Source organism: Pseudomonas sp. GL-R-26 (genome assembly GCF_019947365.1).
Classification (GTDB): domain Bacteria; phylum Pseudomonadota; class Gammaproteobacteria; order Pseudomonadales; family Pseudomonadaceae; genus Aquipseudomonas.
Window position 1 is genome coordinate 169,879 of the sequence record NZ_JAGYGI010000005.1, and the last position, 56,742, is coordinate 226,620.

A 56,742-nucleotide genomic window follows, 5' to 3' on the forward strand; every position below is an offset into this window, starting at 1 on the left:
TACGCAGGCCGCTGAAGAGATGGGGGCGAAAATCGGTACCAAGCTGATATTTCCTTTGATTTTCTGTCTATGGCCTAGCTTCTTTCTGGTCGCAATTGGCCCCGCCATGATCGGGGTACTCAGAGCATTCGGGTGATGAAAACGGGCGGGAGGCTGCCGAGTGCGACAGCCTTGCCACCGGAGCCTGATCTGCACTTTCCTGCACACGACATCAAGCCCGGCTTTGCAGCCAGACCACTCTGGACTACGCCAGAGACTGATCACCCATCGATATGCCTCAGTTGCCGATGGTCATTTGTCCCGCTGTATCCTGGTCATAAAACTGCGGAATCGGGTAATTGAAGCTATTCAGCCAGCGCTGCATGGCCAAGTCACGTTCGGTGGCCGAAGCGGTTTGCAGGTGAGGGGAGGCAACTACACCGCGAATCTGTAGCTGCAACCACTGCTCGGTACCTTGTTGATACGGCGAGGAGGGCCCCGGCTCAATGGCCCAGGCACTGGTGGACAGGCAAGCCATGCACACGATCAACAGCCTTTTGGTATTCATCTCGACTCCTCGTACGTTCTACTTGTTCGCACTGGAAGAGGCATCGGCTACCTCAGTCTTGCGATTCCCATCGATAGCCACCACTTTTTTGGCAGAGGCCTTGAGTTTTTCCGCGCGGGTTTGAGCCTCTGCGAATTGCTTGGGGCTCAAGTCGGCGCGGGTCACGAGGTCGGCAGCCGCCTTCCAGTTATCCTGGTAGATCAGCAGCGTCACCATATTGAGTGCCGCCAGTGTGTTTGCCTGCTTGAGCTCCATGGCGGTCATGAACTCAATGCGTGCTTCGGGGATACGTCGCTGATTGAGGTAGACGACCCCAAGGTCATTACGCATCCTGTCGTCGGTGGGGGCCATCCACACCGCACGCTCAAGGTGAGTGATAGCGGTGGCGTTATCATTTCTGGCGGCGGCCAATTGGCCCAGACCATGTTCCCCTTCAGCCGCCAGACAGGTGCCGAGCAAGCTTTGATACAACGGCTCCGCCTCCGAGTTACGCCCCATCAAGCGCAGCACCCGAGCCTTGCGCAGGCGAACCTGGACCAGGCTATCGGGCAACCCTTCCAGATTCGCCAGGCTGGCATACAAACGGCCTTCGCTGGCCATGTTGTCGGCCAGGTTCAGGGACAGTTCCTGGTCCGAACCGGGCTTGGCACAGCTACCCGGTCGCGAAGGCATGCCATTGCTGGCACAACCTGCGAGCATTAATGTCGCCGCTATTGCAATGACTGCTTTCATTGAGTGTCCTCTGGCTACAACACGTTGAACGCCTGGCCAATGGCAGTACAGCTGGCCCGGCAAGCGTTCAAAGTCACCGTTACGAGTGAGGGCGAGGTCTGTGCGGTTCAGGCTTCGGTTCATTGCGAGAGCCCGCTGAGACTGTCGAAGTCGCCATTTTCCAGGAAGAACATGCGGTAGAAGTTCGGGTCGTAATTGCGCAGCTGTTCGCCAGGCAGTGTCGGTAGTTGTGCATTGGCAGCCAGTGGCTGGACCAGATGGGGGGTGACGATCATCAGCAGTTCGCGCTCTTCACGATTGATGGTGTTGTCGCGGAAAAACGCGCCCAGAATCGGGATATCGCCCAACCCCGGAAACTTGTTCACCTGGGAGTCGTTGTGGGTGCTGATCAGGCCGCTGATGACGAAGCTTTCGCCGTCGGCCAGGGAGATGCTGGTATCGGTGCGGCGTACGGTCAGGGCCGGGACTATCGTGCCGGCGATGCTTACGGCGTTGGTGAAATCCAGTTCACTGACTTCCGGCGCCACCTTCAGTGCGATTCGGTTTTTCCCGACGATGGTTGGCGTCAGGGTCAGACGTATACCGAATTCCTTGTACTCGATGGACACGTTATCGCTGCCTGAACTTGGCACTGGAATCGGTACTTCACCGCCGGCCAGAAAGCTCGCACTTTGCCCGCTGAGCGCAACCAGGCTTGGTCGCGCCAGGGTGTAGGCGAAACCGCTGCCTTCCAGCGCGTTGATCGCCACCAGGGTATTGCCGGTAGCAAACGTGAGGTTGAACTGGTCGTTTCTCACCGGTATCGACGGCGTGACTATGCCGCCGATGGTGGGCAAGGTTCTCGGCGAGCCGAACAGCCAGTTGCCCCGGACGCCGAAAATCGAGGCGGAGGCCTCCTTGAGCTTGGTCCGGCTGACTTCAACGAAGCGGACATCGGTCTGCACCTGGCTAGGCAGCAGCGGGTCGTCGGAAGGCACCGTCGGCGCGCTGGTCAGCGCTGACGTGGCCTTGCCCTTGACGAATACCATGCTTTGGCGCGGCGTTTTCGAACAGGCGGTCCAGACCATCAGGCTGGTGGTCCCCGGCGCAATGCCCGTGAGTATGAAGGCGTTGCTGCCGCTGGGTTGCACGTCGGCAATTTTCGGGTCACCCACCGCCAGTTGCGTGACCGGAACGGGGCTGCGCAGTTCATTCTGCAGTCCCTGACCGACCTCGTACGTTGTCGGCCAATTGTCCAGTTGCGGGCAATTGGCCGGCGCGGCCTGAGCCGCTTCCACGCTGAGGCCCATCCAGAACAGGCCATGGATAATTCGCTTGAAAGCGGGCTCGGTACGAAAGCTCATTGAGTACATCCTCGCTGGATAGGCCATCTTTAGTCAGGCCGAGTTGTCTCGGATCACTTCATGGGGATCGGACTATCCCCCCCAATGCGCCAGACCACTCATCCATGGCCCAGGCGTTATTCCTTGCGTGCTACACACGAGCGGGTGCAATTCGCTGATCCGGCTGGATAGCGAGCGACCTTTGCTGAAACGGTTTTCAGTGATCCGGTGACCTGGACTGCCGGCAAGAGCGATACTCGCGGCTATGGACGGCGCTGTCCGCTGTCCTGGTTCCCCCTGAAAGTAATCGGCAATGCAGGTACAGAGCCGGAAAACGCCTGTCAGGATCATGGTGAGGTAACTCCTTTTGCCAATCCGCTATCTGATCACTGAAGCTAACGTGGAAACTCGAGCCGTTATGACTTCTTGTAGTTTGAAGGTAGTTCAATCAAACCAAAGTGCCATGAGTTAGAGAGAAAACTATTGGTGCAAAGGCTCGAATCAGGCGGGCGGGCGGAGGGGGCGGGCAAGGTCGCAGCACAGTGCGGTTGCCTGAAACTGGCGGGTTGCGTTGAAGGCAATAAACAAAAAAAGGCCCGCATGCTCAAGCATGCGGGCCTTTGGCATCACTGATTGAAGATCAGTGCTTGCTGTCCTGGTTCGACAGCGCCAGCAGCTGCTTTTCCTGGTTCCAGTCGAAAGGTTCGTCGTTCTGTTCGGCTTCGAAGCGGCGCTCTTCCAGTGCCTGATACAGGTCGATTTCTTCATCGGACAAGTAGTGCAGGCAGTCACCGGCGAAATACCACAGCAGATCCCGTGGAATCAGGTGGGCGATTTGCGGATAACGGGAAATGACTTGAGTCAGGATGTCCTGGCCCAGGTATTGGCTTTCGATCGGATCGATCGGCAGTGACGCCAGCAGCTCGTCGAAGCGCTCAAGGAACAAGGCATGGCTTTCTTCGGGAACCTGCTCGGCCTCACCTACGGCGACCAGGATGCTGCGCAGGTGGTCGAGTAAAACGAGATGATCGGCAACGATGTTGGACACGAGATAAGTCCTCAAGAGCAAAACGGGCGCGGGAGTATAAAGCGCCCGCGCCCGTTTTTACATGTTTGAAGGGATCAGCGGACTTTTCCCTCGGCCAGTACCAAGGCCTCCTGGTCAAAGTCATCGACATCGATCACCTTGCGCCGGGCCGCCTCGGCTTCACGCAGGGTTTGGGCTTCCACCGGTTGCAACACGCCAGCTTCGAGGGCAGCATCGATCACCGACTCGCCGGCCACCGGTTTGACCTGGCCACTCTTGAGTGCCACATGCAACTTCTTCTGCAACGGCTGTGCGGCGCTCAACAGATTGCAGGCGTGTTGCAATGCGCCGACCGGATCGTCGCTCCCTTGCGGGCGGTAGCAACCCAGGAGCACTTCCTCCAGTGCCGGGTCGCCCTTGGCGCGGCCAATCACCCCAGCGACTTCGGCACCGAGTTTGTCCGATGGCCCTTTGTGTCGGCGACCGAACGGGAACACGATCACTCGCAACAGGCAGCCGACGACTTTGTTCGGGAAGTTGCTCAGCAGTTCATCCATGGCCCGTTCCGCCTGGCCGAGGCTTTCTTCCATGGCCCAGGCCACCAGTGGTGTCATGTACTGCGGTGAGTCGAGGTCGTTGTAGCGCTTGAGTGCGGCGGACGCCAGGTAAAGGTTGCTCAGTACGTCGCCCAGTCGTGCGGACAGGCGTTCGCGGCGTTTCAGTGCGCCGCCCAGCAACATCATGCTGAGGTCGGCGAGCAGGGCGAATGCAGCGGCCTGACGGTTGAGGGCGCGGAAATAACCCTGGCTGAGTTTGTCGCCCGGGGTGTGTTCCAGGTGCCCGAAACCGAGATTGAGCACCAGCGTACTGGCGGCGTTGCCCACGGCGAAACCGATGTGCTTGAGCAGCAGCTCATCGAACTCTCTGAGCGCCTGATCCTTGTCTTCACGGCCGGCGAGGGCCATTTCCTTGAGCACGAAGGGATGGCAGCGAATCGCGCCCTGGCCGAAGATCATCAGGTTGCGTGAAAGAATGTTCGCGCCTTCGACGGTGATGAAAATCGGCGCGCCGTTCCATTTGCGACCAAGGTAGTTGTTCGGCCCCATGATGATCGCCTTGCCGCCGTGCACATCCATGGCATCGCTGATGCAGTCGCGGCCGCGTTCGGTCAGGTGGTACTTGAGAATCGCCGACAGCACCGACGGTTTCTCGCCCAGATCGACCGCATTGGCGGTCAGCATGCGGGCGGCGTCCATCATCCAGGCGTTGCCGCCAATGCGTGCCATGGCTTCCTGGATGCCTTCGAACGAAGCAATTGGCACATTGAACTGCTCGCGAACCTGAGCGTATTGGCCCGTGACCAGGCTGGTGAACTTGGCCATGCCGGTGCCCACCGCCGGCAGGGAAATCGAACGCCCGACCGACAGGCAATTCATCAGCATCATCCAGCCTTTGCCGAGCATTTCCTGGCCGCCGATGAGGAACTCCAGCGGGACGAACACGTCCTTGCCGGAGTTCGGGCCATTCATGAATGCGGCGCCCAACGGCAGATGCCGGCGGCCGATCTCGACACCGGCGATGTCAGTTGGAATCAGCGCCAGGCTGATGCCCAGGTCTTCCTTGTCGCCCAGCAGGTGATCCGGATCGTAGGCCTTGAAAGCCAGGCCGAGGAGGGTGGCCACCGGGCCGAGGGTGATGTAGCGCTTTTCCCAGTTCAGTCGCAGGCCGAGGACTTCCTGGCCCTCCCATTCTCCTTTGCAGATCACCCCGGAGTCCGGCATGCCGCCGGCGTCGGAGCCGGCCAGCGGACCGGTCAGTGCAAAGCACGGGATGTCGTCGCCGCGCGCCAGGCGAGGCAGGTAATGATTGCGTTGTTCGTCGGTGCCGTAATGCAGCAACAGTTCGGCCGGGCCGAGGGAGTTGGGGACCATCACGGTGGAGGCGAGGTCGCCGCTGTGGCTCGCCAGTTTCATCGCCACTTGCGAGTGGGCGTAGGCGGAGAAGCCCTTGCCACCAAACTCCTTGGGGATGATCAGGGCGAAAAAGCCGTTGTCCTTGATGAAGGTCCAGGCTTGCGGCGGCAGGTCCATGGTTTGACCGAGCTGCCATTCACTGACCATGGCGCAGAGTGTTTCGGTCGGCCCATCGATGAAAGCCTGTTCCTCTTCATTCAATTGCGCCTTGGGATAGGACAGCAGTTTGCTCCAGTCCGGACGGCCGCTGAACAGTTCGCCGTCCCACCAGACCGTGCCGGCGTCGATGGCATCGCGTTCGGTTTGCGACATGGGCGGCAGGGTTTTCTGGAACCAGTTGAACATCGGCGCGCTGAACAGTTTGCGGCGCAGGTCGGGCAGCAGCAGGGGGGCTGCGACGGCGGCGATCAGTACCCAGTAAACCAGCAGCAACCAGCCCGGCGCGCGGCTGAAAGCGCCCATGGCCACGACATAGATGGCCACGATGACCAAGGCGGGCAGCGGGGCGATGCGGCGGTGGGCCAAATAGGCAATCCCGACCAGCAGAACCAGTATCCACAACAACAGCATATTCATTCCTCCGTGAAACCAGGGCGAACCAGCCCACAGAGCTTAGACGGCATCCGCGAAACAGGCTGGTTGGAACGATGTGATTGGAATCGTGGGAAACCCCGGATGATTTTCGTGCGACAAATGGGCCGCACACGTGGGAAAAGCGTTCATCGAGCGAGCGGCAAAGCGCCCAAGTTTGGCCGAAACGTCGTTATCTCTGTGCTGAAGCTCTCGCTAGACTCGGGGCTTCCCCAGGAGATTATTCTCATGCACGAGTATCTGAGTCCCGGCCGCTTCATCGATAGTGACCATCCGTCCGTGGTGGAGTTCGCCGAAAAGCACCGTGGCGCCAGTCGCGATCCGCTGGAGCAGGCGATCAGTCTTTATTACGCCGTGCGCGAAGCGGTGCGCTACAACCCGTACACCTTCAGTCGCGATCCGCAGACCCTGCGCGGCAGTTATGCGCTGGCGGCCGGGGAGAGTTACTGCGTGCCCAAGGCCACGTTGCTGGCAGGTGCAGCACGGCATTGCGGGATTCCCGCGCGGATCGGCCTGGCGGATGTGCGCAATCATCTGTCGACGCCACGGCTGCTTGAGTTGCTCAAGAGCGACATGTTCGCCATGCACGGCTACACCGAGTTTTATCTGCGGGATCGTTGGGTCAAGGCGACGCCAGCGTTCAACCGCAAACTCTGCGACCTGTTCAATGTGGCGCCGCTGGAATTCGACGGGGTCAACGACAGCGTTTTTCATCCGTTCAACCGCGATGGCGCGAAGCTGATGGAGTACCTCGTCGATCACGGCCAGTTCGCCGACGTACCTGAAGTGTTCTTTTTCGAACACCTGGAAAAATGCTATCCGCACCTGTTCGGTGAGCAGCAGCAACCGTTGCTGGGCGACATGCAGAGCGATTTGAGTCGCGCCTGATCCGGCGTATGCTGCCTGCCCACTTACCGAAAAAGAGGCGGTCATGCTGAAGATCTGGGGTCGGAAAAACTCATCGAATGTCAGAAAACCATTGTGGGCCGCCGAAGAACTGGGACTGGCCTATGAGGCGATTGATGCCGGTGGCGCCTTTGGTGTCGTCGATACGCCCGAATACCGCGCCATGAATCCCAATGGCCGCGTGCCTGTCATTGAAGACGACGGTTTTGTGTTGTGGGAATCCAACGCCATCGTGCGTTACCTGATGGCCTTGCATGCCGACGGCACGGCCTGGTACCCGAACAATCTCAAGGCCCGCGCCACTGCCGACAAGTGGATGGACTGGACCACCTCAAGCTTTGCCGGCCCGTTCCGTACTGTGTTCTGGGGTGTGCTGCGTACCCCGGCAGACCAGCAGGACTGGACCGCCATCAAGGCGGCGATCAAGGAATGCGACACGCTGCTGGCGATGGCCGATCAGGCGTTGGCGAACAAGCCCTACCTGTCCGGAAACGAGATCGGCATGGGTGATATTCCCCTGGGCAGTTTCATTTATGCCTGGTTCGAGATGCCGATCGAACGTGCGCCGCAACCTCATCTGCAAGCCTGGTATGCCCGGTTGAAACAGCGTCCGGCGTATCAAAAGGCGGTCATGACCGCGTTGACTTAATACTCACTATCGACACGCTTGACTGTACTTGTGTGGCGGCGACAAGCACCATTGTGCCAGGTCGCTGCGGTTGTATTGTTCGCCGCCGCCCATACTTACCCCTTTCTTCCCTTCTTGGTGCGTAAATCAGATATGAGTTCCGCTCTGTCCATCCGGCAGCTAACCAAAACCTACGGCAACGGTTTCCAGGCCTTGAGTGGTATCGATCTGGATGTCGCCGAAGGTGACTTTTTCGCTTTGCTCGGCCCCAACGGCGCCGGCAAATCCACGACCATCGGCATTCTCTCGACCCTGGTGAACAAGACCAGCGGCACAGTGAATATCTTCGGTCACGACCTGGACAGGAATCCTGCGCAGCTCAAGCGCTCCATCGGCGTGGTGCCTCAGGAATTCAACTTCAACCAGTTCGAAAAGACCTTCGACATCGTCGTGACCCAGGCCGGCTACTACGGCATCCCGGCGAAAATTGCCAAGGAACGCGCCGAACAGTACCTGACCCAGCTCGGCCTGTGGGACAAGAAGGACGTGCCGTCGCGCTCGCTGTCCGGCGGCATGAAGCGTCGCCTGATGATCGCCCGCGCGCTGGTACATGAACCGCGCCTGCTGATCCTCGACGAACCGACTGCCGGGGTGGACATCGAACTGCGTCGCTCGATGTGGAGCTTCCTCACCGAGCTGAACCAGAAAGGCATCACCATCATCCTCACCACCCACTACCTGGAGGAGGCTGAGCAGTTGTGCCGCAACATCGGCATCATCGATCACGGCACCATTGTCGAGAACACCAGCATGAAGCAGTTGCTCGGCCAATTGCATGTGGAAACGTTCCTGCTGGATATGAAGAACACGTTGCAAGTGGCGCCACAGTTGCTCGGCTACCCGTCCCGGCTGATCGACAGCCACACCCTGGAAGTCCAGGTGGAGAAGTCCATGGGCATCACCGCGCTGTTCACCCAGTTGGCGCAGCAGAACATCGAAGTGCTGAGCCTGCGCAACAAAACCAATCGCCTCGAGGAGTTGTTCGTGTCCCTGGTGGAGAAAAATCTGTCGAAGGTGGCGGTATGAGTTCCGAGCTGCGCCCCAACCTCGTTGCCCTCAACACCATCGTTTACCGTGAAGTCCGGCGCTTCACCCGGATCTGGCCGCAGACCTTGCTGCCGCCGGCCATCACCATGGTCCTGTACTTCGTGATCTTCGGTAATCTGATCGGTCGGCAGATCGGCGACATGGGTGGCTTCACTTATATGGAGTACATCGTGCCGGGGCTGATCATGATGTCGGTGATCACCAACTCCTACGGCAACGTGGTGTCGAGCTTCTTCGGCAGCAAGTTCCAGCGTTCCATCGAAGAACTGATGGTCTCGCCGCTGTCGCCGCACACCATTCTGATCGGCTACACCCTGGGCGGTGTGCTGCGCGGGTTGATGGTGGGGATCATCGTGACCCTGCTGTCGCTGTTCTTCACTCACTTGCAGGTGCATCACCTGGGCGTGACCATTCTGGTGGTGGTGCTGACCGCAACGATCTTCTCGCTGCTGGGCTTCATCAACGCCGTGTTTGCGCGCAACTTCGATGACATTTCGATTATTCCGACTTTCGTGCTGACGCCACTGACCTACCTGGGCGGGGTCTTCTACTCGATCACCTTGCTGCCGCCGTTCTGGCAGACCGTGTCCCTGGCCAACCCGGTGCTGCACATGGTCAACGCGTTCCGTTACGGCATCCTCGGGGTATCGGATATCCGCATCAGCGTGGCCATCACCTTCATGCTGGTCGCGACCGCAGTGCTGTATCTCGGTAGTGCGCGGTTGCTGGTCAGCGGGCGTGGGATGCGTACCTGACCCGCAGCAAACCTTTGTAGGAGCTGGCTTGCCAGCGATGGCGTCAGCCCAGACACCGAAAAAAACGGCCTCCCAAGTGGAGGCCGTTTTGCATTCTCACATCCGGCTCTTCTTGCGCCGCTTCCATTGCCTGGCCACCCACCAGCGCCAATACATCATCACCAGGAAGTAGGCCAGCGCACCGAGTGCCAGCCCCGTTACCACCGAGCCCAGCAGAAACGGTTGCCACAAGGTCGAGATCTCACCCCTGATCCATTCCCAGGTCAGTGAGTCCGGCAACTGCCGGGCGGGAACGTCCATCAGCCAGGCTCCGGCCTGATAGGTGCAGAAGAACACGGCGGGCATGGTGATCGGGTTGGTCAGCCAGACCAGGCTCACGGCAATCGGCATGTTGCCGCGCACGATGATGGCGAGGATTGCCGCCAGCAGCATCTGCAGCGGGATCGGCAGGAACGCGGCGAACAAGCCCACCGCCATGGCGCGGGCAACGGAGTGGCGGTTGAGGTGCCACAGGTTCGGGTCATGCAACAGCGTGCCGAGAAAGCGTAAGGATTTGTGATCCCTGATGCTCATCGGATCTGGCATGTAACGTTTGAATAAGCGCCGGGGCATAAGGCTTCTCGGTCGGTCAAGGCGGCAAGTATGTCTGGATTCTATGAACTGCCCATTCAGACTTTGTGACAATTATTGACGACGCCCAGGCGAAGGGCGGGCTAAGCCTTGAGGGTACTCTCAAGGACGGGCTTATGCGCACAGGGATGATGGCGCTGGCGTTGGGTCTGTTGACCTTGCGTTTTTTACCGGCATTACCGCCGGTCTGGTTGTGGCTGGCGATGCCGGTGGCGGGTTTGATGTTGCTGCCGTTCAGGACCTATCCGGTGGCGTTTTACCTGTTCGGCTTGAGTTGGGCCTGCGTGAATGCGCAGTGGGCGCTGGATGACCGGTTACCGCCGGCGCTGGACGGAGAAACCCGCTGGGTCGAAGGGCGGGTCACAGGCTTGCCCCGGCATGATGACGGTGTCGTGCGATTCGAATTGACCGACATCCAGTCCCGACGTACCCGGCTGCCGCGGCAAATGCGTCTGGCCTGGTATGGCGGGCCACCGGTGAACAGTGGAGAGCGCTGGCGTCTGGCAGTCAAGTTGAAGCGCCCGGTCGGGCTCCTCAATCCTCAGGCCTTCGATTACCAGGCCTGGTTGCTGGCACAACGCATTGGCGCGACCGGGACGGTCAAGCAGGGCGAGCGCCTTGCGCCAGCCCGATGGGCTTGGCGCGATGTAATCCGTCAGCGTTTGCTGGCGGTGGATGCCCAAGGGCGAAGCGGCGCGTTGACGGCGTTGGTACTCGGGGACGGCGCCGGGCTGAGTCGCGAAGACTGGCAGGTATTGCAGGACACCGGCACGGTGCATCTGTTGGTGATTTCCGGGCAGCACATCGGGTTGCTGGCGGGCGTCGTGTATCTGCTGATCGCCGGCCTGGCCCGCTTTGGGTTATGGCCGAGCCGTCTACCATGGTTGCCCTGGGCGTGTGGCCTGGCATTCGCCGCTGCACTCGGTTACGGGATGCTGGCCGGTTTCGAGGTGCCGGTGCGGCGGGCCTGCCTGATGATTGCAATGGTGTTGTTGTGGCGTCTGCGGTTCCGTCATCTTGGTGCATGGTGGCCACTGTTGTTGGCACTCGACGGCATTTTGCTGCTGGAGCCGTTGGCGAGTCTTCAGCCTGGATTCTGGCTGTCTTTCGCGGCCGTGGCAGTCTTGATATTGACCTTCGGCGGACGATTGGGGCCTTGGCGTTGGTGGCAGACCTGGACCCGTGCCCAGTGGCTGATTGCAATCGGACTGTGCCCATTGTTACTGGCACTGGGGTTACCAATCAGTCTCAGCGGGCCACTGGCCAATTTGTTCGCGGTGCCCTGGATCAGTCTGGTGGTCCTGCCACCGGCGTTGCTCGGGACACTGTTGCTGCCGGTGCCTTACCTGGGTGAAAAACTGCTGTGGCTGGCGGGCGGCCTGATCGAATGGTGGTTCAGGGGACTGGGGGTCGTCTCCGGCCAGATTCCCGCGTGGGTGCCCGCGGCAGTCCCGCTATGGGCCTGGGTAATCGGTGCCATGGGTGCTTTTTTGCTATTACTGCCGCGAGGCTTGCCGATGCGCCCGTTGGGGTGGCCCATGCTGTTGATGTTGGTTTTTTCGCCCAGGCCGACTTTGCAGGAAGGTATGGCCGAAGTCTGGCAATTTGATGTGGGGCAGGGCTTGGCGATCCTGGTGCGCACTCGGCATCACACGTTGCTGTATGACGCCGGACCGCGTTTCGGTGAGCTCGACCAAGGGGAGCGGGTGGTGCTGCCGGCATTGCGCAAACTGGGGGTGAAGGGGCTCGACCTGATGCTGATCAGCCACGCCCACGCCGATCATGCCGGCGGTGCCCGGGCGATTGCCAAGGGCTTGCCGGTGGAACAGGTGGTCAGTGGTGAGCCGTCAGACTTGCCTATGGGGTTGCAGGCCGAGAAGTGTGAGAGCGGTCGGCAATGGACCTGGGATGAAGTCGATTTCCAGCTTTGGCACTGGCCATTGGCCGGCGACAGTAACCAGAACTCCTGTGTCCTGCTGATCGAGGCCAATGGTGAGCGGTTGCTGTTGAGTGGCGACATTGATGTCGCCGCCGAGAGGGCCTTGCTGGACAGTCCGCTGGCCGTGCCCACCGATTGGCTGCAGGCGCCACACCACGGCAGTCGCAGTTCGTCGTCCATGGCCCTGCTGGATGTCCTGCAACCTAAAGGGGCGCTGATCTCCCGCGGGCAGGGCAATTCGTTTGGCCATCCGCATGCGACGGTCATCGCGCGTTATCAAAAACGTGGAATGGCGATCTACGACAGCGTCGAACACGGAGCCATTCGTCTGCAACTGGGACGCTTCGAGCCACCGTGGTCAATGCGCCAGGAGCGGCGTTTCTGGCGCGATCCGCCGCCCTTGAACCCATAACCGAGCATTATCAAAGCCCGACCGGATGCGACATCACGGTCTTCGGTGCTTGCACCCCCTATGTTAGAGTGGCGCACTTTTTCGAGGGGGCTGTCACTGTGTGGGAATTGGTCAAATCCGGCGGCTGGATGATGCTGCCGATCATTTTGAGTTCCATCGCGGCCATGGCGATCGTTGCCGAGCGTCTGTGGACCCTGCGGGCCAGCCGCGTGACCCCGGAGCACTTGCTCGGGCAGGTCTGGGTCTGGATCAAGGACAAACAGCTCAATAAGGAAAAACTCAAGGAACTGCGCGCCAACTCCCCGTTGGGCGAGATCCTGGCGGCCGGCCTGGCCAACTCCAAGCATGGTCGCGAGATCATGAAGGAGTGCATCGAAGAGGCCGCACAGCGGGTTATCCATGAGCTCGAACGCTACGTCGCCGCCCTAGGCACCATCGCCGCCATGGCGCCGTTGCTGGGCCTGCTGGGTACGGTGCTGGGCATGATCGATATTTTCAGTGCGTTCACAGGCAATGGCATGACCACCAACGCCTCGGTACTGGCCGGTGGTATTTCCAAGGCCCTGATCACCACGGCTGCGGGCCTGATGGTGGGTATCCCTTCGGTGTTCTTCCACCGTTTCCTGCAACGCCGGATCGATGAGCTGGTGGTGGGCATGGAGCAGGAAGCGATCAAGCTGGTCGAAGTGGTGCAGGGCGATCGCGATGTGGACCTGACCGGGAGCAAAGCGTGAAATTCCGCCGCAAACCACGGGAAACGGTGGACATCAACCTCGCGTCGTTGATCGACGTGGTGTTCATCCTGCTGCTGTTTTTTGTCGTGACCACCACCTTCACCCGTGAAACCCAGTTGCGAGTCGATCTGCCGGAAGCCGTCAGCGGCACGCCGGCCGACGATCAGAGCAAACCTTTGGACATCGCCATCAGTGCCGACGGCGTGTTTTCGGTGAACAACCAGATTTTGCCGAAAAGCGACCTGGCTTCGCTGATGGACGCGCTGCAAAAAGAAGCCAACGGCGACACCAACCGACCGCTGTCCATCAGCGCTGATGGCAAGACTCAGCATCAGTCCGTGGTGACTGCCATGGATGCGGCCGGCAAACTCGGCTTCAGTCATTTGCGCATGACCACCATCGAGGCGGCGCCCCCGGCGCCCTGATGGCCATGTCCGATCGATTGCTCGCCGCGTGGTACGCAGGTCATCCGGCCCTGAAGCTGTTGCGGCCATTGGAATGGCTGTACCGGCGCGTGGTCATGAACAAGCGCAAGCGCTTTCTGGCGGGTGAGGGCGAGATCTATCAACCACCGGTGCCGCTGATCGTGGTCGGCAACATCACCGTGGGTGGCACTGGCAAGACGCCGCTGATTCTATGGATGATCGAACACTGCCAGCGCAGCGGCCTGCGCGTCGGCGTGGTCAGTCGTGGCTACGGCGCCAAACCGCCGCAGTTGCCGTGGCGGGTCGAGGCCGAGCAGGGTGCCGACGTCGCCGGTGACGAGCCGTTGCTGATCGTCCAGCGTACGGGCGTGCCGCTGATGATCGACCCCAATCGCAGCAATGCCGTCAAAGCCTTGCTGGCCAGTGAGCCGCTGGACCTGATCCTGTCCGACGACGGCATGCAGCACTACCGCCTGGCCCGTGACCTGGAACTGGTGCTGATCGACGCCGCCCGCGGCCTGGGAAACCGTCGATGCCTGCCCGCCGGGCCATTGCGTGAGCCGGCCGAGCGCCTGCAAAGCGTCGACGCGGTGCTCTACAACGGTGCCGTGGCTGACCGCGATGATGGATTTGCCTTTCAATTGCGCCCCACCGCGCTGGTCAACCTGCGCAGCGGCGAACGACGTCCCCTTGACCACTTCGGCGCAGGCCAGGCTGTGCACGCGGTGGCCGGCATCGGCAATCCGCAACGTTTCTTCAAGACCCTCGAAACGCTACACTGGCAGCCGGTTCCACATGCGTTTGCCGACCACGCCGAATACAGCGTGGAGGTGTTGAATTTCACGCCGTCATTGCCGTTGGTGATGACGGAAAAGGACGCGGTGAAATGCCGTGCCTTTGCCGCCGCCGACTGGTGGTACCTGGCGGTCGATGCCGTGCCGTCGCCGGCCTTCGTGGCCTGGTTCGACACACAGCTGATGCGCCTGCTGCCGGCTCGTTTGTTGCCTTAACTCCGTTTTTTCCAGGGAATGCTCATGGACACCAAATTGCTCGATATCCTCGCTTGCCCGGTCTGCAAAGGCCCGCTCAAGCTCAGCGCCGACAAGACCGAGCTGATCAGTAAGGGTGCAGGCCTGGCCTACCCGATTCGCGATGGCATCCCGGTGATGCTCGAATCCGAAGCGCGCACCCTGACTACCGACGAGCGCCTGGATAAATGACCACAGCCTTTACCGTCGTCATTCCATCGCGTTACGCCTCCACCCGCCTGCCGGGCAAGCCGATGCTGCTGATCGCCGGCAAACCGATGATCCAGCACGTCTGGGAACAGGCGAGCAAAAGCAGCGCCGAGCGGGTGGTGGTGGCCACCGACGACGCGCGCATCGTCGAGGCCTGCAAAGGCTTTGGTGCCGAAGTGGTGTTGACCCGTGAAGATCACAACTCCGGCACCGATCGCTTGGCCGAAGTCGCGATGAAGCTGGGCCTGGCGCCCGACGCCATCGTGGTCAACGTCCAGGGCGACGAACCGCTGATCCCGCCGAGCGTGATCGATCAGGTCGCCGCCAACCTGGCGGCCCACGCCGAAGCGCGCATGGCCACCCTGGCCGAGCCGATCGAAGACGCGGGCACCCTGTTCAATCCCAACGTGGTCAAGGTCGTCAGCGACCTCAATGGCCTGGCGCTGACGTTCAGCCGTTCCACCTTGCCTTGGGCGCGGGATGCATTTGCCGTGAACCCTGAGCAGTTACCGGAAGGTGTGCCGTATCGCCGCCATATCGGCATCTATGCCTACCGCGCCGGTTTCCTGCAGGATTTCGTCAGCTGGGGCCCATGCTGGCTGGAAAACACCGAGTGCCTGGAGCAGCTGCGTGCCCTGTGGCACGGCGTGCGAATCCACGTCGCCGACGCTCTGATCGCGCCGCCAGCCGGTGTCGATACCGTTGAAGACCTTGAGCGCGTTCGTCGCCTGCTGGAGGCGTGATGCGGGTTCTGTTTGTCTGCCTGGGCAACATCTGCCGGTCACCCACGGCCGAAGGCGTGCTGCGGCATAAGCTGCGCGAGGCCGGCTTGGCCGATCAGGTTGAAGTGGCCTCCGCCGGCACCGGCGACTGGCATGTCGGCAAGGCGCCGGACAAGCGCAGTCAGGCCGCGGCGAAGCTGCGCGGTTATGACTTGTCCACCCAGCGCGCCCAGCAAGTCAGCCGTGCCGATTTCGCCACCTACGACCTGATCCTGGCGATGGACAACAGCAACCTGCGCAACCTCAAGGCCTTGCAACCGGCCAAGGGCAAGGCCGAACTCGACCTGTTCCTGCGTCGCTACCAGTCGCCGGTCGATGAAGTGCCGGATCCGTACTACGACGGCGAGCAAGGCTTCGAGCAGGTGCTCGACCTGATCGAGCACGCCAGCGATTTGCTGGTGATCGAATTGAAGGGACGGTTATGAGTTTGCAGGTTCAATCGCAGGTTTCGCTCAAGCCGTTCAACAGCTTTGGCGTGGATGTCCAGGCCCGGTTGTTTGCCGAGGCCCATAGCGACGCCGATGTGCGCGAAGCCCTGGCCTACGGGCTGGAACACAAGGTCCCGGTGCTGGTGATCGGCGGCGGCAGCAACCTGCTGCTGACGGCGGACATCGATTCGCTGGTGCTGCGCATGGCCACGCGCGGGATTCGCGTGCTGAGCGATGAAGGCGGCAAAGTGGTGATCGAGGCCGAGGCGGGCGAGCCCTGGCATCCTTTTGTGCAACACACACTGTCCCAGGGGTTGTCCGGCCTGGAAAACCTCAGTCTTATTCCCGGCACCGTCGGTGCGGCACCGATGCAAAACATTGGCGCTTATGGTGTCGAAATCAAGGACGTGTTCGCCGGCCTGACCGCCCTCGATCGCCAGACCGGCGAACTGCGTGACTTCACATTGCAAGAGTGCAACTTCGCCTACCGCGACAGCCTGTTCAAGCAGGAGCTGGGGCGTTGGTTGATCCTGCGTGTGCGTTTCGCCCTCGACCGCGCCGCGCATCTGCACCTGGAGTACGGCCCGGTGCGCCAGCGCCTGACCGAGCAGGGTATCGAGCATCCGACCGCCAGCGATGTCAGTCAGGCCATTTGCAGCATCCGCAACGAAAAACTCCCGGACCCGGCCGTACTCGGCAATGCCGGCAGCTTTTTCAAGAACCCTTTGGTATCGACGGTGCTGGCTGCACGGCTCAAGGGCGAATACCCGGACCTGGTGGCCTATGCGCAACCCGACGGGCAGATGAAGCTGGCCGCCGGATGGCTGATCGAGCGGGCAGGGTGGAAAGGTTTCCGCGAGGCTGATGCTGGCGTGCATAAATTGCAGGCGCTGGTGCTGGTCAACTATGGCGGCGCGACGGGTCTGCAATTGCTGAACCTGGCGCAGCGTATCCAGAAAGACATTTTCGAGCGTTTCCATGTCGATCTGGAAATGGAGCCGAACCGGTATTGATGAAGCAGCCGCAAGCTACAAGCTTCAAGCGGCAAGCTACAATCCTTAAATTCAGGTTTTTCGCTGTTTTGCTTCTACTTGAAGCTTGCAGCTTAAAGCTTGCAGCTAAAAAGCCCTGTCTCAGCAGGGCTTTTTTGTTAATGCTCGGTTAACTTAGTCAGCTAACGATGCACACTCTTGCTCCACCAAAGGCCCGGTGCAGACCGTTTGCGTCCGCACAAGAGAGCCCATTAGCCTGAGTCGATCTGCGTGCGACCCACCGAGATCCAGCGGCAGATTGCTCGACCCCATAACTCAAGACCTATGCGGGCGTGCCCATGATTACCCTGAAACTCAATGGTCAAGACCATCAACTCGACGTCACCGAGGACATGCCGCTGCTCTGGGCGATCCGCGACGTGGCCGGTTACAACGGCACCAAATTCGGCTGCGGCATGGGCCTGTGCGGCGCCTGCACCATTCATATCGAAGGGGCTCCGGCACGCAGTTGCATCACGCCCATCGGTTCAGTCGCCGGGCAGAATGTCAGCACCATCGACAACCTGCATGCCGACCCGATCGGCAAAGTCGTGCAGCAAGCCTGGCTCGACACGGCAGTCGCCCAATGCGGCTTCTGCCAGGGCGGGCAGATCATGTCGGCGACGGCGCTGCTCAAGACCAATCCGAATCCGAGCGACGAGCAGATCGAAGAAGCGATGGTTGGCAACATCTGCCGCTGCGGCACCTACAACCGCATCAAGACCGCGATCCGCCAGGCCTCCACTCACCTGAAGGAGGTCAAGGCATGAGCCGGTTACCGAATGATTTCGCCCTGAGCAACCTCAGTCGCCGTGGTTTTCTCAAGGGCGTGGGGGCGACCGGTGCGCTGGTGGTTGCCGCGAGTTGGGGCTGGCAGGACGCGTTTGCCGACGAGAAAGAGAAGAAGTTCGGCGCCGACGGCATGCCTCACGGCTGGGTTGATGATCCCAAGGTGTATGTCAGCATCGCCGCTGATGGCACAGTGACCGTGATCTGCAACCGCTCGGAGATGGGCCAGGGCGTGCGCACCAGCTTGACCATGGTGGTGGCCGATGAACTGGAAGCCGATTGGGCTCTGGTCAAGGTGCAGCAGGCCCCCGGCGATGAAGTGCGCTTCGGCAACCAGGACACTGACGGCTCACGCAGCATGCGTCACTGGTACGAGCCGATGCGTCGCTGCGGTGCCGCCGCGCGGACCATGCTAGAACAGGCTGCCGCCGCGCAATGGAAAGTGCCGGTTGGTGAATGCCATGCGCAATTGCACAAGGTTGTCCATGAGCCGTCCGGCCGCGAGCTCGGATATGGCGCCCTGGCCTCCGCCGCAGGCGCGTTGCCGGTTCCGGCCCGCGACAGCCTGAAGCTCAAGCAACCCGCTGAGTTCCGTTACATCGGCAAGGAAGGCACCAAGGCCATCGATGGGGAGGACATCGTCAACGGTCGCGCCGTGTACGGCGCCGACGTGCATTTCGACGGCATGCTGTACGCGACCATCGCGCGGCCCGCGGTGTATGGCGGCAAAGTCAAAAGCTTCGATGGCAGCGCGGCGATGAAAGTCCCCGGCGTGGTCAAAGTGGTACAGATCGAAAGTCGTCCGTTGCCCTCGGAATTTCAACCGCTCGGCGGTATCGCCGTGGTGGCGAGCAATACCTGGGCGGCGATCAAGGGCCGCGAGGCACTGAAAATCGAGTGGGACGACGGCCCCAACGCCAGCTACGACTCGATTGCCTATCGCAAGGAACTTGAAGCGGCATCGCTCAAGCCCGGCAAGGTGGTGCGCAATACCGGCAACCTCGAAAAGGCCATGGCCAGCGCCGATAGCACCCTGGAAGCCTCCTACTACTTGCCGCATTTGTCACAGTCGCCGATGGAGCCGATGGTCGCCATTGCGCGGTTCAAGGACGGTGCGTGCGAAGCCTGGGGGCCAAGCCAGGCGCCTCAGGTCACCCGGGAACGGATCGGTGAACGCCTGGGCCTGGCGTTCGACAAAGTCACCTTTAACGTAACCCTGCTCGGGGGCGGGTTCGGGCGCAAGTCCAAGCCTGACTTCATCATCGAGGCTGCTATCCTCGCCAAGGAATTCCCCGGCAAAGCGGTGCGGGTGCAATGGACCCGCGAAGACGACATTCACTGTTCCTACTTCCACACCGTGTCGGCCGAATACCTCAAGGCCAGCCTGAACAAGGATGGCCTGCCGTCCGGCTGGTTGCACCGTACGGTGGCGCCGAGCATCACCGCGTTGTTTGCACCGGGCATGAACCATGAAGCGGCGTTCGAACTGGGCATGGGGTTCACCAACATGGCGTATGCGATCCCCAACATTCGCCTGGAAAACCCCGAGGCAACGGTGCATACCCGGGTGGGTTGGTATCGCTCGGTGTCGAACATTCCCCATGGCTTTGCGATCCAGAGTTTTATCGATGAACTGGCGCACAAGGCCGGGCAGGATCCGCTGAAGTACCAGATCAGATTGCTCGGCCCGGACCGTCAGATCGATCCGCGCACCTTGAGTGAAGAGTGGAACTACGGTGAATCCCCGGAGCGTTATCCGATCGATACCGCGCGCCTGCGCACGGTGCTGGAGACCGCCGCCAAAGCCGCCGGTTGGGGGCGTGAGTTGCCCAAGGGGCACGGCCTGGGCCTGGCGGTGCATTACAGCTTCGTGACCTATGTGGCGGCGGTGATCGAGGTGGAGGTCAAGGACGACGGTACGTTGGTAGTGCACAAGGCTGACATTGCCGTCGATTGCGGACCGCAGATCAATCCCGAGCGGATTCGCGCGCAGTTCGAGGGTGCCTGCGTCATGGGCCTGGGTAATGCGGTGCTGGGGGAGATCAGTTTCAAGGACGGCAAGGTCCAGCAGGATAACTTCCACATGTACGAAGTGGCGCGCATGTCCCTGGCACCGAAAGAAGTGGCCGTGCATCTGGTGACGCCGCCGGGCAACGTGCCGTTGGGCGGTGTGGGTGAACCAGGCGTACCACCGATTGCGCCGGCACTGTGCAATGCGATCTTTGCTGCCACCGGCAAACGCATCCGCAACCTACCGGTTCGTTATCAGCTGTCGGGCTGGCAGAAGGCTGGCGCCTGATGGACAGCGCCGATCTGAACGTCCTGCGCAGTGTGTTGCAATGGCATCGCGCCGGTCAGCGGGTGGTGTTGTACAGCGTGGTCGAAACCTGGGGCACTGCGCCCCGGGCACCCGGCGCCATGCTGGCCTTGCGCGAGGACGGCATGGTGATTGGTTCGGTTTCCGGCGGATGTGTCGAAGATGACTTGATCGCCCGGCTGCACGACGGGCGGTTTGAGCTTGACGGGCCGCCGGTGCAACTGATCACCTACGGCGTGACCCGCGAGGAAGCTTCACGTTTCGGCTTGCCCTGCGGAGGCACCTTGCGCTTGACCGAGGAGCGCATCGACGATGGGGATTGGGTCGAGCAATTGCTTGTGCGTTGCGAGGCCCATGAAATCGTTGCCCGTGAACTGAACCTGACCACCGGCGAGGTGCTTTTGCAGCCGGCCAGTAAAGCTGACGTGTTGACGTTCGACGGACAGACCTTGCGGGCGATCTATGGCCCGCGCTGGCGCTTGCTGCTGATCGGCGCGGGGCAGCTGTCGCGCTATGTGGCGGAAATGGCCCGGCTACTGGATTTCGAGGTGCTGATTTGCGATCCGCGTAGCGAGTTCGTCTATGGCTGGGAGGAGCAGCATGGACGATTCGTTTCGGGCATGCCGGATGAGGCGGTATTGAACATCCAGACCGATGAACGCACGGCCATCGTGGCTTTGACCCATGATCCGCGTCTGGACGACATGGCGCTGCTCACGGCCCTGGATTCCAGGGCTTTCTACGTCGGGGCGCTGGGGTCGCGGGTCAACAGCCAGAAGCGCCGGGAAAACCTGGCTCAACTGGGTTTGTCGCAACCGGCGATTGACCGCTTGCATGGTCCGATCGGTTTGCACATCGGCAGTCATAATCCAGCGGAAATTGCCTTGTCGCTCATGGCGGAAATCGTGGCGGTCAAAAATGGCATCGAACTGAAGCAGAAGAAAGTCTTGCGGGAGAGCGTATGAGCGAGTCCATTGGCGTCGTCGTACTGGCGGCGGGGCAGGGCAGCCGGTTTCGTGAGGTTGCGGGCGCCGAAAAGGATAAATTGGTGGCCGATTGCACCGGGCGTGACGGCGTGGTGCGGTTCGTCATCGAGCACACGTTGGTCAACCTGCCGGCGGCGCTGGACAAACGCGTGCTGGTGACCACTGCTGACCGCCCGCAAGTGATTCGCATGGCTCAGGCCTATGGCTGCGAGATTGTATTGATCGAGTCGACGGGAATGGGTGACAGCATTGCCGCGGGAGTCGCTGCCTGCAAGCAACTCGATGGCTGGCTGATGGTGCTGGGGGATATGCCGTTCATCCTGCCATCCAGTATCGGGCAAGTGGTGGCGGGCATTGGCGGTGACAGTATCAGCGTGCCCGTGCAGAGCGGCGAGTATGGGCATCCGGTCGGGTTCGGACGGGACTTCTCGGCGGGGTTGATGGCGTTATCGGGGGATCGCGGCGCCAAACCGCTGTTTGCTCAGGGGCGGGTGGTTGAAGTGACCGTGGATGATCCCGGTGTGGTCTGGGATGTGGATGTGCCTGAGGCACTAACCTTCAGACCGGCATAGATCCTTGTGGGATATACAGAGATATAAAAAAAGCCCCGCCTGGATTCACCAGACGGGGCTTTTTAGTGGCCGATGGAATCAGACGAGAGGTTTAGGCTCGTGTTCTTTTTCCTGGGCTTGCTCGTGTTGCTCTACCGCTTCCTGAACGGAGCGCGGCGCTTCGTGGATCACCGACTCAACCGGCTCGGCAGTCACTTCAGCGGCTGGGGCAGGAGCTGCCTCAACCACTTCAGCAACAACCGGTGCAGGCTCGGCAGCGACAGCTGCTTCAGCTGGAGCCGCAGAAGCAGCCAGTTCAGCTTCCTTCTGCAGACGCTCGGCTTCACGCTTGCGACGACGCACTTCACGCGGGTCGTTAGGCGCACGGCCACTTGGCGTCAGGGCGCTGGCAGGAGCAGCTTCGACTACCGGAGCAGGTGCTTCGGCAACGACCGGAGCTTCAACGGCTGGCGCTTCAACCACAGGCGCTGGAGCCGGTTCTGCGGCGGCAACCACCGGCTCGGAAACCATGGCTTCAGCCACTGGGGTCTCAGCGGCAGGTGCAGCGACTTCAGCGACGGCTGGCTCGGCAACCCAGTTGAATGCGGTTTGCTCTTCGCGAACTTCACGCACGGTTTCAGTCACGGTTTCAACAACCGCTTCTGCAACCACGGCAGGTGCTTCCACCACTGGCGCTGGCTCGGCAGCCGCTTCAACAGCTGGCTGAGCTTCTGGCGCTGGCGCTACTTCGATTTCCGGCGAGGCGGTGACTTCGACCGGTGTGGTCGCTTCAACGACTGGCGCTTCAACCGGAGCTGCTTCCAGGGTCGCGGCAGTGGCGCGTTCGGCTTGCACATTGGCTTCAGCTTCGGCTGGAGCGCTGATCACGCTGCTGGCAACGGCTGCAGTGACAGCCAGGCCGGCGGCCAGATCGGCAGTGCTTGGCGCTTCAGCGTTTTCGCCGGACTCGGACTCCTCCGAACCTTCGATCACGTTGCCGTTGGCGTCACGCTGACGCTCGCGACGGTTGCTGCGACGACGCTGGCCACGGGAGCGGCGGCGTGGACGATCGCCTTCGGCGCCTTCCTGACCGTCTTCCGGCAGTTGCTCTTCGTTGGTGACCAGTTCTTCTTCAGTTGCGGCAGCAGCGGCTTGTTCGGCACGTGGCTGACGTTCTTCACGCGGTGGGCGTGGAGCGCGCTCTTCACGTGGCTGGCGAGCTGGACGCTCTTCAGCGGTAGCAGCGGCGGCCGGAACAGCCGGAACAGCCGGAACGGCATCCAGAGGCTCGCGCAGTTCACGAACGCGTTCTTCACGCTCGCCACGTGGCTTGCGATCTTCACGCGGAGCGCGCGGTGCACGTTCTTCACGAGGCGCGCGTGGTGCGCGTTCTTCGCGGGCTACCGCTGGCGTTTCTTCGCGGGTCTCGCGAGGTTCACGCACTTCCCGTGGCTGACGCTCTTCACGCGGCTCACGTGGTGCGCGTTCTTCACGCGGTGCACGTTCTTCGCGAGGCTTGCGTTCTTCATCGCGGCGACCGTTACGGTTGCGGCTCTGTTGACGACCGTTGCGACGCTCTTCGTTGCGGGCCGGACGCTCGGTGGTCGCAGGCTTTTCAACCACGGCCGGAGCAACAGGCTCTTCCTTGGTGGCGAACAGGCTCACCAGAGACTTCACCAGGCCCTTGAACAGGCTTGGCTCCGGTACGGCGACCGGGGCAGGGGCCGGAGCGGCCACTTCGGTCGGAACCGGAGCGTTGGCGCGGGCCGGGGCCGTCTTGACCGCAGCTTCCTGGCGAACCAGGGTGCGGGTCGCAGCGGCTGGCTGGACTTCTTCGACTTCGGCAGCGGCAGCGGCGATTTCGTAGCTGGACTGGTTGGTCGCGGCTTCCGGGCTGTCATCACGCAGGCGCTGCACTTCGAAGTGCGGCGTTTCGAGGTGATCGTTCGGCAGGATGACGATGCGGGCACGGGTGCGCAGTTCGATCTTGGTGATCGAGTTGCGTTTTTCGTTGAGCAGGAACGCGGCCACCGGGATCGGCACTTGTGCACGAACTTCGGCGGTACGGTCTTTCAGGGCTTCTTCTTCGATCAGGCGCAGGATCGCCAGGGACAGCGATTCAACGTCACGGATGATGCCGGTGCCGTTGCAACGCGGGCAGACGATGCCGCTGCTTTCGCCCAGGGACGGACGCAGGCGCTGACGGGACATTTCCAGCAGGCCGAAGCGCGAGATGCGACCGACTTGCACGCGAGCGCGGTCGGCTTCCAGGCATTCGCGGACTTTCTCTTCCACGGCGCGCTGGTTCTTGGCAGGGGTCATGTCGATGAAGTCGATGACGATCAGGCCGCCGATGTCACGCAGGCGCAACTGACGGGCGATTTCTTCGGCCGCTTCAAGGTTGGTCTGCAGTGCGGTTTCTTCGATGTCGCTGCCTTTGGTGGCGCGCGCCGAGTTGATGTCGATGGACACCAGGGCTTCGGTCGGATCGATAACGATGGAGCCGCCGGAAGGCAGTTCGACGACGCGCTGGAAGGCGGTTTCGATCTGGCTTTCGATCTGGAAGCGGTTGAACAGCGGAACGCTGTCTTCGTACAGCTTGATCTTGCTGGCGTACTGCGGCATCACCTGGCGGATGAAGGTCAGGGCTTCGTCCTGGGCTTCAACGCTGTCGATCAGCACTTCGCCGATGTCCTGGCGCAGGTAGTCGCGGATCGCGCGGATGATCACGTTGCTTTCCTGGTAGATCAGGAACGGCGCGGAACGATCCAGCGAAGCTTCCTTGATAGCGGTCCAGAGTTGCAGCAGGTAGTCGAGGTCCCACTGCATTTCTTCGCTGCTGCGGCCCAGGCCGGCAGTGCGCACGATCAGGCCCATGTCGGCCGGGGCAACTAGGCCGTTCAGGGCTTCACGCAGTTCGTTGCGCTCTTCGCCTTCGATGCGACGGGAGATACCGCCGGCACGCGGGTTGTTCGGCATCAGTACCAGGTAACGACCGGCCAGGCTGATGAAGGTGGTCAGGGCGGCGCCCTTGTTGCCACGTTCTTCTTTTTCGACCTGAACGATGACTTCCTGGCCTTCGCTCAGGACGTCCTTGATGTTGACGCGACCTTCCGGGGCTTTCTTGAAGTATTCGCGGGAGATTTCTTTGAGTGGCAGGAAGCCGTGGCGCTCAGAGCCGAAATCGACAAAGGCAGCCTCGAGGCTTGGTTCGATGCGAGTAATCCGGCCTTTATAGATGTTGGCCTTCTTCTGCTCGCGTGCACCGGATTCGATGTCCAGGTCGTAGAGGCGCTGGCCATCTACCAGTGCAACGCGCAACTCTTCGGGTTGAGTTGCGTTAATCAGCATTCTTTTCATGTAGTACCGTCGGTTTCCGGGCTGCCGGAAACGGCGTTCGGCACACACGACTTCTCACGGTCGGTGTCAGGTGCGTCGGGAGTGGTTGGCCAATTCCCGTGTCCAGCGAAGTCCGGCCAATGTGGGCCTTCATCGCGACGTACGCGTCCTGCTTGCTGTGGCTACTTAAGCACTCAGTCAGGAGGAGGAATCAACCAGCGGCTGTGGACGAGATGAAGCGTCTTGAGTAAGCCTGTTGCTACACAGTCCGGCGGTTGTGCATCTCCACCCTACACGTATCCCTGATAATTCGGGTGCTGCCGCGCGCAGAATCCGCAGCGGGTTGGCATTTACCGTGAGCTCCGAAAGGGGAGGTCACGCATCATGGCTAATTTAGGCGTTGTTTCCGATGCCTTCGCTCGGGGTCATTCGCAGCTGACTGCACTTTGTGAACTGGCCGTGAATATGGCGCGCAAAACGAGTGGAAAACTCTGCTTTGTGGCGTGATTCAGGCCTCATGTCACCTGCGCTCGTTACACCTGCAAACTCCACCGTTACGTAGCGAAAGCCCCGTAGGACGGCCTCGCGTCCTGGTGAATTGCGTTGGTCAGGGCCGGTTTTTGACCGTTGGTCCGCTGTCCAGGCCGCTTTTGGCGACGTTCGCGACTATAGCAGCAATGATTAAGTGCTTCAATTCCATAAAAAATTGTTATCATCCGCGCCATGACGACGACTACCCCCCCGACTCCAAGCGTACAACTGCTTGAGGTCTCGCCGGAATATGCCGGCCAGCGCATTGATAATTTCCTTCTCGCCCGACTCAAAGGCGTGCCCAAGACCTTGATTTACCGCATTTTGCGTAAGGGCGAAGTGCGCGTGAACAAAGGTCGGATCAAGCCCGAGTACAAGCTGCAGGCGGGCGATATCGTGCGCGTGCCGCCGGTTCGGGTGCCTGAGCGTGACGAGCCGGTACCGCTGGCACAAGGCCTGCTGCAGCGGCTCGAAGCCTCGATTGTCTTCGAAGACAAGGCGCTGATCGTGATCAACAAGCCTTGCGGCATCGCCGTTCACGGCGGCAGCGGCTTGAATTACGGAGTCATCGAAGCCTTTCGTCAGTTGCGTCCCGATTGCAAGGAACTCGAACTGGTTCATCGTCTCGACCGTGACACCTCCGGCCTGCTGATGATCGCCAAGAAGCGCAGCATGCTGCGTCACTTGCACACTGCCTTGCGCGGTGATGGCGTTGACAAGCGCTATATGGCGCTGGTTCGCGGTAACTGGGCATCCTCGATCAAGCAAGTTCGAGCGTCGCTCGGTAAGAGCAATCTGCGCTCCGGTGAGCGTATGGTCGAGGTCGACGAGGAGGAGGGCAAGGAGTCTGTGACCGTGTTCAAGGTCCTGCGTCGCTTTGGCGACTTTGCCACCCTGATTGAAGCCAAGCCGATCACCGGCCGCACTCACCAGATCCGCGTCCACACGTTGCACGCCGGGCACTGCATTGCCGGCGACACCAAGTACGGCGATGACGATTTCAGTAAGGAAATCCGCGATCTGGGCGGCAAGCGCCTGTTCCTGCACGCCTACATGCTGACCGTGCCGCTTCCCGATGGCGGTGAGCTGAAGTTGCAGGCGCCGGTCGACGAGATGTGGGCCAAAACCGTGGAGCGATTGAGTGCGCCCATCTGATTACAAGCTGCTGATCTTTGATTGGGACGGCACCCTGGCCGATTCCATTGGCCGGATTGTCGAGGCGATGCACGTTGCCTCGCAGCGTTCCGGTTTTGAGTTGCGCGATGATCTGGCCGTCAAGGGCATCATCGGTCTGGGCTTGCCGGAAGCGATCCGCACCCTGTACCCCGAAATCGGCGACGCCGAGCTGTTTGCCTTCCGCGAGCACTATGCTGAGCATTACATTGCGTCAGAGGTTGTGCCTTCGCCGCTGTTCGAGGGTGTGGTCGAGTCGCTCGAGGCGTTTCGTGCCGAGGGCTATCATCTGGCTGTTGCGACCGGCAAGGCCCGTCGCGGGCTGGATCGGGTGTTGAAGTCCCATGGCTGGGAGAATTACTTCGATATCACCCGCGCCGCCGACGAGACCGCCAGCAAGCCCCATCCGCTGATGCTCGAGCAGATACTCGCGCATTGCGAGGTTCGCCCGGAGCAGGCGTTGATGGTCGGTGATTCGTCTTTCGATTTGCAGATGGCGCGCAACGCCGGCATGGGCTCGGTGGCCGTCAGTTATGGCGCTCAATCGATCGATGCGTTGAAGTTGTATGAACCGCGACTGGCCATCGACCATTTTTCAGAATTGTATGCCTGGCTGAGTCAGCAGGCTTAACCGGTTGTTTTTGGGGTGGATGGCATGACCGACGAATGGAAGGCGCCCGCCAAGGCGAGCGCAGAGAGCGGTGACGACAGAAGCTGGAAGCTGCTGGAAAAGACGCTGCTGGCCGGCGTGCAGGAGCAGCGCCGGTCCCGTCGCTGGGGGATATTCTTCAAGTCACTGACTTTTGTGTATCTGTTCGGCGCAATTGCCCTGTTTTCGCCGCTGATGGATATGGAGAAGGCAGCTACCCTCAGTGCCAATTACACGGCGTTGATCGATGTGACAGGCATGATTGCCGACAAGGAGCCGGCCAGCGCAGACAATATCGTTGGCAGTCTGCGCGCGGCGTTCGAGGACAAGAAGGTCAAGGGTGTCATCCTGCGCATCAACAGCCCGGGCGGCAGTCCGGTGCAGTCGGGTTATGTCTATGACGAGATCCGTCGCCTGCGCGGCCTGCACCCGGACATCAAGCTGTATGCGGTCATTTCCGACCTGGGGGCTTCCGGCGCTTACTACATCGCCAGCGCGGCAGATCAGATCTACGCCGACAAGGCTAGCCTGGTCGGCTCCATCGGTGTGACGGCGGCCGGCTATGGTTTTGTCGGCACCATGGAGAAGCTGGGTGTCGAGCGTCGCACCTATACCTCTGGCGAGCACAAGTCGTTCCTCGATCCGTTCCAGCCACAGAAGGCGGAAGAAACCGCCTTCTGGCAGGGCGTGCTCGATACGACCCACCAGCAGTTCATCAATAGCGTCAAGCAAGGGCGTGGCGATCGCCTGAAGGACAAGGAGCATCCGGAGCTGTTTTCCGGCCTGGTCTGGTCTGGCGAGCAGGCACTGCCGTTGGGGTTGGTCGATGGGCTGGGTAATGCCAGTTCGGTTGCGCGGGATGTGATCGGCGAGAAAGAACTGGTGGACTTCACCGTTCAGGAGTCGCCATTCGATCGCTTCTCGAAAAAACTCGGTGCCAGTGTGGCTGAGCATTTGGCGATGTGGATGGGCTTTAACGGTCCGTCGCTGCGCTGATTCTGAAATGGCATGAAAAACCGGCCTGCGTGGCCGGTTTTTTAGTATTGAGATTCAAGGAATCTGTACGTCTTCTGCCAGTAACATGTCGATCAGGCGAATCAGCGGCAGGCCGATCAGGCTGGTGGCGTCGGGCCCCTCGGTGCTGCGAAACAGGCTGACCCCCAGGCCTTCGGCCTTGAAGCTGCCTGCGCAGTCGTAGGGTTGCTCGGCGTGCAGGTAGCGTTCGATGCGGGGCGCGTCGAGTGTGCGCATGTGTACGGTGAATGGCACGCAATCGACCTGGCAGTGCCCGGTCTGGCTGTTGAGCAGGGCCAAGCCGGTCAGGAATGTCACGCTGGCACCGCTGGCCGCCAGCAGCTGTTCGCGGGCCTTTTCGAACGTGTGGGGCTTGCCGATAATCCGGTCTCCCAGCACGGCGACCTGGTCGGAGCCGATTATCAGATGAGCGGTATGGCTGTCGGCCAGGGCGCGCGCTTTCTCTTCGGCGAGGCGTTTGACCAGCTCGATGGCGGACTCACCTGGGCGATGGCTTTCGTCGATATCCGGCGAGCTGCAAGTGAAAGGCAGCTGCAGGCGGGTCAGCAATTCCCGGCGATAGGCCGAGCTGGAAGCGAGTAATAAAGGCAGCATGCGCAACTCCATAAGGCGTGTGCGAATTCTAGCGAGGCTTCCAAGTGACGGACAGGGCTGAATTTCCTTTGACATGGGCGGGGGCATCCCTATAATGCTGCGCCTATGTTGAATGACCCGATTCCACCTCACGTTGACCCGCGCAAATTGGCTGATCGTGGCACCACCCTTCAAGGTGAAATGCTGCTGGCCGATTTGGAGAGACTCTGCGACCCGCTTTCCGACAATGTCGGTACGGTGCAGGCTAAATTCGTTTTTGAACGAGATGAACGTAAATCTGTGGTCATCCACAGCTTTATCGACACTGAAGTCAAAATGGTTTGCCAGCGTTGTCTTGAGCTGGTCACCCTGCCGATCCATAGCGAATGCAGTTACGCTGTGGTGAAGGAGGGTGCGAATACCCAGTCGTTGCCGAAAGGTTATGACGTGCTGGAACTGGGCGAAGATCCTTTGGATCTGCAGTCACTGATCGAGGAGGAGCTTCTGCTCGCCTTGCCCATTGTGCCTGCTCATCATCCGGAAGAATGCCAGCAGCCGGCGGGTCTCGATGAGCCCGAACCGAGCGAGGACGAGGTAACGCGGTCCAACCCGTTCAGTGTATTGGCGCAGTTAAAGCGTGACCCAAACGTTTAGGAGTTAATCAATTATGGCTGTTCAGCAGAACAAAAAATCCCGCTCTGCCCGTGACATGCGCCGTTCGCACGACGCTCTCGAGGCTAGCACCCTGTCTGTAGAAAAAACCACCGGTGAAGTTCACCTGCGTCACCACGTATCGCCAGAAGGCGTATACCGTGGCCGTAAAGTGATCGACAAGGGCGCTGACGAGTAATCACTTGTCCGCTCAAGTCATCGCGATTGACGCAATGGGCGGGGACTTCGGTCCCCGCAGCATTGTACAGGCCAGCCTTGCTTGCCTGTCTGCTACACCCTCGTTGCACCTGACCCTCGTCGGTCAACCCTCCCTACTTGAAGAATTGATCGCTGGCCATACGGCTGTGGATCGCGCGCGCCTGTCGATTACGCCGGCGTCCGAAGTCATCACCATGGACGAAAAGCCCGCCCAGGCCCTGCGTGGCAAACCCGACTCGTCGATGCGCGTGGCGCTTGAGTTGTTGCGTGACGGCAAGGTCCAGGCCTGTGTCAGTGCTGGTAATACCGGCGCGCTGATGGCGTTGTCGCGCTTCGTGCTCAAGACCCTGCCGGGCATTGACCGTCCGGCCATGGTGGCGGCGATTCCGACGCAGAGGGGTTACTGCCAATTGCTCGACCTGGGCGCCAACGTCGATTGCAGTGCCGAGCATCTGTTGCAGTTTGCGGTCATGGGGTCGGTTGCGGCTGAAACCCTGGGCATAGCGCGTCCTCGGGTGGCGTTGCTGAACATCGGCACCGAAGACATCAAGGGTAATCAGCAGGTCAAGTTGGCAGCGACTTTGTTGCAAGGCGCCCGTGGCATCAATTACATCGGCTTTATCGAGGGAGACGGCTTGTACCGTGGCGAAGCGGATGTGGTGGTGTGTGACGGTTTTGTCGGCAACATCCTGCTCAAATCCAGTGAAGGTCTGGCGATCATGATTGCCGGGCGCATCGAGGCGTTGTTCAGGAAGAACATGGCCACTCGCGTGGTTGGCGCGCTGGCGCTGCCCTTGATGAAGCGTCTGCAGGCGGATCTGGCGCCTGCACGGCACAACGGCGCGAGCTTTCTCGGCTTGCAGGGCATTGTGGTGAAAAGCCACGGTTCTGCCGGGGTCCAGGGGTTTCAGAGTGCCATTGCGCGCGCCTTGATCGAGATTCAGGAGAATCTTCCCGAGCGCCTGCACGGTCGTCTGGAGGATTTGTTGCTTTAGGCGTTTTCGTCGGACAATGCTTAAATGTGACCGCTTGGTTCGATGGGCCATCCAACTGTCAGTTTCTTGCGTCCCCAGAGCGGGGCGCCAACTCTCCGACGACAAGATCATTAGGGGCTTGTTACATGTCTGCTTCCCTCGCATTTGTCTTTCCAGGACAGGGTTCGCAGTCCCTCGGCATGCTGGCCGAGCTGGGCGCGCAACATCCGGTTGTCCTTGAAACATTCAAAGAAGCTTCCGATGCACTGGGTTACGACCTGTGGGCACTGACCCAGCAAGGGCCGGAAGAGCAACTCAATCAAACCGATAAAACCCAGCCGGCCATTCTGACCGCCTCTATCGCCCTGTGGCGTCTGTGGCTGGCCGAAGGTGGCGCGCGCCCGGCTTACGTTGCCGGGCACAGCCTGGGTGAATACAGCGCGCTGGTTGCGGCAGGCAGTCTGAGCCTGGGCGATGCGGTGAAGCTCGTCGAGCGTCGTGGCCAACTGATGCAGGAAGCCGTTCCGGCCGGTCAGGGCGGCATGGCTGCCATCCTGGGCCTGGACGATGCCGACGTACTGGCAGCCTGTGCCGAAGCGGCGCAAGGCGAAGTTGTCAGCGCGGTCAATTTCAACTCGCCGGGCCAGGTGGTCATCGCTGGCGCCAAGGCTGCAGTCGAGCGCGCCATCGAAGGCTGCAAGGCGCGTGGTGCCAAGCGCGCCATGCCGTTGCCGGTCAGCGTTCCGTCGCACTGCGAGCTGATGCGTCCGGCTGCCGAGCGTTTCGCCGAATCGATCGCTGCGATCGACTGGCAGGCGCCACAGATTCCCGTGGTGCAGAACGTCAGTGCCCAGGTGTCGGCCGATCTGGAAACCCTCAAGCGCGATCTGCTCGAGCAACTGTACAAGCCAGTACGCTGGGTTGAATCGGTCCAGGCGCTGGCCGCCAAGGGTGCGACCAACCTGGTCGAGTGTGGTCCGGGCAAAGTGCTGGCCGGTCTGAACAAGCGTTGCGCCGAAGGCGTGTCGACATCCAACCTCAATACCCCAGACGCTTTCGCTGCCGCCCGTGCAGCGTTGGCCTGAATCAGGAGAAGCTTGCATGAGTCTGCAAGGTAAAGTTGCACTGGTCACCGGTGCAAGCCGTGGCATCGGCCAGGCCATCGCCCTGGAACTGGGTCGTCAGGGCGCCATCGTTGTTGGTACCGCAACCTCCGCGTCGGGTGCTGAACGCATTGCCGCAACCCTGAAGGAAAACGGTATTCAAGGCACTGGCCTGGAACTCAATGTCACCAGCGACGAGTCCGTGGCAAGTGTTCTGGCGAGCATTCAGGAGCAGTTCGGTGCGCCGGCGATTCTGGTCAATAATGCCGGTATCACCCGCGATAACCTGATGATGCGCATGAAAGACGACGAGTGGCACGACGTTGTCGATACCAATCTGAACAGTCTGTTCCGCCTGTCCAAAGGCGTTTTGCGTGGCATGACCAAAGCCCGTTGGGGCCGAATTATCAGTATTGGCTCGGTTGTGGGTGCCATGGGCAACGCAGGCCAAGTAAACTACGCTGCCGCCAAGGCCGGTCTGGAAGGTTTCAGCCGTGCACTGGCGCGTGAAGTCGGTTCGCGTTCGATTACGGTAAACTCGGTGGCCCCTGGGTTCATCGATACCGATATGACCCGTGAACTGCCCGAGGCGCAGCGTGAAGCCTTGCAGACGCAGATTCCGCTGGGTCGCCTGGGGCAGGCTCAAGAGATCGCGTCCGTGGTCGCTTTTCTTGCGTCGGACGGTGCGGCTTACGTTACCGGAGCTACAATCCCGGTGAACGGCGGGATGTACATGTAATTCAAATGTGACGGATTGCTTCAAAAAAATGTCATACGAGCTGTCTAAAATCCGTTATAAAGCTGCAATCTATTTATAGGCAGAGGGTCACCGGGTTCGAGGAGTGAAGCTTTCAGTTGAAAAGCTGAAAAGTCTTTCTATACACTTACCCACTGGCCAGCTGCCTGAATTTGTCCATTAGGAGTGAAAACAAGGTATGAGCACCATCGAAGAGCGCGTCAAGAAAATCGTTGCTGAGCAACTGGGCGTTAAAGAAGAAGAAGTGGTCAACACTGCTTCCTTCGTTGAAGACCTGGGTGCCGACTCCCTTGACACCGTTGAGCTGGTGATGGCTCTGGAAGAGGAATTCGAGACCGAAATCCCTGACGAAGAAGCCGAGAAGATCACTACTGTACAAGCTGCAATCGACTACGTTACTAGCCACCAGGCGTAATAGTTTGTAATCGTTGCTCGCTGTCATGGAAAAACCGCACTGCCATCATGGCGTGCGGTTTTTTCTTTAGGCCTGATGCAAAGTCGTCATTTGAAAAAAGGAGAGTGCTGTGTCGCGTAGACGCGTCGTAGTCACCGGTATGGGTATGTTGTCGCCACTGGGCACGGATGTGCCGAGCAGTTGGCAGGGCATTCTGGCTGGCCGCAGTGGCATTGGTCTGATCGAACACGCCGACCTTTCTGCCTATTCCACCCGTTTTGGCGGCTCGGTAAAGGACTTCAATGTCGAGGAATACCTGTCGGTCAAGGAAGCCCGCAAGCTCGACCTGTTCATTCAATACGGTCTGGCCGCAGGGTTTCAGGCGGTACGCAATTCCGGTCTGGAAGTCACTGACGCCAACCGTGAGCGTATCGGCGTGGCCATGGGCTCGGGTATTGGCGGTCTGACCAATATCGAAGAAACCGCCCGCACGCTGCACGAGACCGGCCCACGACGGATCTCTCCGTTCTTCGTGCCAGGCTCGATCATCAATATGATTTCCGGTTTCCTGTCCATCCACCTCGGTGCACAAGGACCCAACTACGCCATCGCCACGGCCTGTACCACCGGTACACACTGCATTGGCATGGCAGCCCGCAACATCATGTACGACGAAGCCGACGTGATGATTGCCGGCGGTGCCGAGATGGCGGCCTGCGGTTTGGGCATGGGCGGCTTCGGTGCTTCCCGCGCGCTGTCGACCCGCAACGACGAGCCGACCCGCGCCAGCCGTCCATGGGACAAGGGCCGCGATGGCTTTGTATTGTCCAATGGTGCCGGTGCGCTGGTACTGGAAGAGCTCGAGCACGCCAAGGCGCGTGGCGCGACCATCTACGCCGAGCTGATCGGCTTCGGCACCAGTGGCGACGCCTACCACATGACTTCGCCGCCAGTCGATGGCGCGGGTGCTGCGCGCTGCATCACCAATGCGCTACGCGATGCCAAAATCAATGGCGATCAAGTGCAGTACATCAATGCCCACGGCACGTCGACTTCGGCAGGCGACCTGGCTGAAGTCAATGCGATCAAGTCGGTGTTCGGCGAGCACGCCTACAAGCTGGCTGTCAGTTCCACCAAGTCCATGACCGGCCACCTGCTGGGGGCGGCGGGCGCGGTCGAGGCGATCTTCAGCGTGCTGGCGATCAACAGCCAGGTAGCACCGCCGACCATCAACCTCGATGAGCCGGATGAAGGCTGCGACCTCGATTTCGTGCCGCACACGGCGCGCAACATGGATATCGATGTGGTCGTTTCCAACTCCTTCGGTTTTGGTGGCACCAATGGCTCGCTGGTGTTCCGCCGGTTCGCAGGCTGATGGACAGCTGGGTCGACGGTCAGCCGGCTGACGCTTTGTCGCTGAAGGATCGCGGCCTGGCTTATGGCGATGGCCTGTTCGAGACCATCGCCGTGCGCAACGGGCAGCCCGTGTTGCTGGACCGGCATCTGTCGCGTCTGGTGGACGGCTGCTCGCGTTTGGCAATTACTGCCGATCATGAGTTGGTCCGCAGCGAGTTGCTGGCCTATGCGGCGGCACTGGGTGACGGGGTGCTCAAGCTCATCCTCACCCGTGGCGATGGTCTGCGCGGTTACGCCCCCGATCCTTCGGCCCAGGCCCGACGCATTCTGCAAGGCAATCCACCTGCGGCTTATCCTGCCGCGCACGGTGAGCAGGGTGTTCGCCTGTTTCCTTGCACCACGCGATTGTCCAGGCAGCCATTGCTGGCCGGCCTCAAGCACCTGAATCGTCTTGAACAAGTCCTCGCCCGTGCCGAATGGCAGGACACCGAGCATGCCGAAGGCTTGATGCTCGATCAGGCCGGGCGCGTGATTGAAGGTGTGTTCAGCAACTTGTTCCTGGTGCGTGATGGCGTGCTCATCACCGCTGACCTCAAGCGCTGCGGCGTGGCAGGCGTGATGCGTGCCGAAATATTGTTTCAGGCCAAGTCGCTGGGAATCCCCACGCAAATCACCGATATCCCCCTCGAACAGCTGCAATGGGCTAACGAAGTCTTTGTCTGCAACAGCGTGTATGGTATTTGGCCGGTGCGCGCCTATGCTGCTCTTCACTGGCCGGTTGGGCCGCTCACCCGTAAACTCCAAACCATTGCCCGTGTGCTACTGGATGCTTGATACGTGAGACGTAAACTCTTGCTGCTGCTGGAAACCGGAGTGGTTCTGGCAGGGCTGCTGCTGGGTGCTTCAGCCTGGAAAATTCATTCGGCGCTGGTACAGCCGCTGAACATTGCCCAGGAACAATTGCTGGATGTGCCCAAGGGCACCACGCCGACCCGCACCTTCTACCGACTCGAAGCCAATGGCGTCATCAAGGACGCATTCTGGCTGCGGGTCTATTGGCGCTTCAACCTCGCCAAGCAACCCCTGCACAGCGGTGAATACCGCATGAAGCCGGGCATGACCGTCGAAGGCCTGATCGACCTGTGGAAGCGCGGGGACATGGTTCAGTACAGCCTGACCCTGGTCGAAGGCTGGAATTTCCGTCAGGTCCGCGCAGCGCTGGCCAAGGAAGAGAGGCTCGACCATAGTCTCGACGGTTTGAGCGATAGCCAGGTCATGGACAAGCTCGGCCACACCGGGATTTTTCCGGAAGGGCGCTTTTTCCCTGACACCTACCGTTACGTGCGGGGCATGTCCGATGTCGAGCTGCTGAAAACCGCTTACGACCGCCTCGACGAAGTGCTGGCCAAGGAGTGGGAGCAGCGCTCTTCCGATGTGCCGTACACCGAGCCCTACCAGGCGCTGATCATGGCTTCGCTGGTGGAAAAGGAAACCGGCGTACCGCAGGAGCGTGGGCAGATTGCCGGCGTGTTTGTGCGCCGCATGGCGATAGGCATGCTGCTGCAGACCGACCCGACGGTGATCTACGGCCTCGGCGACCGCTACAGCGGCAAGCTGACCCGGGCTCACCTCAAGGAATCGACGCCCTATAACACCTACATGAATGCGGGCCTGCCGCCGACCCCGATTTCCATGGTCGGTCGCGAAGCCATCCATGCAGCGCTCAATCCGGTGGAGGGCAACAGCCTTTACTTCGTGGCGCGTGGTGATGGCACTCACGTGTTCTCCGATGACCTGGATGCCCATAACAATGCCGTGAAGGAGTTCCAGCTCAAGCGTCGCGCCGATTACCGCTCCAGCCCGGCACCCGCTGCCACGCCAGAGACAGCGCCGACCCAGGCTGAACAAAACGGTACGCAGGAGGCCGAGGCCTCGCAGGAGCTGGCACCGATCCCGGCCGCTTCGCCGAACGCGGCTCCCGAGGCGCTGCCGCAAGTGCCGGCGCAAGATCCTGCGCCAGCCCCTGAAACGCCCGAACTCGATGCCAACGCACCGAAAAGCTCGCAATGACTCTGATTAAGGACTGCCTGTGACCGGCTTGTTTATTACTCTGGAAGGCCCCGAAGGCGCCGGCAAGAGCACCAATCGCGAATACCTGGCCGAGCGCCTGCGCGCCGCCGGCATCGAGGTGGTGCTGACCCGCGAGCCGGGTGGCACGCCGTTGGCCGAGCGCATCCGTGAAGTGCTGCTGGCCCCGGTCGATGAAGTCATGAACCCGGATACCGAGTTACTGCTGGTGTTCGCGGCGCGTGCCCAGCACCTGGCCGAGGTGATTCGCCCGGCGCTGGCTCGCGGTGCCGTGGTCTTGTGTGATCGTTTCACCGATTCGACATACGCCTACCAAGGTGGCGGTCGCGGCTTGTCGCTGGAGCGCATCGCGACTCTGGAAACCTTCGTCCAGGGCGATCTGCGCCCGGACCTGACGCTGATTTTCGATCTGCCTGTCGAGGTCGGCCTGGCCCGCGCCAGCGCTCGTGGTCGTCTGGATCGCTTCGAGCTCGAAGGCCGGACCTTTTTCGATGCCGTGCGCAGTGCCTTCCTCAAGCGGGCCGAGGCGGATCCGGCGCGTTATGTGCTGGTCGATGCTGCCCAACCGTTGGCACAGGTCCAGCAATCGCTGGATGCCTTGCTGCCGCGCCTGCTGGAGTTGAACCGTGGCTGAGGCCTATCCGTGGCAGGAAACCCTCTGGCAGCAACTGGCCGGTCGCGCCCAGCATGCCCACGCCTACCTGCTGCATGGTCCGGCCGGGATCGGCAAGCGGGCACTGGCCGAGCGCTTGATGGCCAGCTTGCTGTGCCAGCGCCCGAACGCGCTGGAAGCCTGTGGTGAATGCAAATCCTGCCTGCTGCTCAAGGCTGGCAGCCACCCGGATAACTACATCCTGGAGCCGGAAGAAGCCGACAAGGCGATCAAGGTCGATCAGGTTCGCGACTTGGTCGGTTTCGTGGTGCAGACCGCGCAGTTGGGCGGGCGCAAGGTGGTGCTGATCGAGCCGGCCGAGTCGATGAACATCAACGCCGCCAACGCCTTGCTCAAAAGCCTTGAAGAACCGTCCGGCGATACTGTTTTGTTGCTGGTCAGCCATCAGCCGAGCCGTTTGTTGCCAACCATCAAGAGTCGCTGCGTGCAGCAGGCCTGTCCGCTGCCGGGCGAGGCCATGAGCTTGAAGTGGCTGGCCCAGGCGTTGCCGGAGTGCTCCGAAGACGAGCGCGTCGAACTGCTGACGCTGGCCGCCGGTTCGCCGCTGGCGGCGGTCAATCTCCAGGGCCAGGGCGTGCGTGAACAGCGCGCGCAAGTGGTGGAGGGGGTGAAGAAACTCCTCAAGCAACAGCAGTCGCCGACGCAACTGGCCGAAGAATGGAAAAACATTCCGATGTTGCGCCTGTTCGACTGGTTCTGCGATTGGTCGAGCCTGATCCTGCGTTATCAGTTGACCCAGGATGAAGCCGGCCTCGGCCTGACCGACATGCGCAAGGTCGTGCAATACCTGGCGCAGAAAAGCGCCCAGGGCAAAGTCCTTGATATTCAGGACTGGATCCTCGCCCAGCGACAGAAAGTCTTGAGCAAGGCCAACCTCAATCCGGCCTTGCTGCTGGAGGCATTGCTGGTGCAATGGGTGTCGTTGCCTACCCAGCGATGACTGTCTGCGCCTAGACTCTGAGTATCAGAACATCCGACCGTCCCACCCATTCGATACAAGTTGCAGCCCTTTATGCTCGTAGATTCCCATTGTCACCTTGATCGCCTCGACCTGACTGTCCACGACGGCTCCCTGGATGCAGCCCTTGATGCGGCCCGGCAGCGCGGGGTAGGGCACTTTCTGTGTATCGGTGTCAGCGCGGACAACGCGGCCGACGTCAAAGCCCTGGCCGAACGTTATGACGACGTCGACTGCTCGGTGGGCGTGCACCCTCTGGATGTGCAGCCGGGTGCTGCGCCGGCGCTGGACTGGCTGTTGCAGGAGCTCAATCACCCGCGTGTGGTGGCGATTGGCGAAACAGGCCTGGACTATCACTACGAGCCGGAAGCGGCAGAGTTGCAGCAGGAGTCGTTCCACCTGCACCTGCAAGCGGCGCAACAGACCGGCAAGCCGGTGATCATCCATACCCGTGGCGCCCGCGCCGATACCCTGGACTTGCTGCGTGAGGCGGCGCTGCCCCAGGCGGGGGTGCTGCATTGCTTTACCGAAGACTGGGAGATGGCGAAGGCCGCGCTGGACATGGGCTATTACATTTCCCTGTCCGGGATTGTCACTTTCCGCAATGCCGACGCGTTGCGCGATGTGGCCAGCAAGGTACCGGCCGACCGGTTGCTGGTGGAAACCGACTCGCCGTATCTGGCACCGATTCCCTATCGCGGCAAGCCAAACCTGCCGCAGTACGTGCGTGAAGTTGCGGAATTTCTGGCAATGTTGCGTGGTGAGTCCTACGAGCGATTTGCCGAGCAAACTACGGCGAATTTCAAGCGGCTGTTCCCGCTGGCACATGTAAAAGGTTAAATCGCAGGCAAAAAAAACCCGGGTTCTGGGGGGTGAATCCGGGTTAAGACCATTAGGAGTAAAACAATGGCACACGGTCCGTTGGTACCAATATCGGCGTGACACTTGGGGGAGATGCCCCGCCGACAGTTCAAGTATTGATCAGGATTGCGCCTCGTCCAGTTTAGCGGCCAGGGTTTTTAAACAAATTTGGAATACGTGCGCTTCGGAAGAGTTCTCATCACCCTGTAAACGTACGCGGAATGACCAGAAAGCGCAGATATGGTCGGATGATCCGTGCATTTTTGCGTAAGTTAGGCATAATACGCGGCTTCGAATTTTGACCCCCGACAGACCTTTTCTTATGCATAAAGAACCTCGTAAGGTCCGTGAATTCCGTCGCCGCGAGCAGGAAATTCTCGATACCGCGCTCAAGCTGTTCCTCGAACAAGGTGAAGACAGTGTCACCGTCGAGATGATTGCTGATGCCGTCGGTATCGGCAAAGGCACGATCTACAAGCACTTCAAATCCAAGGCGGAAATCTATCTGCGCCTGATGCTCGACTACGAGCGCGATTTGAACGAGCTGTTGCATTCCGCCGACGTCGACAAGGACAAGGAAGCCCTGTCCCGTGCCTATTTCGAATTCCGCATGCGCGATCCTCAACGCTATCGCCTGTTCGACCGCCTTGAAGAGAAAGTGGTCAAGGGCAACCAGGTACCGGAGATGATCGAGGAGCTGCACAAGATCCGTGCCTCGAACTTCGAACGCCTGACCCTGCTGATCAAGGGCCGGATCAGCGAAGGCAAGCTGGAAGACGTGCCACCTTACTTCCATTACTGCGCATCCTGGGCGCTGGTGCACGGTGCCGTCGCGCTGTATCACTCGCCGTTCTGGAGCAATGTGCTGGAAGATCAGGAAGGTTTCTTCCAGTTCCTGATGGATATTGGCGTGCGCATGGGCAACAAGCGCAAGCGCGACACCGACACTTCCGGCAGCTGAGCCATTCAGTTGCCTTATTGCGCCATGATTTCGCTACTTGGCGCAGTACCGCAGGAATATACTCAGGTAGAGGACTTGCTAAAACTTGATTTCTGAGTCAAGTTTTAGTGGCCCGATATTCTTCCGCCGGAGTGACCATGATCGTTGATCGTCAAGGCAGGCGTTTTCGCAACTTGCGAATCAGTCTGACCTCAGCCTGCAATTACGCCTGTACCTACTGCGTGCCCAATGGCAAGCGGCTGGTGGCTGCGCAGGATGAATTGTCGGCCGAAGCCATGGCGCGCGGCGTGGCTTACCTGATTGAAGCGGCGGGCATCGAGCGTCTGCGCATTACCGGCGGCGAGCCGCTGGTCAGCCCGAAACTCGAAGCGTTCATGACAGCGGTCGGTCAGATGGGCCTGGAAGACATCAGCCTGACCACCAATGGTCAGTTGCTGGCGAAGAAACTGCCGCTGCTGGTGAACGCGGGCATTCGGCGCCTCAACGTTTCCCTCGATACCCTGGACGCCAGTGCGTTCCGCGGCATTGCCCGGGGCGGCGACCTGGCCACCGTGCTCAATGGCATGAACGAGGCCAGTGCGGCCGGCATGAAGATCAAGGTCAACATGGTGCCGCTGCGCGGCCAGAACCTTGATCAGGTGATGCCGCTGCTCGACTACTGCCTGGAGCGCGGTTATGAACTGCGTTTCATCGAGCTGATGCGCATGGGCCACCTGGCCAACGATTCCAATGCCTTTCTGCAACAGTTCGTCAGCCTCCAGCAATTGCTGAGCCTGATCGGCGAGCGCTACGAGTATCTGCAAGCCGACGCCCCCGTCGATGCGACAGCGGTGCGCTATGAAATTCCGGGGCAAGGCCATTTCGGCGTGATCGCCAACGAAAGTGTGCCGTTCTGCCGTACCTGCTCGCGCCTTCGTTTGTCCTCTACCGGGTGGCTGCATGGCTGCCTGTCGTCGAGCAATCGCCATTACATCGGCGACCTGCTGGACAAGCCGCGCCATCAGGCGCTGCCAGCCTTGCAGCGACTGCTGGTGAAAGCCTTGGGGGACAAGCAGGAAGTGGCGTTCTCCGGTGGCGCGACTGTCATGAAAATTATCGGCGGTTGAACTGGCCTCATCGCGGGCAAGCCACGCTCCCACAGGGTTTACGCCAAACCCTGTGGGAGCGTGGCTTGCCCGCGATTGCGTTTGATCAGGCAAAGCGCAACTTGAGCTGGCGCGGAAGCTGCATCCTACGGCCATTCGCCGGTTTTCCGACACCGGCCTCTGGAGGATAGGATGCGTAGCCTGGTTTTGCTGCTGGCCGTTTTGGCACTTGGTGGCTGCATGAACGTCAGCGATATGGCCGAAGGGACTCGTTACCATATGAGCGATGCGGGGTTACTCGACCACAGTGATAGCCGTCGCGCAAACAACCTGCGCATTCAGCCGGACTCGTTCGTCTACATCGCCCAGGGCGCTTTCATGCCGCCAGGCAGCGACGTTTACCCGCGGCCCAACGTGATTGCCGAAGTTGCGTTCGATGGCTTCGTCGAATACTTCCCGATGGTCCGCCGTGCCCGTACGCCGGAAGGCCTCGACCAGGCCATGGGCGACGCCCGTGCCGCCGGTGCGCACTATCTGCTCTACACCCGGTTTGCCAAATCCGACGACCGTATCGGCAACTCGGACGAGTGGCTGGACCAGGAAGCCCTGGATCGTCTCGGCATCGACAGCGGTATGATTCAGATCATGTTGATCGAGACCAGCACCCAGTATTTGATTGATACTGCAACCATCAAGAGTCGTGGCGGTTTACTGACGTTCCACGATAAAAAACCCGAAGACCTGATGGGCCCGCCGCTGGAACAATATGCGCGCAGCCTGCTGGGCCTCAGCGACCAGTAATGCCAAGGAGAACGCCATGAGTGGCCCGCAAAAAGCCAACGACCTGCTGGGGCAAATCCCCAAGACCAAAGGCTTGCCGCCGGTGCACCTGTGGAATCCGGATTTCTGCGGCGACATCGACATGCGCATCGCCCGCGACGGCACATGGTTTTACCTGGGCACGCCGATCGGGCGCAAGCCGATGGTCAAACTGTTCTCCACCATCATTCGCCGCGACGGCGATGATTATTTCCTGATCACTCCGGTGGAAAAGGTCGGCATCAAGGTCGACGATGCGCCGTTCGTGGCGATTGCAGTGGACGTGGAAGGTGAGGGCGAGGCGCAGCTGTTGCGCTTTACCACCAACGTCGATGAAGCCACCGAGGCCGGCGCCGATCATCCGGTGCGCGTGATCATCGACCCGGTAACGCAGGAGCCAGCCCCTTACGTGCATGTGCGCAGCAATCTTGAAGCCTTGATCCATCGCAACGTGTTCTATCAATTGGTGGAGCTGGCGGTGAGTCGCGAGATCGACGGCCAGCGCTGGCTCGGTGTATGGAGTGGCGGCGAGTTTTTCCCCATCGGCCTCGAACCCTGACACCCCCACATTGGATTTCTGATTTTCCCCAAAGAATCAAATTGACTTCCAATCATATGATGATTAGCGTGGGCCTCCAATGCGAACGGCTTTGAGGTGTCCATGTCCAGCAGCTTTCATGCATCGACGGTTGACTGGCTGGGTTGCTGGCTCGCCACGGGGCAGGTCAAGCCGGGTGAGTCACTCAAGGTCGAAGCCGACCTAGGCGAACAGCTTGGTGTAAGCCGCACGGTCATCCGTGAAGCCATCAAGACCCTGGTTGCCAAAGGCATGCTAGAGGTCGGGCCGAAAGTCGGCACGCGGGTGTTGCCGGTGCGGCGCTGGAACCTCTTCGATCCACAAGTCGTCGGCTGGTTGTCACGCAGCGGCTTGCCGGAAAACTTCGTCGACGATCTGCTCGACCTGCGCCGTACCATCGAACCGATGGCCGTGCGCTGGGCCTGCGAGCGCGCAACCGGCGAACAGGTAAATGCGATCCTGTTGGCCTGCAACGCGCTGGAACGGGCGGTGGACAGCGGCATCGATTACAACCGTGCCGACCAGCTCTTCCACGAGTGCATTCTCGCTGCCAGCCACAATCAATTCATCGAACAAATGGTTCCCGCTCTCGGCGCGTTGTTGGCGGTGGCCTTTGAAGTGTCCGCCGCCGACCCGGATGAACTGCGTCGCACCTTGCCGATTCACCGGGACCTGGCCGAGGCTATCGCGGCCCGTGATACCGCCCGGGGTGTCTGGGCCTGCATGACCCTGATCGATAACGCGGACCTGGCGATCAAGCGCTACTACCCGCAAGTCATGGCCGATAAAAAGGCCAGCTGACAACGAAAATCCCCACATAAAAACAAGAACAATGCAGGAGGTTTCATGGCGTGGACTGCGGTGACCGGACATCGGGCACAACTGGGCGAAGGTCCGTTCTGGGATGCGCCCACCCAAGCCCTGTACTGGGTGGACATCGCCGGTAAACAGGCGCTGCGATTGATTGGCGCCAACGTGCAGATCTGGCAGATGCCGGAGCACGTGTCGGCGTTCATTCCCTGCGAAAGCGGCGACGCGCTGGTGACACTGAGCAGCGGGGTGTATCGCCTCGACCTCGACTCTCCTGGCCTGGAACCGCGCCTGACGTTGCTCTGCGTGGCCGATCCACAACCGGGCAACCGCCCCAACGAAGCCCGCTGCGACGCCCAGGGCCGACTTTGGCTCGGCACCATGCAAAACAACATCGGAGAACACGGCGAAGACCTGCCCATCGTCCGCCGTTGCGGTGGACTGTTTCGCATCGATCGCGCCGGGCGGGTTACGCCGTTGCTGCGCAATCTGGGCATTCCCAACACGCTGCTGTGGAGCGATGACGCCACCAGCGTGTATTTCGGCGACAGCCTCGACGGCACCTTGTATCGGCATTTCATCCGTACCGACGGTGCTCTCGATACGCCGCAGGTCTGGTTTGGTCCGCATTGGCGTGGCGGCCCGGACGGTTCGGCGATGGATGCCGAAGGTTTTATCTGGAATGCCCGTTGGGACGGCAGCTGCCTGCTCAGGTTGAGCCCGGACGGCAAGGTCGATCGGATCATCGAGCTGCCGGTCAGTCGCCCCACCAGCTGTGTGTTTGGCGGTGCAGACCTGAAAACCCTGTACATCACGAGCGCGGCGAGTCCGCTGGGCCATCCATTGGATGGGGCTGTGTTGTCGATTGCAGTGGATGTGCCTGGAAAGCACTGCACGCGTTTTGCCGGATAAATCCCAAAATATGGGATGTAAATATATATATTGAGATTTATCGCGAGCCGGGTTTATAGTCGGCCTCACGAGTTACATGCACTCACACTTAAAAAAACAAAACAGGTGAAGTGATGCAGCGAAGTTCCCCCGTGCTCCCTTGCGGAGCCTGTGCCTCAGAACGTTTCCGAGCTGAAACGTTTTCGCACTCACCTGTTTCCTACCCAGCGCCTTTTGACCGGACATCGACAGATGCCCGGTTTTCGTCGTGTCTTCGAACAGGAGTCTTGATCCATGGCTGAACCACTGTCATTGCCACCGGTGCCGGAACCGCCCAAGGGCGAACGCCTGAAAAACAAGGTCGTATTGTTGACCGGTGCCGCCCAGGGTATCGGCGAAGCGATTGTGGCGGCCTTCGCGTCCCAGCAGGCCAGGCTGATCATCAGCGACATTCAGGCCGAAAAAGTCGAGAAGGTCGCGGCGCACTGGCGGGACCAGGGCGCCGATGTGGTGGCGATCAAGGCTGACGTGTCGCGTCAGCAGGATCTGCACGCCATGGCCCGGCTGGCGATCGACCTGCACGGCCGGATCGATGTGCTGGTCAACTGCGCCGGGGTCAACGTGTTCCGCGATCCGCTGGAAATGACCGAGGAAGACTGGCGTCGCTGCTTCGCCATCGACCTCGATGGCGCCTGGTACGGTTGCAAGGCGGTACTGCCGCAGATGATCGAGCAGGGCATCGGCAGCATCATCAATATCGCGTCCACCCATTCCTCCCACATCATCCCTGGCTGCTTCCCCTACCCGGTGGCCAAGCATGGCCTGCTCGGCCTGACCCGCGCGCTGGGCATCGAATATGCGCCCAAGGGTGTGCGCGTCAACGCGATTGCGCCGGGCTACATCGAAACCCAGTTGAACGTCGATTACTGGAACGGCTTTGCCGACCCCCACGCCGAACGCCAGCGCGCGTTTGACCTGCACCCGCCGCGCCGTATCGGGCAGCCGATCGAAGTGGCAATGACCGCCGTGTTCCTGGCCAGTGATGAAGCGCCGTTCATCAATGCATCGTGCATCACCATCGATGGTGGGCGCTCGGTGATGTACCACGACTGAGTGATCGGGTTTTCAGGCGCGTTGCTACGCCTGAAATCCAATCATCATACGATATGACTATTGGCAGTATGTTTTTACCGCCCGCTGGTTAACAAAGAACGCTTTCAAAGAACGCTCAAGAAAAATAACAAGGAGTCAGCTTATGAATCGTCGTCATGCTATCCGTTCCCTGTGCTGTGCCGCGTTGGCGGTCTCGGCGTTCAGCCTGAGCAGCACGCTGCTGGCAGCCGAGGAAGTGAAGATCGGTTTCCTGGTCAAGCAGGCGGAAGAACCCTGGTTCCAGACCGAGTGGGCCTTTGCCGAAAAGGCCGGGAAAGAGAAGGGCTTCACCCTGATCAAGATCGCCGTGCCGGACGGTGAGAAAACCCTTTCGGCCATCGACAGCCTCGCGGCCAACGGCGCCAAGGGGTTCGTGATCTGCCCGCCGGACGTGTCCCTCGGCCCGGCGATCATGGCCAAGGCCAAGCTCAACGGGTTGAAAGTGATTGCCGTCGATGACCGTTTTGTCGATGCCGGCGGCAAGTTCATGGAAGACGTGCCGTACCTCGGCATGGCTGCATTCGAGGTCGGCCAGAAGCAAGGCAATGCCATGGCGACCGAAGCGAAGAAACGCGGTTGGGAATGGAAAGACACCTATGCGGTAATCAACACCTACAACGAACTCGACACCGGCAAGAAGCGCACCGACGGTTCGGTCAAAGCGCTGGAAGATGCCGGCATGCCGAAAGACCACATCCTGTTCGCGGCCCTCAAGACCCTCGACGTGCCGGGCAGCATGGACGCCACCAACTCGGCCCTGGTGAAACTGCCGGGGGCGGCGAAGAACCTGATCATCGGCGGCATGAACGACAACACCGTCCTGGGCGGTGTGCGCGCCACCGAGAGCGCCGGTTTCGCCGCGGCCAACGTGATCGGCATCGGCATCAACGGTACCGACGCCATCGGCGAGCTGAAGAAACCCGACAGCGGCTTCTACGGTTCGATGCTGCCGAGCCCGCACATCGAGGGCTACAACACCGCCAGCATGATGTACGACTGGGTCACCACCGGCAAAGAACCTGCAAAGTTCACCGCCATGGACGACGTGACGCTGATCACCCGTGACAACTTCAAGCAGGAGCTGGAAAAGATCGGCCTGTGGAACTGACGGCCGTTTGATTTCAGCGGCGGCCCCGGCGGCGGGGTTGCCTGATCGGTGTGAAGAGGTGGTTATGCACGCGCAAACAATCCAACACGAACACAGCCTTACCGGCAGCTTGCGCTTCAACGGAATTGGCAAGACCTTTCCCGGTGTGAGGGCGCTGGACAACATCAGCTTCGTCGCCCATCCGGGGCAGGTTCACGCCTTGATGGGCGAGAACGGCGCTGGCAAGTCGACGCTGCTGAAAATCCTCGGCGGGGCCTACACGCCTTGCAGCGGTGCCTTGCAGATCGGCGAGCGGACGATGGACTTCAAGTCCACCGCCGACAGCATCGGCAGTGGTGTCGCGGTGATCCACCAGGAGCTGCATCTGGTGCCGGAAATGACCGTGGCCGAGAACCTGTTTCTCGGGCATCTGCCCGCCAGTTTCGGCCTGATCAATCGCAGTACCCTGCGCCAGCAGGCACTGGCCTGCCTCAAGGGCCTGGCCGATGAAATCGACCCGCAGGAGAAAGTCGGGCGCCTGTCCCTTGGCCAGCGGCAATTGGTGGAAATCGCCAAGGCGTTGTCCCGTGGTGCCCACGTGATTGCCTTCGACGAACCCACCAGCAGCCTTTCGGCGCGGGAGATCGACCGCTTGATGGCGATTATCGGCCGGCTGCGGGACGAGGGCAAAGTGGTGCTCTATGTCTCCCATCGCATGGAAGAAGTGTTCCGCATCTGCAACGCGGTGACGGTGTTCAAGGACGGGCGTTACGTACGCACGTTCGACGACATGAGCCAGCTGACCCACGATCAACTGGTCACCTGCATGGTCGGGCGCGACATCCAGGACATCTACGATTACCGCCCGCGCCAGCGCGGCGCGGTGGCACTCAAGGTCGATGGTCTGCTCGGGCCGGGGTTGCGCGAGCCGGTGAGCTTCGAGGTGCACAAAGGCGAAATCCTCGGGCTGTTCGGACTGGTCGGTGCCGGTCGCACCGAGCTGTTGCGCCTGCTCAGCGGCCTGGCGCGCAACAGCGCCGGACAGCTGAAACTTCGTGGCCATGAACTGAAGCTGCGTTCACCCCGGGACGCGATTGCCGCCGGGATCCTGTTGTGCCCCGAGGACCGCAAGAAGGAAGGCATCTTGCCGCTGGCCAGCGTCGCCGAGAACATCAACATCAGCGCGCGCGGCGCTCACTCCACCTTCGGTTGTCTGTTGCGCGGCCTGTGGGAGAAGGACAATGCCGAGCAGCAGATCAAGGCGCTGAAAGTGAAGACGCCCAACGCGGCGCAAAAAATCATGTACCTGTCCGGTGGCAATCAGCAGAAGGCCATTCTCGGCCGCTGGCTGTCGATGCCGATGAAAGTGCTGCTGCTCGACGAACCCACCCGCGGCATCGACATCGGTGCCAAGGCCGAGATCTACCAGATCATCCATAACCTGGCCGCCGAGGGGATCGCGGTGATTGTGGTGTCCAGCGACTTGATGGAAGTCATGGGCATTTCCGACCGCATCCTGGTGCTGTGCGAAGGCGCCCTGCGTGGCGAGCTGAGCCGCGAACAGGCCAACGAATCCAACCTGCTGCAACTGGCTTTGCCGCGCCAACGCGCCGACGGCGTGGCGAACTGAGAGGTGACTATGATGACAACCCAAAACAACACCCTGCCGACCACGCGCAAACCGCTGGACCTGCGACGCTTCCTCGATGACTGGGTGATGCTGCTGGCGGCGGTCGGCATCTTTGTCGCCTGCACCTTGCTGATCGACAACTTCCTTTCACCGCTGAACATGCGTGGCCTGGGCCTGGCGATTTCCACCACCGGGATCGCTGCATGCACCATGTTGTATTGCCTGGCGTCCGGGCATTTCGACTTGTCGGTGGGCTCGGTGATTGCCTGCGCCGGGGTAGTCGCGGCGGTGGTGATGCGCGACACCAACAGCGTGTTTCTCGGTGTCTGTGCGGCGCTGGTGATGGGCCTGATCGTCGGGCTGATCAACGGGATAGTGATCGCCAAGCTGCGGGTCAACGCGCTGATCACCACGCTGGCGACCATGCAGATCGTGCGTGGCCTGGCCTACATCTTCGCCAACGGCAAAGCGGTGGGGGTGTCCCAGGAATCGTTCTTTGTGTTCGGTAACGGCCAGCTGTTTGGCGTACCGGTGCCGATCCTGATCACCATCGTCTGCTTCCTGTTCTTCGGCTGGCTGCTGAACTACACCACCTACGGGCGCAACACCATGGCCATCGGCGGCAACCAGGAAGCGGCGCTGCTGGCCGGTGTGAATGTCGACCGGACCAAGATCATCATCTTCGCCGTGCATGGCGTGATCGGCGCGTTGGCCGGGGTGATCCTGGCTTCGCGCATGACCTCCGGCCAACCGATGATCGGTCAGGGTTTCGAGCTGACGGTGATCTCGGCCTGCGTGCTGGGCGGGGTGTCGTTGAGTGGCGGGATCGGCATGATCCGGCATGTGATCGCCGGGGTGTTGATTCTGGCGATCATCGAGAATGCGATGAACCTGAAGAACATCGATACGTTTTATCAGTATGTGATCCGGGGTTCGATTTTGTTGTTGGCGGTGGTCATAGACCGACTGAAACAACGCTGACCACCGAAGTCTGACGGTGCAGGTGATCTCCTGTGGGAGCGGGCTTGCTCGCGAATGCGATCTGTCGGTCACATCGATGTTGGATGTGCTGACGTCTTCGTCGGATCGCCGCCCGGAGCAAGTCCGCTCCCACAGGGTTCTGCATTCACACATCGAATTGTGGTCTGGCACAGATCCTGTGGGAGCGGGCTTGCCCGCGAAGAGGCCCTTAAACTCAACACATGATCCGGCACTCACTTGCCTTGCGTAGTGCCTCAATCAATTCCTGCCTGCACATTCCTGATAGCGCAAAATTCTTCGTTCCAGCTTCTGTCCTCAAATTGGCAACTATTGACTGTCATCGTCGTCATCACCCGAGCTGCCGCTAGTGGTCGAGCCGAGTCCGCCGCTGCTGGGTGTTTTGCTGCCTGGCAAATTTATACCGCCCTGACGTCCCGCGTCATTGCCCTGAACCCGCGGGGCAGTGCCGGTGGAGGGCGGCAGGTTGTGGTCGATCGTGGTGCCATCGGTATTCATGCCGGGGGCACTCTTGATGGCGGGGGCCCTGGGTTTTTCCACCGGATTGGTCGGGCCGGTGCTCGGGCCGATGGTCTCGGCGAAGGAGGCAGCGGACAAAAGCGCAGTGAGAGCGAGGGCGGTCAACCTGGACAGGATCATGGCGGTGTCTCCAACGAGTAGAGTCCTTACCTGATTAGTACGCCCTCGACCCGGATGGGTGCACTGTTGGCGACGAACGGCTCAGGCCTGCTCCAATGCGCTAACCGCTGTGGCCCTACGCCAGATCAGTCGGCCCACGGTGATCAGCCAGTTGAGCGAGGCAACCGCCAACACCGTGAGCAACAGCGTGGGCATGCCTTGCTCGACGATGATTTTCCCGGCCAGCAATGGAAAGCCGAACACGCCGATGAAGTACGACAAGCTGAACAACAGCAAGGATTGTGCGGTGGTGCCGTTCGGCGCTTCGTTGGCGGCCAGGCCGTTGATCACCGAGTAGGTCAGGCCATAACCGATTCCGAGCATCACCGCCGCGAGTACGTAGCTGAAGCTGCTGTCGACGACAAAACCGAACATCACGATCGATGCCAGCATCAACCCCGAAAGCACGCACGACGCACGGAATGGATCGCGCTTGACCACGAAGCCGGCAACCAGCATGCGGCCGCTGATCGCCGCGCACATGAAGCCGAGGAAAAACAGCGAGTAGTCGAGTGAGTGCGCCGCCGCATAACTGGTTTGAAAACTCGACAGGCCGCCGAACACACAGCCGCCAAGACCAACCATGATGATCGGGAGCACGGCCCTGGACGACAGCACCTGAGCTGCTGCACGCCAGGAAATCCGCGACACGCTGCCAGATTGTGCGGGCGTCTGTTTCAGTTGTCGATCCAGGCGCCAGAACAGCAATACGCCGATCAGGCTGGCCAGCGCCGCCAGGTAAAACGCCGCCGTCACCGGATAACCGAGCGCACTCGCCGCACGACCGAGCAACGGGCCGCTGCCGATCCCGGTCATCATGCTGCCCGACAGCAGGGCGAAGTACTTGGCGCGCTGTGCGGGTGTCACCAGGCTCGCCACGATGATCGGCCCAAGGGTGTAGAACACGCCCCAGCCCAGGCCCAGCAGCAGTCCGAAAAACAACAGCAGGTGACCGAAGCCCGGGGTCAGGGCGAAGCCCAGGCTGGCTGCTACCAGCAACACACCGAACAGCGCCACCGATCGGGCGGCGCCGAGCAGGTCGGACAAATGACCGGAAACAATCACCGCCGCAAAGGTGCTGAGCATCGCCGCCGAAATCACACTTCCGGCGTCGTGTTCGTTACCGCCGCGAGAACCGATCAGCAATGAGAGCAAAAAGGTCGAACCGTAGGACAACGACAACAGGTAACTGGCGAGGCAGAACAGGCCGAACAGCTTGCTTGAAACTGGGGATGTTGCGGTAGACATGACGCGGTTCCTTGACCGGCTGAATGAGCAGCGCAGGTATCTAACCACGCAGTGACCGAATGTTAGGTCTGAGGTTATCGATTCCAGGGTTAGTGTTGGCCGGAGTAATGAGCGCATTTGTGGCCAGTGAGCAAGCTCTCTCGCCACACGTCACGCGCCGACTTAGTATGGCGTTTTCCACTTTTGACAAGGCACGTCCATGACGATCGAAATCCGCCCGGCGACCCCCAGTGACGCACCGCAAATCCTCGCGTTCATCACTGAACTGGCCGACTACGAACGTGCCCGCCATGAAGTCATCGCCAGCGTTGCCGATATCGAGCGCAGCCTGTTCAGCGAAGGCGCCACCGCCCATGGCCTGATCTGCCTGCGCGACGGTGCACCCATCGGTTTCGCGGTGTTCTTCTTCAGCTATTCCACTTGGCTTGGCAGCAACTGCCTGTACCTCGAAGACCTCTACATCACTCCGGAACAGCGCGGCGGCGGTGCGGGCAAGACCCTGCTGCGGCATCTGGCGAAAATCGCCTGCGCCAATGATTGCGGGCGGTTTGAGTGGAGCGTGCTGGAGTGGAATACGCCGGCCATCGATTTCTACAAATCCCTGGGCGCGCAGCCGCAGGAGGAGTGGGTGCGCTATCGGATGGATGGGGCAGTGTTGCGGGATTTCGCAGCGGGTAACTGATCGCTTTTAAAAGATCGCAGACTTCGGGCTGCGATTTTTTTGTCTTGTCTCATAATATGGGATTGATATTTATATATTGAGATTTTGTAGCGCCAAGGTTTATAGTCCCGCTCACTCACTGCCAAAAACCAAAACAGGTGAAGCGATGCAGGCGCAATTGATCGCGCTCGACTGGGGGACAACCTCATTACGTGCTTACAAACTGGCTGAAGGTGGCCAAGTGCTCGAACAGCGCTCGCTGTCGTCGGGGATCATGCAGCTGCCGAAAGCGCCGCGAATCATTGGCGGCCGGGAATGCGCCGATGGTTTTGAACTGGCCTTCGATGAGGCCTGCGGCGACTGGCTCGATGCCCAGCCGGATTTGCCGGTGATTGCCTGCGGCATGGTCGGCAGCGCCCAGGGCTGGAGCGAAGCGGCCTACCGCGACACCCCGGCAAACGTCGCCACGCTCAGTACTTCCCTGCAAACCGTGCGCAGCCTGCGCGGCGTCGATGTGCACATCGTGCCCGGCGTCATCGAGCGTTCGCCTTTGCCGAACGTGATGCGCGGCGAAGAAACCCAGGTGCTCGGCGTGCTGCAAAACCTGGAGAGCGAGGCGGGCGCTGATCTGCTGATCGGCCTGCCGGGCAGCCATTCGAAATGGGTGGAAGTGGCCGACGGCTGCATCATGCATTTCGACACTTTCATGACCGGCGAAGTCTTCGCTGTGCTCAGTCAACACAGCATTCTCGGACGCACCCAACAAAGTGGCGGGTCCTTCGATGGCGATGCGTTTGATCGCGGCGTGAAGGTCGCGTTGTCGGCGGATGGTGAAATCGGTCCGCTGTCGACGATGTTCAGTGCCCGCAGTCTCGGGCTGACCGGCGAGTTGAGCGCCACCGCCCAGGCGGACTATCTGTCCGGCCTGCTGATCGGCCATGAGTTGGCGGCCCTGGCCAATGTCCAGCGGCACCGGCGCAACAGCGTGCATCTGCCTTCGATCATCCTCATTGGCAACACCCAACTCTGTGCCCGCTACAGCCGTGCGCTCGACGCCTGCGGTTTTGCCCGGGTGACCCTGGCCGAACAGGCCACCGAACGCGGATTGTGGCAACTGGCACTGGCTGCCGGCCTGGTCACGTGCACCGCATCCCGTTAAACCTGACTGGAGTCCTGACATGCTCAAACAAGCCCTGGCGCAAAACGGCCTGATCGCGATCCTGCGCGGCCTGCGCCCGCAGGAAGCGGTGGCCATCGGCGAAGTCCTGTACGCCGCCGGATTTCGCGTCATCGAAGTGCCGCTCAATTCCCCTGAGCCGTACGAAAGTATTCGCATCCTGCGCAGTACCTTGCCCGCCGATTGCCTGATCGGTGCCGGCACGGTGCTGACACCGGAACAGGTCGAGCAGGTGAAAGCCGCGGGCGGCCAGGTGATTGTCATGCCCCATAGCGATCCGAAGGTCTTGCGCGCGGCGAAAGCGGCGGGGCTGTACCTGTCGCCGGGTGTCGCCACACCGACCGAAGCCTTCGCGGCACTGGCTGAAGGCGCGGATGTGCTGAAGATGTTCCCGGCCGAGCAGATGGGCCCGGCAGTCGTCAAAGCCTGGCTCGCGGTGCTGCCGGCCGGAACCCTTCTGGCGCCGGTCGGCGGGATCACGCCGGACAACATGCAGTCGTTCATCGACGCCGGCGTCAAAGGTTTCGGCCTCGGCTCCGGTCTGTTCAAACCGGGCATGACACCCGCGCAAGTGGCGGCCAATGCCAAGGCCTACGTCGCTGCCTGGAAAGCCCTTCGCTAAGACTTCTTTGAGCGCCGAGCGCGCTGCATCTAATAAGAGAGCCAAAAGATGAAAATCATCAAACTGACCACCTTCATCGTTCCGCCGCGCTGGTGCTTCCTCAAGGTCGAAACCGACGAGGGCGTCACCGGTTGGGGCGAGCCCGTGGTCGAAGGCCGCGCCCACACCGTTGCCGCTGCCGTTGAAGAATTGTCCGACTACCTGATCGGCAAAGACCCGCGCAACATCGAAGACATCTGGACCGTGCTCTATCGCGGCGGCTTCTACCGTGGCGGCGCGATCCACATGAGCGCCCTGGCCGGTATCGACCAGGCCTTGTGGGACATCAAGGGCAAGGCGCTGGGCGTGTCGGTCAGCGACCTGTTGGGTGGTCAGGTGCGGGACAAGATTCGTGTGTATTCGTGGATCGGCGGCGACCGTCCGGCGGACACCGCGCGTGCGGCGAAAGAAGCGGTCGAGCGTGGTTTTACCGCGGTGAAAATGAACGGCACCGAAGAACTGCAATTCCTCGACACCTTCGACAAGGTCGACCAGGCCCTGGCCAACGTCGCTGCCGTGCGCGATGCCGTCGGCCCGAACGTCGGCATTGGCGTGGACTTCCATGGCCGGGTGCACAAGCCCATGGCCAAGGTGCTGATGAAGGAGCTTGATCCGTACAAGCTGATGTTCATCGAAGAGCCGGTGCTGAGCGAAAACTACGAAGCTCTGAAGGAACTGGCGCCGCTGACCAGTACGCCGATTGCCCTGGGCGAGCGCCTGTTCTCGCGCTGGGATTTCAAGCGCGTGCTCAGTGAGGGTTACGTCGACATCATCCAGCCGGATGCGTCCCACGCTGGCGGCATCACCGAAACCCGCAAGATCGCCAACATGGCCGAAGCCTACGACGTCGCGCTGGCGCTGCATTGCCCGCTGGGCCCGATTGCCCTGGCGGCGTGCCTGCAACTGGACGCGGCCTGCTACAACGCGTTCATCCAGGAGCAGAGCCTGGGCATCCATTACAACGAGAGCAACGACCTGCTCGACTACGTCAAAGACCCACGGGTGTTCGACTACGACAAAGGCTTCGTGAAGATCCCGAACGGCCCGGGCCTGGGCATCGAGATCAACGAGGAATACGTGATCGAACGCGCCGCCATCGGTCACCGCTGGCGCAACCCGATCTGGCGCCATGCCGATGGCAGTTTTGCCGAGTGGTGAGTGATCTCTGATCCACCACAAATCCCCTGTAGGAGCGAGCCTGCTCGCGATGGTGTGTCAGTCGACATCAATGCTGAATGACACACCGCTATCGCGAGCAGGCTCACTCCCACAAGGGGGCTGCGTCAGTCTTTAGAACGACCTCAATAACCATAAGAAGAGGCACCCCCCCATGCAACCGCAAACCCTCACCGGGCAGGCGTCGTTGGTGACGCCCAGCCGCAAGCGTTTTTTCATCATGGTGCTGTTGTTCATCACCGTGGTGATCAACTACCTGGACCGCAGCAACCTGTCGATTGCCGCCCCGGCATTGACCAGTGACCTGGGCATCGACCCGATCCACGTCGGCCTTATTTTCTCCGCGTTCGGCTGGACCTACGCTGCCATGCAGATCCCCGGCGGCTGGCTGGTGGACCGCGTGCCGCCACGGATTCTGTACAGCGTCGCCTTGCTGCTGTGGTCGGTGGCCACGGTGATGCTCGGCTTCGCCGGCAGCTTCATCGCGCTGTTCGTGTTGCGCATGGCGGTCGGTGCCCTGGAAGCGCCGGCCTATCCGATCAACAGCCGCGTGGTCACCACCTGGTTCCCGGAGCGCGAGCGCGCCACGGCCATCGGTTTCTACACATCCGGGCAATTCGTCGGCCTGGCCTTCCTGACGCCGGTGCTGGCCTGGCTGCAGCACGAATTCGGCTGGCACATGGTGTTTGTCGCCACGGGCGCGGTGGGCATTCTGTGGGCGGTGATCTGGTACGCGGTGTATCGCGAGCCTCGGGATTTCAAAGGTGCCAATGACGCGGAAATCGACTTGATCCGCGAGGGCGGCGGGCTGGTGGATATCCAGGCCGAACAGGCCAAGGTCAAAGCCAAATTCAGCTGGACCGACCTGGGTATCGTCCTGACCAAGCGCAAACTCTGGGGCATTTACCTCGGGCAGTTCTGTCTCAATTCGACCCTGTGGTTTTTCCTCACCTGGTTCCCGACCTACCTGGTGAAATATCGCGGTATGGACTTCATCAAGTCCGGCCTGTTGGCATCGCTGCCGTTTCTCGCCGCGTTTATCGGTGTGCTGTGTTCCGGTTTCTTCTCGGACTTTTTGATCCGTCGCGGTTACACGGTTGGTTTCGCACGCAAGTTGCCGATCATCAGCGGCCTGCTGATTTCCACTTCGATCATCGGCGCCAACTTCGTCGAGTCGACGCCATTGGTGATTGCCTTCCTCGCGCTGGCATTCTTCGGCAATGGCCTGGCTTCGATCACCTGGTCGCTGGTATCGACCTTGGCTCCTGCGCGCTTGCTCGGGCTGACCGGCGGGGTGTTCAACTTCATCGGCAACCTGTCGGCGATTGCCACGCCTATCGTGATCGGCTTCCTCGCGACGGGTGATTCTTTTGCCCCGGCAATTACCTACATCTCGGTGCTGGCGTTGATTGGCGCACTGTCCTACATCTTGCTGGTGGGCAAGGTCGAGCGTATCAAGTTGTAGTCGTGGCACGCGGGCGACCATAATGCCGCCCGTTCACTCGCTCAACGGTAAAGGCTGGATATGCAGGAAGACGCCCCAAAAATCGCCAAGGACGCCGCGCCGACCGGCACCCAGACCCTGCTTCGCGGGTTGGGTGTGGTTCACGCCGTGGCCAGCGGCGCCCGGGATCTCAAGGAAATCGCCCGGCTGATCGGTACCACGCGCAGCACCACCCATCGGCTGGCCAGTTGCCTGGTAGACGAGCGTTATCTGCGGGTGGTGCCGCAAGTCGGTTATCTGCTGGGGCCGAAACTGATCGAGTTGGGCTTTCAGGCCCGTGAAGAGTTGCCATTGGTGACCCTGGCCGGGCCGTATCTGGATGAGTTGTCGGCCTTGACCGGCGACACCATTCACCTGGCGATTCGTGAAGGCGACGAAGTGCTGTACCTGCACAAGAATCCGGGGCGCAATGGCCCGGAAATGCGTTCGCGGGTCGGCCATC

Annotated in this window: 58 protein-coding genes (2 of these 58 cut by a window edge); 48 read left to right on the top strand and 10 right to left on the bottom strand. The window is 60.7% G+C overall.

Going from position 1 to position 56,742, the window contains the following annotated elements:
- On the top strand, positions 1-136 hold the final stretch of the coding sequence (locus tag KGA96_RS07915) for a type II secretion system F family protein (protein ID WP_223512260.1). 827 nt of this gene lie to the left of the window's left edge; only the last 136 of its 963 coding nucleotides appear in the window; its start codon lies beyond the left edge, outside the window; it ends in the stop codon at positions 134-136.
- A gap of 141 nt (positions 137-277) precedes the next feature.
- On the opposite strand, the gene KGA96_RS07920 is transcribed toward KGA96_RS07915, so the two are convergent.
- The 5 genes from KGA96_RS07920 to KGA96_RS07940 all read right to left on the bottom strand — a co-directional run bounded on the left by KGA96_RS07920 (position 278) and on the right by KGA96_RS07940 (position 6,171).
- Complete coding sequence (locus KGA96_RS07920; RefSeq protein WP_223512262.1) at positions 278-547, bottom strand: DUF3613 domain-containing protein; 270 nt, start codon at positions 545-547, stop codon at positions 278-280.
- 18 nt (positions 548-565) lie between these two features.
- Complete coding sequence (locus tag KGA96_RS07925; RefSeq protein WP_223464254.1) at positions 566-1,279, bottom strand: hypothetical protein; 714 nt, start codon at positions 1,277-1,279, stop codon at positions 566-568.
- A gap of 119 nt (positions 1,280-1,398) precedes the next feature.
- Entirely contained in the window at positions 1,399-2,622 is a 1,224-nt protein-coding gene (locus tag KGA96_RS07930) for a type II and III secretion system protein family protein (protein WP_223464255.1), read from the bottom strand.
- A 619-nt stretch (positions 2,623-3,241) separates the two neighbouring features.
- Positions 3,242-3,649, bottom strand: a complete 408-nt coding sequence (locus tag KGA96_RS07935; RefSeq protein ID WP_007991629.1) for a PA2817 family protein — start codon at positions 3,647-3,649, stop codon at positions 3,242-3,244.
- Between the two features lie 74 nt (positions 3,650-3,723).
- Entirely contained in the window at positions 3,724-6,171 is a 2,448-nt protein-coding gene (locus tag KGA96_RS07940) for an acyl-CoA dehydrogenase (protein ID WP_046037494.1), read from the bottom strand.
- A gap of 249 nt (positions 6,172-6,420) precedes the next feature.
- On the opposite strand from KGA96_RS07940, the gene KGA96_RS07945 reads away from it, so the two are divergent.
- From KGA96_RS07945 to KGA96_RS07960, 4 genes are all read left to right on the top strand, one after another.
- Entirely contained in the window at positions 6,421-7,080 is a 660-nt protein-coding gene (locus KGA96_RS07945) for a transglutaminase-like domain-containing protein (protein WP_046037493.1), read from the top strand.
- 43 nt (positions 7,081-7,123) lie between these two features.
- A complete protein-coding gene (locus KGA96_RS07950; protein ID WP_046037492.1) occupies positions 7,124-7,747 on the top strand; it encodes a glutathione S-transferase family protein in 624 nt (207 codons plus the stop codon).
- A 132-nt stretch (positions 7,748-7,879) separates the two neighbouring features.
- Positions 7,880-8,812, top strand: a complete 933-nt coding sequence (locus tag KGA96_RS07955; RefSeq protein ID WP_046037491.1) for an ABC transporter ATP-binding protein — start codon at positions 7,880-7,882, stop codon at positions 8,810-8,812.
- A complete protein-coding gene (locus tag KGA96_RS07960; RefSeq protein WP_223512264.1) occupies positions 8,809-9,588 on the top strand; it encodes an ABC transporter permease in 780 nt (259 codons plus the stop codon). Before KGA96_RS07955 ends, KGA96_RS07960 begins: the two co-directional genes overlap by 4 nt.
- A gap of 96 nt (positions 9,589-9,684) precedes the next feature.
- Here KGA96_RS07960 and KGA96_RS07965 read toward each other — a convergent pair whose 3' ends face one another.
- Positions 9,685-10,200: a DUF2062 domain-containing protein gene (locus KGA96_RS07965; protein WP_046037489.1), complete on the bottom strand. Its 516-nt coding sequence runs from the start codon at positions 10,198-10,200 to the stop codon at positions 9,685-9,687.
- A 134-nt stretch (positions 10,201-10,334) separates the two neighbouring features.
- Between KGA96_RS07965 and KGA96_RS07970 the strand changes: the two genes are divergently transcribed.
- From KGA96_RS07970 to KGA96_RS08025, 12 genes are all read left to right on the top strand, one after another.
- Positions 10,335-12,569 carry a DNA internalization-related competence protein ComEC/Rec2 gene (locus KGA96_RS07970; RefSeq protein WP_223464259.1) on the top strand — a complete coding sequence of 745 codons (2,235 nt, stop codon included), beginning with the start codon at positions 10,335-10,337 and terminating at the stop codon, positions 12,567-12,569.
- Between the two features lie 98 nt (positions 12,570-12,667).
- Complete coding sequence (locus KGA96_RS07975; protein ID WP_046037487.1) at positions 12,668-13,303, top strand: MotA/TolQ/ExbB proton channel family protein; 636 nt, start codon at positions 12,668-12,670, stop codon at positions 13,301-13,303.
- Positions 13,300-13,728: an ExbD/TolR family protein gene (locus KGA96_RS07980; protein ID WP_046037486.1), complete on the top strand. Its 429-nt coding sequence runs from the start codon at positions 13,300-13,302 to the stop codon at positions 13,726-13,728. The genes KGA96_RS07975 and KGA96_RS07980 overlap by 4 nt, the downstream gene beginning before the upstream one ends.
- Positions 13,728-14,738 carry a tetraacyldisaccharide 4'-kinase gene (gene lpxK / locus KGA96_RS07985; protein WP_223464262.1) on the top strand — a complete coding sequence of 337 codons (1,011 nt, stop codon included), beginning with the start codon at positions 13,728-13,730 and terminating at the stop codon, positions 14,736-14,738. Before KGA96_RS07980 ends, lpxK begins: the two co-directional genes overlap by 1 nt.
- Positions 14,739-14,762: 24 nt before the next feature.
- Positions 14,763-14,948 carry a Trm112 family protein gene (locus KGA96_RS07990; RefSeq protein WP_003179363.1) on the top strand — a complete coding sequence of 62 codons (186 nt, stop codon included), beginning with the start codon at positions 14,763-14,765 and terminating at the stop codon, positions 14,946-14,948.
- Entirely contained in the window at positions 14,945-15,709 is a 765-nt protein-coding gene (kdsB, locus tag KGA96_RS07995; RefSeq protein WP_046037484.1) for a 3-deoxy-manno-octulosonate cytidylyltransferase, read from the top strand. The genes KGA96_RS07990 and kdsB overlap by 4 nt, the downstream gene beginning before the upstream one ends.
- Positions 15,709-16,173 carry a low molecular weight protein-tyrosine-phosphatase gene (locus KGA96_RS08000; protein ID WP_046037483.1) on the top strand — a complete coding sequence of 155 codons (465 nt, stop codon included), beginning with the start codon at positions 15,709-15,711 and terminating at the stop codon, positions 16,171-16,173. The genes kdsB and KGA96_RS08000 overlap by 1 nt, the downstream gene beginning before the upstream one ends.
- Positions 16,170-17,189: a UDP-N-acetylmuramate dehydrogenase gene (gene murB / locus KGA96_RS08005; protein WP_046037482.1), complete on the top strand. Its 1,020-nt coding sequence runs from the start codon at positions 16,170-16,172 to the stop codon at positions 17,187-17,189. Before KGA96_RS08000 ends, murB begins: the two co-directional genes overlap by 4 nt.
- Positions 17,190-17,506: 317 nt before the next feature.
- Positions 17,507-17,977, top strand: coding sequence for a (2Fe-2S)-binding protein (locus tag KGA96_RS08010; RefSeq protein WP_046037481.1), 471 nt, complete (start codon positions 17,507-17,509; stop codon positions 17,975-17,977).
- Complete coding sequence (locus KGA96_RS08015; protein WP_223512266.1) at positions 17,974-20,295, top strand: xanthine dehydrogenase family protein molybdopterin-binding subunit; 2,322 nt, start codon at positions 17,974-17,976, stop codon at positions 20,293-20,295. The genes KGA96_RS08010 and KGA96_RS08015 overlap by 4 nt, the downstream gene beginning before the upstream one ends.
- On the top strand, positions 20,295-21,278 hold the full coding sequence (locus KGA96_RS08020; RefSeq protein ID WP_046037479.1) for an XdhC family protein: 984 nt from the start codon (positions 20,295-20,297) through the stop codon (positions 21,276-21,278). The genes KGA96_RS08015 and KGA96_RS08020 overlap by 1 nt, the downstream gene beginning before the upstream one ends.
- Entirely contained in the window at positions 21,275-21,871 is a 597-nt protein-coding gene (locus KGA96_RS08025) for a nucleotidyltransferase family protein (RefSeq protein ID WP_223512268.1), read from the top strand. Before KGA96_RS08020 ends, KGA96_RS08025 begins: the two co-directional genes overlap by 4 nt.
- A 78-nt stretch (positions 21,872-21,949) precedes the next feature.
- Here the strand turns inward: KGA96_RS08025 and rne are convergent, their stop codons facing one another.
- On the bottom strand, positions 21,950-25,210 hold the full coding sequence (rne, locus tag KGA96_RS08030) for a ribonuclease E (protein WP_223512270.1): 3,261 nt from the start codon (positions 25,208-25,210) through the stop codon (positions 21,950-21,952).
- 702 nt (positions 25,211-25,912) lie between these two features.
- Between rne and rluC the strand changes: the two genes are divergently transcribed.
- The 3 genes from rluC to KGA96_RS08045 are packed head-to-tail and all read left to right on the top strand — an operon-like array spanning position 25,913 to position 28,538.
- A complete protein-coding gene (gene rluC, locus KGA96_RS08035; protein WP_046037476.1) occupies positions 25,913-26,875 on the top strand; it encodes a 23S rRNA pseudouridine(955/2504/2580) synthase RluC in 963 nt (320 codons plus the stop codon).
- The gene (locus KGA96_RS08040; RefSeq protein ID WP_046037475.1) at positions 26,862-27,524 is read left to right on the top strand and encodes an HAD-IA family hydrolase; all 663 of its coding nucleotides are present in this window, start codon (positions 26,862-26,864) and stop codon (positions 27,522-27,524) included. The genes rluC and KGA96_RS08040 overlap by 14 nt, the downstream gene beginning before the upstream one ends.
- Positions 27,525-27,548: 24 nt before the next feature.
- Positions 27,549-28,538, top strand: a complete 990-nt coding sequence (locus KGA96_RS08045; RefSeq protein WP_223464269.1) for a S49 family peptidase — start codon at positions 27,549-27,551, stop codon at positions 28,536-28,538.
- Positions 28,539-28,592: 54 nt separating this feature from the next.
- Here KGA96_RS08045 and KGA96_RS08050 read toward each other — a convergent pair whose 3' ends face one another.
- Positions 28,593-29,171, bottom strand: a complete 579-nt coding sequence (locus KGA96_RS08050; RefSeq protein WP_046037473.1) for a Maf family protein — start codon at positions 29,169-29,171, stop codon at positions 28,593-28,595.
- Between the two features lie 105 nt (positions 29,172-29,276).
- Between KGA96_RS08050 and KGA96_RS08055 the strand changes: the two genes are divergently transcribed.
- From KGA96_RS08055 to araH, 22 genes are all read left to right on the top strand, one after another.
- On the top strand, positions 29,277-29,804 hold the full coding sequence (locus tag KGA96_RS08055; protein ID WP_008050439.1) for a YceD family protein: 528 nt from the start codon (positions 29,277-29,279) through the stop codon (positions 29,802-29,804).
- 13 nt (positions 29,805-29,817) lie between these two features.
- A complete protein-coding gene (gene rpmF, locus KGA96_RS08060; RefSeq protein ID WP_003179396.1) occupies positions 29,818-30,000 on the top strand; it encodes a 50S ribosomal protein L32 in 183 nt (60 codons plus the stop codon).
- A gap of 4 nt (positions 30,001-30,004) precedes the next feature.
- A complete protein-coding gene (gene plsX, locus KGA96_RS08065; RefSeq protein ID WP_080925235.1) occupies positions 30,005-31,015 on the top strand; it encodes a phosphate acyltransferase PlsX in 1,011 nt (336 codons plus the stop codon).
- 125 nt (positions 31,016-31,140) lie between these two features.
- Positions 31,141-32,079 (top strand): ACP S-malonyltransferase, encoded by a 939-nt coding sequence (gene fabD, locus KGA96_RS08070; RefSeq protein ID WP_046037471.1) that lies wholly within the window; start codon positions 31,141-31,143, stop codon positions 32,077-32,079.
- Between the two features lie 16 nt (positions 32,080-32,095).
- On the top strand, positions 32,096-32,836 hold the full coding sequence (gene fabG / locus KGA96_RS08075) for a 3-oxoacyl-ACP reductase FabG (protein ID WP_007987168.1): 741 nt from the start codon (positions 32,096-32,098) through the stop codon (positions 32,834-32,836).
- Positions 32,837-33,032: 196 nt separating this feature from the next.
- Entirely contained in the window at positions 33,033-33,269 is a 237-nt protein-coding gene (gene acpP / locus KGA96_RS08080; RefSeq protein WP_003175607.1) for an acyl carrier protein, read from the top strand.
- 109 nt (positions 33,270-33,378) lie between these two features.
- Entirely contained in the window at positions 33,379-34,623 is a 1,245-nt protein-coding gene (fabF, locus tag KGA96_RS08085) for a beta-ketoacyl-ACP synthase II (RefSeq protein WP_046037470.1), read from the top strand.
- A complete protein-coding gene (gene pabC / locus KGA96_RS08090; RefSeq protein ID WP_046037469.1) occupies positions 34,623-35,438 on the top strand; it encodes an aminodeoxychorismate lyase in 816 nt (271 codons plus the stop codon). Before fabF ends, pabC begins: the two co-directional genes overlap by 1 nt.
- Before the next feature lie 3 nt (positions 35,439-35,441).
- Positions 35,442-36,674, top strand: coding sequence for an endolytic transglycosylase MltG (gene mltG, locus KGA96_RS08095; RefSeq protein WP_223464273.1), 1,233 nt, complete (start codon positions 35,442-35,444; stop codon positions 36,672-36,674).
- A gap of 19 nt (positions 36,675-36,693) precedes the next feature.
- On the top strand, positions 36,694-37,326 hold the full coding sequence (tmk, locus tag KGA96_RS08100) for a dTMP kinase (RefSeq protein ID WP_223512281.1): 633 nt from the start codon (positions 36,694-36,696) through the stop codon (positions 37,324-37,326).
- On the top strand, positions 37,319-38,305 hold the full coding sequence (locus KGA96_RS08105; protein WP_223512290.1) for a DNA polymerase III subunit delta': 987 nt from the start codon (positions 37,319-37,321) through the stop codon (positions 38,303-38,305). The genes tmk and KGA96_RS08105 overlap by 8 nt, the downstream gene beginning before the upstream one ends.
- Before the next feature lie 72 nt (positions 38,306-38,377).
- Positions 38,378-39,163 (top strand): TatD family hydrolase, encoded by a 786-nt coding sequence (locus KGA96_RS08110; RefSeq protein ID WP_223512292.1) that lies wholly within the window; start codon positions 38,378-38,380, stop codon positions 39,161-39,163.
- A 343-nt stretch (positions 39,164-39,506) separates the two neighbouring features.
- Complete coding sequence (locus KGA96_RS08115; RefSeq protein ID WP_008050425.1) at positions 39,507-40,145, top strand: TetR/AcrR family transcriptional regulator; 639 nt, start codon at positions 39,507-39,509, stop codon at positions 40,143-40,145.
- A 137-nt stretch (positions 40,146-40,282) separates the two neighbouring features.
- Complete coding sequence (locus KGA96_RS08120; RefSeq protein WP_046037464.1) at positions 40,283-41,251, top strand: GTP 3',8-cyclase MoaA; 969 nt, start codon at positions 40,283-40,285, stop codon at positions 41,249-41,251.
- Between the two features lie 171 nt (positions 41,252-41,422).
- Positions 41,423-42,031, top strand: coding sequence for a DUF4823 domain-containing protein (locus tag KGA96_RS08125; RefSeq protein WP_046037463.1), 609 nt, complete (start codon positions 41,423-41,425; stop codon positions 42,029-42,031).
- 16 nt (positions 42,032-42,047) lie between these two features.
- Positions 42,048-42,608 carry a DUF1285 domain-containing protein gene (locus tag KGA96_RS08130; RefSeq protein ID WP_046037462.1) on the top strand — a complete coding sequence of 187 codons (561 nt, stop codon included), beginning with the start codon at positions 42,048-42,050 and terminating at the stop codon, positions 42,606-42,608.
- Between the two features lie 102 nt (positions 42,609-42,710).
- The gene (locus tag KGA96_RS08135; RefSeq protein WP_046037461.1) at positions 42,711-43,427 is read left to right on the top strand and encodes a FadR/GntR family transcriptional regulator; all 717 of its coding nucleotides are present in this window, start codon (positions 42,711-42,713) and stop codon (positions 43,425-43,427) included.
- Positions 43,428-43,472: 45 nt separating this feature from the next.
- Complete coding sequence (locus KGA96_RS08140) at positions 43,473-44,348, top strand: SMP-30/gluconolactonase/LRE family protein (RefSeq protein ID WP_046037460.1); 876 nt, start codon at positions 43,473-43,475, stop codon at positions 44,346-44,348.
- Positions 44,349-44,621: 273 nt separating this feature from the next.
- Positions 44,622-45,440, top strand: coding sequence for an SDR family oxidoreductase (locus KGA96_RS08145; protein WP_223464275.1), 819 nt, complete (start codon positions 44,622-44,624; stop codon positions 45,438-45,440).
- A 142-nt stretch (positions 45,441-45,582) separates the two neighbouring features.
- Complete coding sequence (locus tag KGA96_RS08150) at positions 45,583-46,587, top strand: substrate-binding domain-containing protein (RefSeq protein ID WP_223512294.1); 1,005 nt, start codon at positions 45,583-45,585, stop codon at positions 46,585-46,587.
- A gap of 64 nt (positions 46,588-46,651) precedes the next feature.
- Complete coding sequence (gene araG / locus KGA96_RS08155; protein ID WP_046037457.1) at positions 46,652-48,196, top strand: L-arabinose ABC transporter ATP-binding protein AraG; 1,545 nt, start codon at positions 46,652-46,654, stop codon at positions 48,194-48,196.
- Positions 48,197-48,208: 12 nt separating this feature from the next.
- The gene (araH, locus tag KGA96_RS08160) at positions 48,209-49,177 is read left to right on the top strand and encodes an L-arabinose ABC transporter permease AraH (RefSeq protein ID WP_223456187.1); all 969 of its coding nucleotides are present in this window, start codon (positions 48,209-48,211) and stop codon (positions 49,175-49,177) included.
- Between the two features lie 327 nt (positions 49,178-49,504).
- On the opposite strand, the gene KGA96_RS08165 is transcribed toward araH, so the two are convergent.
- Both KGA96_RS08165 and KGA96_RS08170 read right to left on the bottom strand, forming a co-directional pair.
- Complete coding sequence (locus tag KGA96_RS08165) at positions 49,505-49,834, bottom strand: hypothetical protein (RefSeq protein WP_046037456.1); 330 nt, start codon at positions 49,832-49,834, stop codon at positions 49,505-49,507.
- Between the two features lie 81 nt (positions 49,835-49,915).
- Positions 49,916-51,121, bottom strand: a complete 1,206-nt coding sequence (locus KGA96_RS08170; protein WP_223466649.1) for an MFS transporter — start codon at positions 51,119-51,121, stop codon at positions 49,916-49,918.
- 199 nt (positions 51,122-51,320) lie between these two features.
- On the opposite strand from KGA96_RS08170, the gene KGA96_RS08175 reads away from it, so the two are divergent.
- From KGA96_RS08175 to KGA96_RS08200, 6 genes are all read left to right on the top strand, one after another.
- Positions 51,321-51,803: a GNAT family N-acetyltransferase gene (locus tag KGA96_RS08175; protein WP_008047047.1), complete on the top strand. Its 483-nt coding sequence runs from the start codon at positions 51,321-51,323 to the stop codon at positions 51,801-51,803.
- Between the two features lie 145 nt (positions 51,804-51,948).
- On the top strand, positions 51,949-52,941 hold the full coding sequence (locus KGA96_RS08180) for a 2-dehydro-3-deoxygalactonokinase (protein ID WP_223512296.1): 993 nt from the start codon (positions 51,949-51,951) through the stop codon (positions 52,939-52,941).
- A gap of 19 nt (positions 52,942-52,960) precedes the next feature.
- Positions 52,961-53,581, top strand: coding sequence for a 2-dehydro-3-deoxy-6-phosphogalactonate aldolase (locus tag KGA96_RS08185; protein WP_223512303.1), 621 nt, complete (start codon positions 52,961-52,963; stop codon positions 53,579-53,581).
- 48 nt (positions 53,582-53,629) lie between these two features.
- Complete coding sequence (gene dgoD / locus KGA96_RS08190) at positions 53,630-54,778, top strand: galactonate dehydratase (protein WP_223512317.1); 1,149 nt, start codon at positions 53,630-53,632, stop codon at positions 54,776-54,778.
- A gap of 172 nt (positions 54,779-54,950) precedes the next feature.
- Positions 54,951-56,261 (top strand): MFS transporter, encoded by a 1,311-nt coding sequence (locus tag KGA96_RS08195; RefSeq protein ID WP_046037451.1) that lies wholly within the window; start codon positions 54,951-54,953, stop codon positions 56,259-56,261.
- Positions 56,262-56,321: 60 nt separating this feature from the next.
- Positions 56,322-56,742, top strand: the 5' portion of a protein-coding gene (locus tag KGA96_RS08200; protein WP_046037450.1) for an IclR family transcriptional regulator. 383 nt of this gene lie beyond the right edge of the window; the window shows 421 of its 804 coding nt (coding positions 1-421); the start codon lies at positions 56,322-56,324; the stop codon falls past the right edge of the window.

Bases quoted from the DNA above. Each gene is read 5' to 3' on its own strand.
- KGA96_RS08025 (WP_223512268.1), top strand. From the start codon at position 21,275: ATGAGCGAGTCCATTGGCGTCGTCGTACTGGCGGCGGGGCAGGGCAGC.
- rpmF (WP_003179396.1), top strand. From the start codon at position 29,818: ATGGCTGTTCAGCAGAACAAAAAATCCCGCTCTGCCCGTGACATGCGC.
- KGA96_RS07965 (WP_046037489.1), bottom strand. From the start codon at position 10,200: ATGCCCCGGCGCTTATTCAAACGTTACATGCCAGATCCGATGAGCATC.
- KGA96_RS08115 (WP_008050425.1), top strand. From the start codon at position 39,507: ATGCATAAAGAACCTCGTAAGGTCCGTGAATTCCGTCGCCGCGAGCAG.
- KGA96_RS08000 (WP_046037483.1), top strand. From the start codon at position 15,709: ATGCGGGTTCTGTTTGTCTGCCTGGGCAACATCTGCCGGTCACCCACG.
- KGA96_RS08170 (WP_223466649.1), bottom strand. From the start codon at position 51,121: ATGTCTACCGCAACATCCCCAGTTTCAAGCAAGCTGTTCGGCCTGTTC.
- KGA96_RS07960 (WP_223512264.1), top strand. From the start codon at position 8,809: ATGAGTTCCGAGCTGCGCCCCAACCTCGTTGCCCTCAACACCATCGTT.
- KGA96_RS07920 (WP_223512262.1), bottom strand. From the start codon at position 547: ATGAATACCAAAAGGCTGTTGATCGTGTGCATGGCTTGCCTGTCCACC.
- KGA96_RS07955 (WP_046037491.1), top strand. From the start codon at position 7,880: ATGAGTTCCGCTCTGTCCATCCGGCAGCTAACCAAAACCTACGGCAAC.
- rluC (WP_046037476.1), top strand. From the start codon at position 25,913: ATGACGACGACTACCCCCCCGACTCCAAGCGTACAACTGCTTGAGGTC.
- KGA96_RS07940 (WP_046037494.1), bottom strand. From the start codon at position 6,171: ATGCTGTTGTTGTGGATACTGGTTCTGCTGGTCGGGATTGCCTATTTG.
- pabC (WP_046037469.1), top strand. From the start codon at position 34,623: ATGGACAGCTGGGTCGACGGTCAGCCGGCTGACGCTTTGTCGCTGAAG.
- KGA96_RS08110 (WP_223512292.1), top strand. From the start codon at position 38,378: ATGCTCGTAGATTCCCATTGTCACCTTGATCGCCTCGACCTGACTGTC.
- KGA96_RS08125 (WP_046037463.1), top strand. From the start codon at position 41,423: ATGCGTAGCCTGGTTTTGCTGCTGGCCGTTTTGGCACTTGGTGGCTGC.
- KGA96_RS07925 (WP_223464254.1), bottom strand. From the start codon at position 1,279: ATGAAAGCAGTCATTGCAATAGCGGCGACATTAATGCTCGCAGGTTGT.
- KGA96_RS07930 (WP_223464255.1), bottom strand. From the start codon at position 2,622: ATGAGCTTTCGTACCGAGCCCGCTTTCAAGCGAATTATCCATGGCCTG.
- murB (WP_046037482.1), top strand. From the start codon at position 16,170: ATGAGTTTGCAGGTTCAATCGCAGGTTTCGCTCAAGCCGTTCAACAGC.
- KGA96_RS08135 (WP_046037461.1), top strand. From the start codon at position 42,711: ATGTCCAGCAGCTTTCATGCATCGACGGTTGACTGGCTGGGTTGCTGG.
- KGA96_RS08050 (WP_046037473.1), bottom strand. From the start codon at position 29,171: ATGCTGCCTTTATTACTCGCTTCCAGCTCGGCCTATCGCCGGGAATTG.
- KGA96_RS08180 (WP_223512296.1), top strand. From the start codon at position 51,949: ATGCAGGCGCAATTGATCGCGCTCGACTGGGGGACAACCTCATTACGT.
- KGA96_RS08140 (WP_046037460.1), top strand. From the start codon at position 43,473: ATGGCGTGGACTGCGGTGACCGGACATCGGGCACAACTGGGCGAAGGT.
- KGA96_RS07945 (WP_046037493.1), top strand. From the start codon at position 6,421: ATGCACGAGTATCTGAGTCCCGGCCGCTTCATCGATAGTGACCATCCG.
- dgoD (WP_223512317.1), top strand. From the start codon at position 53,630: ATGAAAATCATCAAACTGACCACCTTCATCGTTCCGCCGCGCTGGTGC.
- KGA96_RS08045 (WP_223464269.1), top strand. From the start codon at position 27,549: ATGACCGACGAATGGAAGGCGCCCGCCAAGGCGAGCGCAGAGAGCGGT.
- acpP (WP_003175607.1), top strand. From the start codon at position 33,033: ATGAGCACCATCGAAGAGCGCGTCAAGAAAATCGTTGCTGAGCAACTG.
- KGA96_RS08010 (WP_046037481.1), top strand. From the start codon at position 17,507: ATGATTACCCTGAAACTCAATGGTCAAGACCATCAACTCGACGTCACC.
- KGA96_RS08145 (WP_223464275.1), top strand. From the start codon at position 44,622: ATGGCTGAACCACTGTCATTGCCACCGGTGCCGGAACCGCCCAAGGGC.
- fabD (WP_046037471.1), top strand. From the start codon at position 31,141: ATGTCTGCTTCCCTCGCATTTGTCTTTCCAGGACAGGGTTCGCAGTCC.
- araG (WP_046037457.1), top strand. From the start codon at position 46,652: ATGCACGCGCAAACAATCCAACACGAACACAGCCTTACCGGCAGCTTG.
- KGA96_RS08165 (WP_046037456.1), bottom strand. From the start codon at position 49,834: ATGATCCTGTCCAGGTTGACCGCCCTCGCTCTCACTGCGCTTTTGTCC.
- fabG (WP_007987168.1), top strand. From the start codon at position 32,096: ATGAGTCTGCAAGGTAAAGTTGCACTGGTCACCGGTGCAAGCCGTGGC.
- kdsB (WP_046037484.1), top strand. From the start codon at position 14,945: ATGACCACAGCCTTTACCGTCGTCATTCCATCGCGTTACGCCTCCACC.
- KGA96_RS08195 (WP_046037451.1), top strand. From the start codon at position 54,951: ATGCAACCGCAAACCCTCACCGGGCAGGCGTCGTTGGTGACGCCCAGC.
- rne (WP_223512270.1), bottom strand. From the start codon at position 25,210: ATGAAAAGAATGCTGATTAACGCAACTCAACCCGAAGAGTTGCGCGTT.
- KGA96_RS08185 (WP_223512303.1), top strand. From the start codon at position 52,961: ATGCTCAAACAAGCCCTGGCGCAAAACGGCCTGATCGCGATCCTGCGC.
- lpxK (WP_223464262.1), top strand. From the start codon at position 13,728: ATGGCCATGTCCGATCGATTGCTCGCCGCGTGGTACGCAGGTCATCCG.
- KGA96_RS08150 (WP_223512294.1), top strand. From the start codon at position 45,583: ATGAATCGTCGTCATGCTATCCGTTCCCTGTGCTGTGCCGCGTTGGCG.
- araH (WP_223456187.1), top strand. From the start codon at position 48,209: ATGACAACCCAAAACAACACCCTGCCGACCACGCGCAAACCGCTGGAC.
- KGA96_RS08175 (WP_008047047.1), top strand. From the start codon at position 51,321: ATGACGATCGAAATCCGCCCGGCGACCCCCAGTGACGCACCGCAAATC.
- KGA96_RS08120 (WP_046037464.1), top strand. From the start codon at position 40,283: ATGATCGTTGATCGTCAAGGCAGGCGTTTTCGCAACTTGCGAATCAGT.
- KGA96_RS08015 (WP_223512266.1), top strand. From the start codon at position 17,974: ATGAGCCGGTTACCGAATGATTTCGCCCTGAGCAACCTCAGTCGCCGT.
- KGA96_RS07990 (WP_003179363.1), top strand. From the start codon at position 14,763: ATGGACACCAAATTGCTCGATATCCTCGCTTGCCCGGTCTGCAAAGGC.
- KGA96_RS08020 (WP_046037479.1), top strand. From the start codon at position 20,295: ATGGACAGCGCCGATCTGAACGTCCTGCGCAGTGTGTTGCAATGGCAT.
- KGA96_RS07970 (WP_223464259.1), top strand. From the start codon at position 10,335: ATGCGCACAGGGATGATGGCGCTGGCGTTGGGTCTGTTGACCTTGCGT.
- KGA96_RS08055 (WP_008050439.1), top strand. From the start codon at position 29,277: ATGTTGAATGACCCGATTCCACCTCACGTTGACCCGCGCAAATTGGCT.
- KGA96_RS08130 (WP_046037462.1), top strand. From the start codon at position 42,048: ATGAGTGGCCCGCAAAAAGCCAACGACCTGCTGGGGCAAATCCCCAAG.
- KGA96_RS07950 (WP_046037492.1), top strand. From the start codon at position 7,124: ATGCTGAAGATCTGGGGTCGGAAAAACTCATCGAATGTCAGAAAACCA.